The following is a 57671-nucleotide window of genomic DNA, read 5'->3' as shown; positions in this document are numbered from 1 at the left end:
TACAATGGCATTAGGATCATCCCCGAGAACAGAGCCATATTCAGCGAGATTGAAATCGTTGCAGATAAAGCGAACATTGGATGTTTGAAGATCCTGAATTCAAGCATCGGTGTTTCCATTTTAAGTTGGCGTGTAATGAAAAGGATCAGGGAAATGGCACCGACAATCAATGTTCCATAAACCCAAGGGCTATCCCAACCCTTGCTGCCTGCGGAACTGAATCCGTAAAGCAGGCCGCCAAAGCCCAGGCTTGATAGGATGACCGATAATTTATCGATTTTAATATCGACTTTTTCCTTTTTGTCTTTAAGCTTGAAGAAGCCGAAAATTAGCACTAATAAAGCAAGCGGAGTAATGAAATGGAATAGCATTCTCCAATCATAATGTTCGATGATCCAGCCTGAAAGCGTCGGCCCGATTGCAGGGGCAAACATCATGACTAAACCGAATAATCCCATTGCCGAGCCCCGTTTTTCAACAGGGAAAGCAGTTAAAAGTACGTTCATTAATAACGGCATCATAATTGCAGAGCCTGCAGCCTGAACCATACGTGCTCCCAATAATAGTGGGAATGCCTCCGCTACACCTGCAATGATCGTCCCGATTGAGAATAGAAGCATGGCTGTCAGGAAAAGATTACGCACTGAATATTTCCTTATTAAGAAGGCTGTTGCCGGAATCATGATTCCGTTCACGAGCATGTAGCCCGTTGTCAGCCATTGGACTGTGGAAGTTTCTATTCCCAGGTCTGTTTTAATTGATGGCAGTGCAATATTTAAAAGGGTTGAATTCAGTATCGCTATAAACGCACCGATCATCAGTATGGCTAAAATGCCATACGACCCTTTTTTTTCAGTTGTTTGTGCAGTACTCACTTTTTATCTAATCCTCCATCCAAACTATTGGTTCATTTAATTGTACGACGAGTATATCCAAATCTCATAAAATCAATAATATACCCCCAGTTCATTTTTTGCAATAAAAATTTACTTGTTTAAATAAGGGTTTGTACTGTGTTGGAAAATAGAGTACGATTACATTTATACAAGCAGTATAATGAAAATTAGGTGATATGATGAATAATCGAAGGCAGAATGTCATCGATGCGGCTCATAAGCTGTTTATTGATAAGGGCTACCAAGCCACGTCCATTCAGGACATTTTAGACGGCAGCGGTATTTCAAAAGGTACTTTTTATAATTATTTCCCTTCGAAGGGTGAATTATTTATTGCCATTTTCCGTTCCGTCTATACAAGGATTCGCCACGACAGGGAAAAACTGTTGATTGGTCAAGATTCAGCTGATATTGAAATTTTCATCCAGCAGCTCGAATTGCAGATGATGGTGAACAAACAAAGTAAATTGCTTATCCTGATCGAAGAAGTCCGTGTTTCCAACGACGAGGAATTAAAGCAATTCATCAATCAAACTCTATTGTTGAGCATACGATGGATGTATGACCGTTTTCTCGATATATTCGGGGAAAGCAAAAAACCCTATCTATTAGATAGCGTCATTATCTTTCATTCGATGATGACCCATATGAATCATTTTAGTTATCGTGCTAATGCGGTCGGTACACCGGACATACAAATTATCCGCTATTGCATGAACCGAATTGTCCATTTAGTCAATGAAGTGGCTGATAGCGGAGAACAGATCCTTGATCCGGAACAAATGGATACGTGGTTTCCCCACTTTAAAAACCATCTTGATCCTTGCCATAATGATTTGCTAAATTCCACCACGGATTTGAAAAAAGTGATAAACAATGCTTTTACTTGCGGTGAAGATCGATCAAGGGCAATTGAACTGGTCGATTTTATCCAAGATGAGCTGATGCAGTCCGACAAACCGCGAAAATTTTTGATTGAAAGTTTGCTGCTCACTTTAAAGACTCAATATGCAGCGCAGATACAAGGCTACATCGAGACTTTTGAAGAAAGCATCAACTCATGCATGGGCCAATGATGGAATGGTTTATAGAGGAAACACGCACCTACTAAAACGGTAGGTGTTTTTTTATGAGCATTTTTAATTGATAATGCTGCCCCTTTTATCTACGATCACTATATGGTGGTGGTAAATATTGGATTTAATATTCATTTTTTCATTCGGGATTTTCATTTTTGCTACTTTCACCAGTTGTTTTTTATATTACCCTGGAATTCGTTTCGCTTTTTGATAAGGGTGGGTTTGCTGCCAGTATTTTCGCATTTCTTTACGGGTTTTCTTTTTTTAGTGTGGTTTAATCCTTTTATGGTTATCCGCTTAAAAGGAATCTGCCAATTTGCAGTAGGTTATTTTTAAGATTGATTTTTGAATTGCAGGAAGAAGAAAGTCATTTTATAAAAAGAGTTGGTTTTATAAGAGAGGCCTAAGGAAAGACTATCCTTATTATACTAAAGGGAGGTCTAGTTATTTGAGTGTGAATGAAAATGCATTGTCCATTCTGGCTCTAGGCGGAGTGAATGAAATCGGTAAAAACATGTATGTGGTTCAATATTCAAACGATATGGTCATTATCGACTGTGGTGCAAAGTTTCCTGATGAAAGTTTATTAGGAGTCGACTTGATCATTCCTGATATTTCCTTTCTACAGGAAAATAAGGAGAAGATCCGGGCTTTAATCGTGACTCATGGGCATGAAGATCATATAGGCGGCATCCCCTATTTCTTGAAAAAATTGAATGTACCCATTTATGCCACACGTTTAACACTTGGGTTGATTGAATTGAAATTAAAAGAACATAACCTTTTGGGTGATACTGAATTAATCCAGATCGACTCGGATTCAACGTTGGAATTTGGGGAGATGAGTCTGGATTTTTTCAAAACGAATCACAGTATTCCTGATTGTCTTGGAGTCACCATGCATACACCGGAGGGTACGGTCGTCCATACAGGAGACTTTAAATTTGACTTAACTCCCATGAATGACCAGTATCCCGATATTCATAAAATGGCCGAAATCGGGAGTGCAGGTGTCTTGGCTTTATTATCTGAGAGCACTAACGCTGAACGTCCAGGCTCAAGTCCCTCGGAGCATCTGGTTGGCAGCCATATTGAAGAGGCGTTTATGCAGGCTAAACAGAAAGTCATTCTTTCCACTTTCGCTTCAAACGTCAATCGCGTTCAACAAGTGGTGAACGCTGCCCAGAAGACAAACCGAAAACTCGCCTTACTGGGACGAAGCATGGTGAATGTCGTATCCGTTGCCATCGAGCGCGGCTACCTTGAGGTTCCTGATGGGATGCTAATTCAAGCACATGAAGTCGATAATTATGCTCCTGAAAGGGTCGCGGTTTTATGTACGGGAAGTCAAGGAGAGCCGTTTGCTGCCCTGTCCCGCCTTTCCAGTTCGAATTATCGGGATATGAGCATATTATCTGGTGATACAGTGATCCTTGCCTCCACTCCAATCCCCGGAAATGAACGGGATGTTTCCCGGATCATCGACAACCTGTTCCAATTGGGGGCTAAAGTCATTTACGGTTCTGGGACTGTAACAGGCATGCATGTTTCTGGACATGCCTATCAGGAAGAGTTAAAGCTCATGCTTACCCTGATGAAGCCTAAGTATTTCATACCCATTCACGGTGAGTATAGGATGTTGCACCAACATCGGCTACTTGCTGAGTCTGTAGGGGTGGAAACGGGCAATACTTTCATTATCAATAATGGCGATGTCGTGGATATTGAAAACTCGGTCGCCCGTCAAACGAGAAAGGTTGCTGCCGGCAATACCTTTGTTGACGGTATGGGCGTTGGTGATGTTGGAGAAGTCGTACTCCGCGACCGTAAGCAGCTTTCCGAAGATGGGATGCTCGTAATTGTCATAACACTAAGCAAGACGGAAAGAAAAATAGTATCAGGACCCGATACCATTTCCCGTGGATTTGTATATGTTCAAAATTCCGAAGAGCTCCTTAGACAGGTAAATCGTCTTGTCACGAAAACGGTCAACGACTTGCAAAGTGAAAAAATATACCGATGGAATATCATTAAACAAACCATCAAGAAGGAACTAGGGCAATATCTCTATAACCAAACCAAGAAAAAACCAATGATCCTTCCGTTAATCATTGAGATTTAGCGTACACAAAAAGGAACTCGACTTCATATAGTCAAGTTCTTTTTTTCAATCTAGGTCTGATTTACTCGCTCTTGCGGCCATCGCCTTGTTTTTATTCCAAACCTTTAACTTCATGAAAATGGCAGCAAGTCCTATGATCACGATGAATAAAAGGCTTATGAAAAACCCGGGACGGATCTCTTTTTCAAGCAGTGTGCCACTGACCGCAGCAAAAATTAGCAGAAGTCCAAAAACGGCGGTAATCTTACTCCAAATTTTATTTTCCAAGATTTTGAATGAAGAAAGAATGATGAATGCCCAGTTATATAAAAGCAATATCCCAGCTGAGGTTGTAATGTATTCATAAATCTTGCCTGGCAGGAGCAAGGCTGTGATGATTGACCCTAAAAGCCCTAAGGCTCCAAGACCCAATGAGGGCAGTGGAAGATCCTTGAATTTTTTGATCTTTTGCATGAATAATGAGGGCGCATTCCCATCGTTGGAAAGCGTTACCAACAGATTGGTTACACCAAACAGTGAAGCGGTCATCGTCGAAAAACCGGCAATGATGATCGCACCATTAAATACATGAGGGAAAAATGTCAGGTGATAATTGTCCAATGCAGAAACAAATGGGCTTTCTTTTTCATTGAATGCTCCTAATGAAACCATGGTTACGGCTAATCCCAACGAAACCACATATATGATCGTAAGAACCATGAGCATGATCGTCCCTGCCTTTGGCGCATCCTCTTTCTTTTTCAGCTGCATCGCCATCAATCCAATGACTTCAATGCCGCCAAACGCATAAAAAGCATAGATAAGGGATGTCCAAAACCCTTTTAGCCCTTTTGGAAATAATTCATTGTACGTATTCGGAAATGATGGCGGTTTCCCTCCATCAAGACCAAACCAACCGAAAACGGCACATATTGCTATAATGATAAACATTACGATTGCCGCTGTCTTAATTACCGCAAGGATGTTTTCAACTCTGTCGAACCCTTTTGTTCCAAGCAATACCACAAAAATTGAAACAATGGCAAATCCAGCCGCAAATAGCCACAGCGGGACTTTCGGAAACCAAAATTGAGATAACAGCGAAAGCGCAGTAAGTTGACTTCCCATGATCAATATATTGGAGGACCAATAATTCCAGCCACAGCTAAAGCCAGCCCATCGTCCAAATGCTTTATTGGCATAATAACAAAAAGAACCCTCTTGAGGATCGGCAGCCGTCATCTTAGCAAGCAGATTATAAACGATGTATGTACCAAGTGCAGCCAATACAAAGGAAAATACAATAGATGGCCCTGTCGTTTTAATCCCTATGGTGGATCCAAGAAAATATCCTGTCCCGATTGTACAGCCTACACCGACTAATGATAGCTGCCACCATTTCATATCGCCTTGTTGTTCACCTGATGATTTGGAATCTTGTACAGCCTTCCCTTTAGCTGAACTGCAATTGGCTTTTGTCATAACATTACCCCCTTCCATCATTCATAGTGTTGATAATGCCACAATGAATTATGCAAGGAAGAAGTTATCATATGGTTAAATAATTCCTGATTAACATTGAAGTGATATGTAATGCCTCGAAGCATTATGATGCGATGGCACGAATGCCTTGATAGGCAAAATAAACCCCAAAACCAGTCAGTGATAATCCAGAGATTATCGAAATGGCCATTAAGCTTTTTTCATTTAAGAACCTGAGTAATCCATTCGTCAATGCCGCTACAAAAAAATCCCAGCAGGTAAGACCGAGGAAGATCATCCCACTATAGATGAAAAGTTGGGATGTCCCATAACTTGAAGCTGTCTTAGCTAAAACAGATCCATATATCCCTAACCAAAATAAAATGGATAATGGACTGGTCACTGACATGATGAACCCAGTTAAAAAGCAGGAAAATAAAGAATCTCTATTCCTGTATTGATTTAATGATATCGTATTTACCCGTAAAACACTTTCCATCCCAGAATAAATAAGCACAAATCCGCCAAAAAGCAATAGAAAGATTTGGACGATCGGGATTTCTAAAAACCGTACCATACCCACATACACTAAAATCATGAACAAGGCATCCGCGATCATCGCCCCTGTTCCAACGATCCAGGCATGCCAAAACCCGTTCTTGATTCCTTTATCGATACGAGCAGAATTCACCGGGCCGATCGGTGCTGCAAGGGTAAGTCCTAAGAAAAATTAACCCAGCAGTAAATGTACATTCAAAAAGCATCACTCCTTCGAGCTTGTTCATGACTTGTACATTCTATGTGACAACCCCTACCTATATCATCATACTGATAAAATATTGATGGCATTTCACGCGAATTACAACAAAAAAAAGTCGTGGGAAAGACCAGGCTTTCTCCTTTTTCGGCTTTTAGCTAGCTGCTTCTTTCTTGTCTGTACTAATGAATTTCAAAACAATCAATACAATGCATATACCAAGGATTCCTGAAATGATATAGCTCATATTGAGATGATTTTTCATGACAAGGGACATGACCGGCGGGCCTGCCGCAACTCCGATGAACCTTGATGACATGTAAAAGGAGGTAATCGTCCCCCTCTGTTCCTTTTTTATATTTTGGGTGATGATTGCGTCGAGTGTCGGCAATAACGCACCAATTGCTATCCCCACCAAGCTCGTTACGAGTAATAACAGGAAAACCTTTTCTTTTGTAAAACCGACAAATACAAGGCTAATTGAAAGGACGGCTAAACTGATCATGATGATCTTTTTCATGATTGGTAATTCTCCCTTGATTTTTTTCCCTGCAACATAAGAAGATACACAAAGGAAAAACAGTGGGATCGCTATCACTAAACCTTTTTTGACTCCATGCAAATCATGGATTTTTTCAAGATTGTCTGACAAAAAGAAAAGAACACCGAACAAAACCAACATGACAAATACACCAATCAGGAAAATTGTATATAACCATTTTCCTTCCTGCTTGAATATTTTTTTCGTATCACGCCAGAATTCTTTTAATTTCTTCGGCTCTTCCTTCTCTTTTGGTACCTTTATAAAGAAAAAGACCAAAACAATAGATATTAAACTGAAGAATGAAATCGAGAAGAATGGTAAAAACCAGATAAATGCAGCAAAAAGGGAACCCAATATTGGACTCAGAACTTTCCCAAATGTGTTCGAGGTTTCGATGATACCCAAACAAGCACTTGTTTTTTCATCATCATCCTTGTAAAGGTCCCCCACTAAAGGCAAAATGATGGGCGAGGCTCCAGATGCCCCAATCCCTTGCAATACTCTCCCAATGATGATCCATGTATAAGGATTATCCATTTTCCATGATGCATAACCTGCAACCAAGCCGCCAATAAGGGCAAGGACAAGGCTTGGCATAATCACCATTTTCCGTCCAAATCGATCTGATAAATAACCAGCTATAGGAATTAAAAAAATGGATGCAACGGAATAGCTTGTTATCACCATGCTCGATTGAAAAGAAGATATTCCCACCTTTTCTTCAAAAATGGGCAAAACCGGGATAAGCATTGAATTTCCAAGGGTCATTACCAATGGAATCGATGCCATACTGATCAGACACCAAACGCTTACATTATTATTTTGCTTCTCATGACCTTCCATACTTACACTCCTCATCCATTATAAAAGCAACTTAAGGTAACCTTCTTTGAAGATGTCTTTAATTATTATGTTATTGAACAGAAAGATTTATTCAGTAGCGCTCAACCCAAAATTATCCCTTGTGTTCCTAGTTTGCCTCGACTTTAAAATTCTTTATAGCAAATAACCCATTCTTTAAAAGAATGGGTTTCCAGTATATAAATACAGCGTTTTACTCGACTATTTCTTCCCTTCCACTTCTGCTAATAAGCAGCTTTAGGGACACCGTTTTTTATAAAAGAATGATATTGCTCTCTTTGCACTCCTTTAATATTTGGTCATTCCAAACCGAAACCTGAACTTCACCAATATGTGCTTTCTTTAACAAAAACATGCATAATCTGGATTGCCCTATTCCTCCACCTATTGAATGCGGAAGTTTTCCTTCCAATACCGCTTTTTGATATTCGAGCGTCGTACGATCTTCGTTTTTGGATAACCTTAATTGTTTTAACAGCGAATCTTCATCTACTCGAATTCCCATTGAAGAAACTTCAAAAGCACATTCCAAAAGTAGATTCCACAAAACGATATCTCCATTTAGCTCCCAATCATCATAATCTGGTGAACGTCCATCATGTTTTTCTCCTGATTGCAACTTTTTTCCAATCTTCATAATAAAAATCGCACCATATTTCTTTGCTACCACATTTTCTCTTTCCTCGGGAGTCAGATTCGGGTATAAATCCTCCAATTCCTGTGTCGTAATAAAGTGAATTTCATTAGGCAACACAGGCCTAAGCATAGGATGGAATTTAAACATATGAAGTTCGGTCGCCTTAATAGCCTTATATATTTTTTTCACTTCGGATTTTAATGTATTTAAGTTACGCTGTTCTTTTGCTATGACTTTCTCCCAGTCCCATTATCTACAAATAACGAGCATAAATTATCTAATTTTTCATCACGTCTTATCGCATTCATATTTGTGTAAATTCCTTCATCAAAAGTAAGGCCATACCTAGATAGAGTTATTCTTTTCCACTTTGCCAAGGATTGAACCACTTCTATTTGTTTATTTTTAATATCCAAAGCATCAAACGTAAGGATCCGTTCCATACCATTTAAATTGTCATTTATCCCATTACCCTCATTTAAAACGATAGGAGCTGATACTTTAATAAGGTTTAACGCATTTGAAAGTCCTTCTTCAAAATGACCCTTAATTTCATTTATCGCTATATCCGTATGCATGATATCAAGGATTGATTTGTATTTATTTGGCATCGATAATTTGGGCATAATTATCCTCCAACTTGTTTTTGACCCGGGGTTTAATAACGCATATATTGCAAATTGGCATCTTTCCATATGACTAAATTACATTATGAAGGAACTTTCTGGGTTGTTACTAAACACCACCAGCCTGATTGAATCATTTTCCATAATTAAMTATATACACTCAAAAAAGGACTGACTCAGATAAAAAGGTGGTACAAGTCCAATTGTTTGAATACATTCAAATAAGCAGGATGTATCAAACGATGAGGTGATGATTTGGGTGCTTTTTTCAGCTATGTATTATTAGGCTTATCACTGGCAGCTCCTATCGGTCCCATTAACGCTGCTCAATTGGACAAGGGAATCAAGAAAGGTTTTTGGCATGCCTGGATTTTCGGCTGGGGTGCCATTTTAGCGGATGTTGTCTTCATAGCCCTCGTTTTTTTCGGTGTCGTCCACTTTTTAGATAACTCCTTCATGAAGACATTTTTGTGGCTTTTTGGCTTTTTCGTCCTGACCTATACCGGAATCGAAAGTCTGCTTAGTGCGGGTAAAATTGAAGTGAATGTACGGAAAGCGAAAGATTCCCTTTTTTCTTCATTCCTATCAGGATTCATCATGTCCCTTTCGAATCCTTTATCCATTTTGTTTTGGCTGGGGATTTATGGATCAATTCTCGCAAACTCCGCTTCAAAATATGATATGAATCATTTACTTTTATACAGTTCAGGGATTCTTATCGGCCTCTTAGCCTGGGATTTCACAATGGCTATAATCGCCAGCACCTTCAGACGTTTTTTATCCAAATCCATTCTAATGGGCATTTCGATCATATCAGGGATATCCCTGATAGGGATAGGCATTTACTTCGCCATACAAGCGGCCAAGGTTTTATTTACATAAGATCTAATTGTAATAGAAAAAAGACCCAACAGAGGCAATGGCTATTCTTAATCCTGTATCGAAACTAGCATTTACTCGTGAGTTTAAGGGATTTACTCGTGAATTTGGTGCATTTACTCGTGAGTTTCAATGATTTACTCGTGAATTTGGTGCATTTACTCGTGAGTTTCAATGATTTACTCGTGAATTTGGTGCATTTACTCGTGATTTATAGGAGGTGGCATACTAGAAAAAAGGACAGCCAAATGCTGTCCTTTTTTATCCAAACTCAACCTAATGGGCCTTTAAATTTATTAGATGCTTCTTCCTTTTATTTGTTGGACCACTTGCTTGATGAACCCTTCTATTGCGACACTTTTAAATTCTTGTTCCCCGTATTTCCGGACATTCACTTCATTTTCTTTTTCCTCTTTATCTCCAAGGACAAGCATATATGGGATTTTCCCTATCTGTGCTTCCCTAACTTTATATCCCAACTTTTCATTCCGTTCATCGATTTTCACCCTTATGCCGTGACCCTTCAGTTCTTTTTGGACCTTTAAACAATAATTCAAATGAACATGAGAGACAGGGATGACCTGTACTTGCACCGGGGCAAGCCATACTGGAAAAGCACCAGCAAAATGTTCAATCAGGATTCCAAAAAAACGGTCGATCGATCCAAAGATCGCACGATGAATGACGACCGGACGGACCTTTTCATTATTTTCATCGATGTAAGTTAAATCAAATTTATCGGGCATTTGAAAATCAAGTTGAATCGTTGCACATTGATGGCTTCGTTTTAGTGCATCTTTAATATGAAAATCAATTTTCGGGCCATAAAATGCCCCGTCCCCCTCATTTAATTGATAATGTATCCCGATGTTTTCCAGAACTTTTTTCAAGGCTGATTCAGAATCCTCCCAAAGGGAATCATCGCCCAATGAATCCTCTGGACGAGTCGACAGTTCCACTGAATACTCGAAGCCAAAAGTACGATACACCTCGTCAATAAGATGAAATACTTGTTTAATCTCACTTTTGATTTGATCCTGCCGAACAAAAATATGGGCATCATCCTGACAAAATGTCCGGACCCGGAGCATCCCGTTTAATGCACCGCTATACTCGTGCTGGTGGACTTGACCGAACTCGGCCATCCGGATGGGTAAATCCCTGTAAGAATAAAGATTGTTTTTGAATATGAGCATATGACCCGGACAGTTCATTGGCTTCATCGCGAATTTTGTATGATCCACATCTGTGAAATACATATTTTCATGGTAATGATCCCAGTGGCCCGATTGTTCCCATAACCGCTGGTTCATCATGAAAGGAGTCCGAACTTCGTCGTAATCAGCGTCAGTCTGAAGCTCCCGCGAGAACTTCTCCAATTCATTTCTAATAATTTGTCCTTTCGGTAAATAAAACGGCATTCCAGGGGCTTCCTCCGAAAACATGAATAACTCCAATTGTTTCCCTAATTTACGATGATCGCGTTTGGCTGCTTCTTCTATGAATTTCAAATGATCCTGTAAATCCTTTTTCTTTCTGAAAGCCACGCCATACACCCGTTGAAGAACTTCATTTTGACTGTCTCCCCGCCAATAGGCACCTGATACACGACTTAATTTGAACGATTTTACATATGACGTGGATGGAAGATGCGGCCCTCTGCAAAGATCGATGAATTCCCCCTGTTGATAGAGCGCTAGTTTTTCACCCTTAGGAATGTTCTTTGCTATCTCCAACTTGAATGACTCTCCTCTACCCTCAAATAACTTAACAGCTTCTTCATAAGATACTTCGATTCTTTTAATTTCCAGGTTTTCATTTATGATATGTTCCATCTCTTTTTCAATAGCTTGCAGATCTTCTGAGCTCAAAGGATGTTCTAACTTAAAATCATAGTAAAAACCATCTTCCACGACTGGCCCCATCCCCAATTCCACATTTTCGTATAATCTCTTGATGGCTTGTGCCAAAACATGCGCCGATGTATGATGTAAAACTTGTAATCCCTCATCCGAATCCAGAGTCAGGATTGACAATTCGGCATCTTTATCCAACTTGAAACTTAGATCAACCAGCTTTTCGTCCAGTTTTCCTACTACTGCCTTTTTCCTTAAACTTGAGCTGATGGACCCTGCCACACTTTCCACTGTCGTGCCTCGCGGATATTCCTTTTGCTGCCCATCCGGGAATTGAACTTTAATCATTTTTTCACCCATCACATAAACACCCCTTTTTTGGTAATAAAAAAACGCACCCATCCCTATGCAAGGGACGAGCGCGTTTACCCGTGGTTCCACCCAATTTCCCATAAGCAAAAAACACTCATGGCTCTGGAGCTTGTAACGCRGCTTAGACGATATCAGTTACTCTTGTTCACCGATATRGCTCAAAGGCGGTAAATCAGTTTCCTAAGCCAGGAAGTTCGCAGCTGCCCTTCCCTCTCTGTWGACCGTAAAAATGATTCATGTCCTTATCATGGCAATAATTATAAAAATAAAAAACGCACCCATCCCTAAGTAAGGGACGAGYGCGTATACCCGTGATTCCACCCAATTTCCCATAAGCAAAAAACACYCATGGCTCTGGAGCTTGTAACGCAGCTTAGACGATATCAGTTACTCTTGTTCACCGATATGGCTCAAAGGCGGTAAATCAGTTTCCTAAGCCAGGAAGTTYGCAGCTGCCCTTCCCTCTCTGTAGACCGTAAAAATGATTCATGTCCTTATCAATGCTTCTTTGCATGTTAATGGTTTTTATATTGTTATATATATTACAATATATTCCCATAAGTGACAACCTCAATTTTTTTCATTCCATTACTAACACCAAATTGGTATAATTAGTAAAAAAGGAGTTTCCATGAAACGTTTAAGCAATTGGTCAATCGTATTTGCAGTGATTGGTATCCTATCATTTTGCTGTTCCCTTGCTTTTTCAAAAGCGTCCGATCTGCTTATGATTTCAGGATTCGGTGCGTTGCTAATTGGTATGTTATGCAGCTTAGGGGCCATGTATAAAAGTGAAAAAGGAAAGTCGAAATACTTGGCTGTGGCTGCATTCTTTCTTTTGGGTTTCATTCTCGTTTGGAATGAACCATTTCAAATCGTAAGGCTATTAACCCGGATGAAAAATTAAATGAAAAAACCCGTTCGCCATGACGGGTTTTTTCATTGATTCATTCTTCATCGGCTATCGTTCGACTTGAATTCTTTATTCCAAGCCATAGCGTAAGTCCAGTGGTCCAGAGTATTAGCGCGCATCCAAGGCCGAGCAATGATAACGGTGCAAGGATTTGATGCTCCCCAACCATGACGGTGTCTGGCACAATCAGCCATGTGATAAGCGCCAATAAGCAGAGAAGCACACCTGTTGCATAATAAACCTTGATTTGGAAAAGTGACGCCAATGGTAAAAAATGAATCCCTACAATAATGGCGATGACCCCCGGTATAAGATCGGTGTGATTGATCAAGTTACAGATGGCAATGGCAATCCCAATCAGCAAACCTTCGGCAATGAAGACCATATTAAACAAAAATCCGATACGCTTAAGACGTCTTGCCCCATCATCTGAAACTTGACTGGACATTTTTTGTGATGCATGTATTAATGAAATGCCAACGATAACCATGATGATTCCCACGAATATGGCTGCGAGTTCCACGTAGGGAAACCCCCACCCTTGCAATCCCATTACACCGGTACCCGCCCACAGTGTTCCGAAGACCGCCATGAAAATGACTCCAATTCCAGAACCGCGAAACGCCTCTTTCATCATCAGTTTCCTTTCATCCACAGTATAATCGTACATAGAATAGTATTGCACCACTTCCCCAATTATTCAGCTATAAAAAAATCATTTGAGATGAGATAATTGCCGTTTCGTAGATATAATTGGATTTTCGCAGATATAATTCGATTTTCGTAGATATAATTGGGTTTTCGCAGATATATTCCGGTTATCGCAGATATAATTGGATTTTCGCAGATATATTCCGTTTTTCGCAGATATAATTGGGTTTCGATACAAATCTTCATGAAAAAAACCTGAGTCCTCCAAGGGGTCTCAGGTTTTTTCATTCATATCAAGCCACATCTGATTTGTCAAATTGACAATCTTTCAATGAAATTAATTTGGTCTTATGATAAATCTTGTATCCTAGCCAAATCGCCAGGAATAGCGGCAGTCCGATATAGGAGACAGCGACGCCATACCAGTCGATGCTGCCGCTTAGGAATGCTTCATAGTTCTGCCCTGCAATGACACCCATGCAAAGGACGAATGAAAGAATCGGACCGAATGGAAACCATTTTGCTTTATATTTCAATTCGTTTATGTCACCGCCCTGTGCGACGTAGGCGCGTCTAAAGCGATAATGGCTTATGGCTATTCCAATCCAGGCGATAAAGCCGGTTAGCCCCGATGCGTTCAATAGCCATGTAAATACGTGATCCCCAAAAATGGAGGTCAAGAAGGCTAGCCCGCCAATTAATGCCGTGAGAATCAAAGCATTCATCGGGATTCCCCTGCGGTTGACTTTAGCAAGGAATTTGGGAGCTTGGTTATCTTTCGCCATCGACCATAACATCCGCGTTGAAGCATAAAGCCCCGAGTTCCCTGCGGATAGTAAGGAAGTCAATACGACAGCATTCATGACGGATGCCGCGAATGCAAATCCTGCGCGTTCAAACACAAGCGTGAAAGGGCTTACAGAAATATTTTCCACATCCCCGTTCAGCAAACTTGGACTTGTATAAGGAATTAATAGGCCTAGTATCAGGATGGCCCCGATGTAAAACAATAGGATGCGCCAAAATACTTGGCGGATCGCATTCGGGACATTTTTTTCGGGATTCTCACTTTCACCGGCAGCAATACCAACTAGTTCCGTGCCTTGAAAGGAAAAGCCGGCTATTAGAAAGATTGAGATGATCGATAAAAACCCTCCCTTGAATGGTGCCTCACCCATGGTGAAGTTTTCGAACCCGATCACCTTTCCGCCAAAAACCCCTAAGATGGTCAATAATCCAATAATGATAAAGAAAATGATCGCGACGACTTTTATTAAAGCAAACCAATATTCAGATTCACCATAGCTTTTAATGGATAGGGCGTTGAGGGTGAAGACGATTCCTAGAAATAATGCACTCCATAAGAGGCTGGGTACATCAGGGAGCCAGAATTTCATGATGATGGCTGCTGCGGCTATTTCCACGGCAAGGGTGACTGCCCAGTTAAACCAATAATTCCAGCCAAGTGCAAAGCCGAATGCGGGATCTACAAAGCGTGTGGCGTAGGTGGAAAATGATCCCGATACAGGCATATATGTCGCCATTTCCCCTAAGCTTGTCATAAGGAAATAAACCATGATCCCAATGCATGCATATGCAGCGAGGGCACCACCGGGCCCTGCGCTTTGGATGGTTGCCCCGCTTGCCAGGAATAATCCGGTTCCGATTGAACCGCCTATGGCAATCATGGTCATATGCCTTGCTTTCAGTTTCCTTTTAACTGTCGGTTCTTGATTTTCAATGAGATTCATGTCCATATGGTTCCTACCTCATTTTCTATTAAAGTTAAAAGATTTATATAGTCTCCAACAATCGCTTTTTCGGAAGACTATATGCGAACTAAGGGATATCATGATATATCAGGCTTTACTGGGTAGGCTAGTATCCGGTTTAATTGCCATTGCCTGGTATCGTCAGCCTATTCCCAGCCGGAATAACCTCATCCTGCTCAATGTCCATTCCACACCATTGAATTAAGGTAAGGGCGATGATCTCCGCTGCCGAAAACACATTGTCGAGTAGGATGTATTCATTTGGATAGTGAGCAACCTCGGTTACTCCAGGCCCGAACACGATTGCAGGCGTTTCACCGACATGTGTCAGCAATCCCCCATCAGTTCCCCACGGAGAGGCCTCGATTACCGGATCCTGTCCTGCAACCCGACGAAATTGATGGACAAGCGCATTCATCAGTTCATGTTCCACATCAATTGCCCCTGGAACCCAACGTGCCCCGAACCATTCCAATACCGGCGGATTTTCCTTGAACCATTCGTCCACTTCTTTCAGCTGCAATAACCAGTCGGCCATTTCTTCCTTCGCCTGCTCCATCGTTTCCTCCGGCGCAACGCCCATCCTCCCTTCGATTTTCACAAGGTCGGGAACGGATGACGGCCAATTACCGCCTTCAATGACACCTAGATTGATTGGAATCGGAATGGGCGTGTTTTGATAAAGCGGATCACTGATACGTGCATTTCGCTTTTCTTCCAAGGCACGAATATGATTGATGACGGTCATGCTTTTTTCAATGGCACTAACGCCTTCATACCTTGTTCCGCCATGGGCTGACCGCCCTTTTACATGGACCCGGAACCACATCGAACCCTGCTGTTTCGGAAAAATCCTCATATTCGTCGGTTCAGGAATAAGGGCAGCATCTGCTTTATATCCCCTCAGGACGGCCGCTAATGTTCCGGCCCCGCCGCTTTCTTCTTCAATCACACTTTGAAAAATGACATCTCCTTTTAATTGGATGCCATTTTCCTTCAATGCCTGCATCGCAAGGATCAGCGATACATTTCCACCTTTCATATCGGTTACACCGCGACCAAACATTCTTCCATTCTTAATGGCTCCACTATATGGGTCGTCGTCCCACTGCTCCCGGTCCCCATCCGGAACCACATCGATGTGTCCGTTCAAAATGATGGAACGGCCGCCTCCAGTCCCTTTCATGATACCTACCACATTGGGGCTGTTGGAAAATTCACTGCGTGGAGAATAGAAATAAGAATGCTTTTTCAGCTCGCCGCCGTCAGGTTCCCAACTATCGATCTGCAAACCCATTTCCTGAAGCTTCTGGGCGACAATGGCTTGTGCCCCTGCTTCATTTCCTTGCGTACTCGGGGCTTGTACCATTTTTTGCAATAGGTCTGTTCCTTCTTCCCGATAATCCTTGATCCATTGGTTTATCCGTTTTTTTATATCCGGCACTTTTATCCTCCTTATTCACACATATTCTGATAGATTACTGAAAGTCCCATTCCACCTGCCATACACAACGTTACCATTCCGTACTTAACTTGTGAACGCAACATTTCATGCATCAGTGTGACTGTTAATTTTGCACCTGTTGCTCCTACAGGGTGACCAAGTGCAATTGCCCCTCCATTGACATTGACGATATCCGGATTCAAATCTAATTCCTTGATCACTGCAAGTGCTTGGGCAGCAAAGGCTTCATTAAGTTCAATCAGTCCGATATCCTCTAACGATAGACCTGCTTTCTCCAATGCCTTTCGAGTCGCTGGTACAGGTCCAATCCCCATAACTCCAGGTTCAACACCTGCACTGGCGAAAGCCTTGATTTTCAAGAGCGGTTTTAATCCCTCTTTTTCTGCTTGCTGTTTGGACATTAATAGTAAAGCTGCCGCTCCATCATTCATGGGACAGGCATTTCCTGCTGTAATGGTTCCTTCATTTTTGAATACTGCTGAAAGACTGGCTAGCTGACTCAGATGAATGTCCTCGCGTACCCCTTCGTCATGGTTAAAGATTTGAAGACCTTTTCGATCCTTGATTTTAAGCGGAATAATTTCTCGCTCAAAGCGACCCTCTTCCATAGCTTTCCAAGCCTTCTTGTGGCTTTGATAAGCAAATTGATCCTGTTCTTCACGACGGATGCCGTATATTTCAGCCAGGCGCTCGGCTGTTATTCCCATATGCTCATTTCCCAAGGAACATATTAATCCATCTGCCAGCAGAGCATCCTCCATCGTTACGTTTCCAAATTTACCGCCCCATCTATTTTTCACGATATAAGGCACATTGCTCATGCTCTCCACTCCGCCGGCAATGATCACGTCCTCTTGACCAGCAGCGATAGTTAAAGCAGCGTTGGTAATGGCCTTTAAACCTGATCCACATGCTTTGATTACAACGTGCCCTGGGACACTGTACGGGAAATTTGCCATCTGCGACGAAATTCGGGCCGAGTTAAGGCCGCCTCCATGGACATAGCCATGCCCGAAAATCACTTCATTGACCTTATCTTTACTTAACCCGGAATTCTCCATTAGACCTTCCAATACTTGACGGCCCAATTCGGTAGCATTAACATTCCGGAGTGATTTACCAAAGGATCCAACTGCAGTTCGCGCCCCAGCAACGATGACAACCTCATTCATGCTTTTTTCCTCCTCTTACCTATTCAATGCTGTTTACAGTAGCCCCGATTTTCAGCGTCGCCTCTGTATTCCTTATCACATCATCCACCGTATATGGCGCCATGACTTCCTTCAGTACCAAACCCTCTTCCGTAACTTCCATGACAGCCATATCCGTAATGATCAAATCCACACTCTGCCTTGCCGTCAATGGAAGCGTACATGTCTTCAATATCTTCGATTCACCCTGCTTGTTCACGTGATTCATCAAGACGATCACCTTTTTGGCCTTCTGGGCAAGCTCCATCGCCCCGCCCATCCCCGGTACTCGCTTACCTGGGACGATCCAATTAGCCAAGTCCCCCTTTTCACTGACTTCCAAGGCTCCAAGGATGGTGATGTCGATGTATCCTTTCCTGATCATTCCAAATGCTGTTGCACTGTCAAAATATGAAGCTCCCATTACAGTAGTGATCGGGAACCCTCCTGCGTTACAGAGAGCAGGATCTTCTTTCCCCTGATCCGGACTTGGACCTGTACCGAGAACCCCATTTTCCGCATGGAACAGCACATGGATATCTTGAGGTATATGGTCGGCCACCAAGGTAGGGATGCCGATGCCTAAATTGACGATCAAGCCGTCATGGATTTCCTTGGCGGCGCGTTTCGCGATGCGATTTCGTACATCTACTGCCATGCCCATTTCCAATTCACCCCTTTTGTCGGAATCACCATATCTACATAAATGCCTGGTGTGGCAATGCACTCAGGATCCAATTCACCTACAGGAACGATTTCTTCCACTTCCGCAATCGTGAAGGCACCTGCCATCGCTACCAGCGGATTGAAGTTACACGCAGTCTTGTCGTACACCAAATTCCCAAGCGAATCTGCCTTTTTAGCATGGACGATGCTGACTTCAGAGGTCAAAGCGGTTTCCACCAAAAATTCTTTTCCTTCTATAACAATCTTGTCCTTGCCTTCTTCGGCTATCGTGCCAATCCCGACATCGACAAAAATCCCGCCTAGGCCTACACCGCCAGCACGGATCCGTTCAGCTAATGTCCCTTGCGGTGAAAATTCCACTTGCAGCTTTCCTTCAGTCATGAGCCTGCCTGCATTAGGATTGGATCCGATATGTGAGGCGATGACTTTCTTTGCCCTTTCAGCAGTCACAAGCCGGCCAATGCCGATATCAGGGAATCCAGTATCATTGCCAATCAAAGTCAGTTCCTTGACTCCCTTGGCAAGGATACCCTGTACAAGCGTGGGGGGAGTCCCCACTCCGCCAAACCCACCATACATGAGTGTGCAGCCATCGGAAATATGCTCCAGTGCTTCTTCGATTGTCACTATTTTGTTATTCTTCGTAATGGCCTGCTTCATACCGTTCCTCCTAAATAGCCTGCATGTCCTCAATCAAACCCTCCGAGTGCAATTCATGCTGCAACTCTTCAAGGGAAGCTTCCAATATCTTGACGAGGCGATCGATTTCTTCATTCGTAATGACTAATGGCGGAGATAGGATAACCGCATCACCGGCAATTCCTTCAATCGCACCTGCAGCAGGATAGATCAACAACCCCTTCGCAAAAGCCTTATTGACAAGCCTTGTAGTAAGGCCGACTTGCATGTCGAATGGCGTTTTTGAAATCCGATTGGAGACAAACTCAAGTCCAAGGAGAAGCCCTTTCCCTCGTACATCCCCAATGATATCGAATTTCTTAGCCAGCCCTTGGAGCTTCTTAAACAGGTATTGACCTTTCTCCTCAGCCGCCTGAACCAGGTCATTTCCCTCAAGGTAGGTAAGCACTTCCAATGAAACGGCGGCAGATAAAGGGTTTGCACTATATGTATGGCCGGCCATGATTGAATTCGAGCCTTTTAAAATGGGCTCCATGACACGGTCACTAATCATTGTGGCGGCCATTGGAGTATAGCCCGCGCTCATTCCTTTACCCAAGGCGATGATATCCGGGGTGACTCCCCAGTGTTCCATCGCGAACATTTTTCCTGTCCGGCCGATTCCCGTCATTACCTCATCGGCGATAAAGAGAATGTCATAGCTTTCGCAGATTTCCTTAATCCTTTGATAGTAGCCATCCGGCGGTGTTACAGCCCCGGCGGATGCCCCGATGATGGGTTCGGCGATGAAGGCTGCGATATTCTCGGAGCCGACCCTTTGGATGGCTGTCTCCAGTTCATCTGCACACTGAAGCTTGCAGCTGGAAGGTTCACTATTATACGGACAGCGATAACAGTAGGGAGCAGATATGCTAGGGAAATCCTCCAATAGCGGAACAAAACGTTTTCTCCTTGGTACATGACCTGACATCGATAAAGCGCCCATCGTAATCCCGTGATAACTCGTCCATCTGGAGACAATGCGATTTTTTCGCTCATATCCTTTTTCTTGCCAATGTTGAATCGCTATCTTCATCGCCGTTTCGGTCGCTTCCGATCCACTATTCACGAAAAATGACCAATTCAAATCCCCTGGAGCCAACTCACTTAGCTTCTTGGCTAATGCCTCAGCGGCTTCACTCGTAAAATGGGATCTATATGCAAAAGAAACTTTGCGGGCCTGCTCCTTCATTGCCTCGACAACCTCTAATACACCATGGCCGATACTCGCTGTAACCGCACCTGATGATCCGTCTATATACTGATTTCCATCTATATCATAAAGATAAATTCCATTCCCATGAGAGATAGTGGGATAGTCATGATCTAGAGTAGGCTTAATCAAATGATTGCGTGTCATGTCATCTCTCCTCTTTAACGTTGTACCCACTGTACATTTTTTCTATTAATCAATTAAGTTCCTAATTTGAAAAAATTATAAGAAACCAAGTTTACCAGCTAAAAGGTTCATCCTGAATCAGGATGGATTCTGTAGGGCAGCCTTCCATTGCATCCTGCATGTCATCATGCAGGATCTCCGGAACTTCGGCAATCCCCTGATTATCGTCCAAGATCACGAAAGCGATCCCTTGATCGTCATAGTCATAAATTTCAGGACCTGTTGAACCGCATGCCCCGCACGCAATGCAGGTTTCTTTATCAACCCATGTGTACTTAGCCATAGAAACAATCCTCCTATTTGACGGATAAATCTTTACCCCAAATATTCATGTCCTCATACTTATCCCAAATATTGCAATTCTTCGTTAATCTGCCGCCATATTCATATCCCAGCTGGTGAAAGACGGCATTCATGCCCATTGACAATGATCGTGCCAATGAATATGAACAATATATATTTTTCCTGATCAATTCTTGTTCCAATGCAGAGATGAGTACCTTCATGAAACCATGCTTTCGATGATGGGGGATTGTTGCACAGTCTGTTAATTCAGCATTATGATACATCTCATTCACTTCCGCGGATGCAGCGCTCACGATGGTTCCTTCATATTCGATAACACTGAAGATCGTACCTTCCTCCATCACTTTCTTGATATATCGCTCATCATTCATCGGTGTAGGATAGGTTTCAAAGATGGCACCATATAAATTCGCCAGCTCTTGTGCATCTTCCTCCGTAGCAAACCGTAGGATGTAATTCTCAGGCATTTGCTGGGATTCAATCAGTCTAGGAATCTGACTGACATCTTGGATGACTTTATCTTCCTTGATCCAAAAATCGCTTGTTCGCCTTTCATCCGTTAAATAGAAGGCCATGCAATAGGCATCATTCCCTTTGAAATACCTGCTCAATATTCCTTCCAGCATGAATCCTTGACCCAATGCCACAGATAAATCTTCATTCCTGGCTTTAAGTATCACTTTAGTAAAGCCCTGCTCCTTTGCGATGACAAGCGCCCGAGCAATTGCTTTTTTGATATCTCCCCGATAATCATCCATGCGCAAGCGCTGATTGGAATGATCATGATAGAGCTCCATCGTATAACATTCCCCAGTCTCCACCTGGGTGAAAAAAGGCAGTTTTTGAACAGGCATTATGTATCCCCCTTATTTAAAGAATTCGGGAGAAGAGATGCATATCATCCGCTTCTCCCGGCATTCTATTTCCAATTGAATAATTTCTTAACGGGTGCCTGAAGAAGCTGATCATACGTAAACTCATCAGGGTATTCACTCACATCATATATAGATAAGGCTTCATCAACCTTTTGATTCATCGAATCAGACACATAGATTCCACATTCCGGACAGTTCAAGGCTGGAACTTGAAGGACCCTTATTGAGCGTTTCCCATCAGGCATGATCCAGTAACAATCCTTCTTTTCGCTTTCTTCTACGTTAGGGGCATTACACCAGAGGCAATCCATCTTTATTCCCCCTTGCCTTCAGAATTCACCGAGCCGCTTCCGACCAAGGCGTTCTTTTTTTCTTGGGCTTTCCTTAATTTTTCCTTCATTTCGTCCCGTTTATCACGGCGATCCTTCAATGATGCATGTTCACCAGTGCTTTCATACGCTTTTCTCTTATCAAGACGGCGAAGGCCCTCTGGCACCAAGTTGAATTTCTCGTCCGTCATGAGAGCGGAAATCCCGACAGCTTCTTTCCTGTCCTCAGTACCATACACTTCATCAAAGTAAGCATCCGCACTGCCGGCAACATAATTCTTCGGCTCCGGATAACTTGTGATCACTCCTTCAAAGTTCCGTAAAACGACTTTATCCGGACTTTGAGAAAGCAGGTAATTCGGAGTCAAGGCAATCTTTCCGCCTCCGCCAGGTGCATCCACCACAAAGGTTGGCACCGCATATCCTGATGTATGGCCGCGCAGCGCTTCAATGATTTCCAGTCCTTTTGAAACCGGCGCCCTGAAATGCCCGATCCCTTCAGATAGATCACATTGATAAATGTAATAAGGCCTTACCCTTGCTTTAACACAGTCATGCATAAGCTTTTTCATGATATGTACACTATCGTTGATACCAGCCAGGATAACAGCCTGATTACCAAGCGGCACCCCTGCCATCGACAGCATGTCACATGCTTTTTTCGCTTCATCCGTCAGTTCAAGTGAATGATTGAAATGTGTATTTAACCAAATCGGATGGTATTTCTTCAGAATATTGCATAAATTTTCTGTAATCCTCTGCGGGAAAACGACCGGTGCACGTGTGCCGATCCGAATGATTTCCACATGCGGGATGGCACGTAAGTTACTCAATACGTATTCAAGGATCTTATCATTGATCAACAGGCCGTCTCCTCCAGAGATCAACACGTCCCTTACTTCCGGGGTATTCCGGATATATTCAATCGCCCCATCCAGCTGCTTCTTGGGAACACCCATGCCTACCTGACCTGAAAAACGGCGTCGTGTACAATACCGGCAGTACATGGAGCATTGGTTCGTCACAAGGAATAGAACGCGATCCGGATAACGATGTGTCAATCCTGGAACAGGGGAATCCTCATCCTCATGCAGCGGATCCTCCAAATCATATCTAGTCTTGTTCATTTCTGCCGAAAGCGGTACCGACTGTAAACGAATCGGACAGCGAGGATCATCAGGATTCATCAAAGATGCATAATAAGGCGTAATGTTCAATGGAATCGTTTGAGTCGAAATCCGGACTCCTTCCTCTTCATCCGGTGTCAAATTGACGACCTTTTTCAAATCATCCAGTGTTTTAATCGTATTGGTCAATTGCCAGATCCAATCATTCCACTGCTCTTCCGTTACGTCCTTCCACAATTCGATATCATTATAATGCCTGCGTCCACCAAGGTATTCTTTATTTTTTACATCAATTCCCATCAAATTCATTTAAATTACCTCCCCTTATTCTAAGAACTTATAAATATATACTCGCAAGAATGATGCCAACATTCAAATCAAGGAAAACGTAAGCAAAAGGGGGTAAACCTACCTTAAAACCGCAAGATATTTTTCATTACGCATATTTTTTTGCAGCCAGATTATTTGCACTAAGCAGAAAATTCAAAAAAAGAGGGCCTCGACACACGAGAGCCCTCTTCAAGGTACATCATCATTAAGGAAGTGACAGCGTTTTCAAAAAACCTCAATTTATTTCGATTCCTTTGATCCTGCCGAATAAACTTTTTCAATGCCATACTTATTTAACTTATATTGCAGTCCCTGTCTTTTAATATTGAGGGCTTCAGCCGTTTTGCTGATATTCCCGTTATATTTCTCAAACATATTGATGATCATTTCCCTTTCCATTTCTTCAAGAACGACAGGTAAATCAATCTTATTTTTCAATGGGGAAGGATGGTTCTGCGCATTTGATGCAGCGTAATTTCCAGAAGGAAAAAGATAGGCAGGAAGATGATGTTCATCAATCATATCTTCCCCTGCGTCCATGACATTAAAGGTTAACTCTATGGCATGTCCCAGTTCACGAATGTTCCCGGGCCATGGATATTGAAGAAGCCTCTGCATCGCCTTATGACTGATCCCGCGCACTTCCGTAAAAAATGATTTGTTGAATTTTTGAATAAAGTGATTGACGATTTCCGGAATATCCGTTTTACGCTCCAGAAGTGAAGGCATTTGGATCGTCACGACATTCAGGCGAAAAAATAAATCCGAGCGAATGATTCCCCGCTCCAACGCCTCTTCTGGAGAAATGTTCATTGCAGCAATGATCTTCACATTAACCTTTTGCTCCTTCGAACCCCCAACACGGCGCACCTCGCCTTCCTGAAGCACCCGCAGCAATTTTGCCTGCAGACCGAGGTCGAGACTATTCAACTCATCAAGGAAAAGGGTACCGCCATTTGCCTGTTCAAAAATGCCCATGCGATCCATCGCTCCGGTGAAAGCCCCTTTCGTCGTGCCGAACAGAAGACCCTCCATCAATTCCTTTGGAACAGCCGCACAATTTTGCGCAATGAACGGTTGATTTCGCTGAGCACTTACATTATGTATACTTTGCGCGACCAGCTCCTTCCCTGTCCCTGTAGGTCCATAAATCATGACTGGGGAATGTGTACGGGCCGCTTTTTTCGCCAATGATATGGCTTGCTGAAAAGCAGGGCTAGTACCGATCAAATCACTAAAATGATAGGTCGCCGTCCCTTCAGAAAACTTATTTTTCTTATGGGTCTCTGCCAGCTGGGAACGTAAATCGACAATTTGGTCGTACATATTCATGACCTTCGTAATATCCTTTGCGATTTCCACTGCCCCAGTAATTTCACCATCCTCATATAAAGGATACGTACTATTGATGGACGTTATTTTTTTCTCTTTTAAATTGACATATGTCTGAATGGACTCATTCGTTTCCATGCCTTTTTCCAATGCTACATGCAGCGTACTGGATTCATCAGTCAATGATGGATAAAGCTGAAAAATATTCTCCCCCAGCACCTGTTCACGATCAAGCCCGTCAATATGTGCCATCATTTCATTATAGAATACCGTATCCCCATCCTTATTCACGATATGGACACCCACATTAATCACATTCAATATCCATTCAAATTGAGTGGAAAACTGATTTACTGAAGATTTCATTTCTTCATCTCCGTTCTCTGTCATTTGATAGAATCACCTGTAAATTATAGCATTTAATGGGAAGCATTCATCCCTTTATTCTTATAAGATTAAAACTTCAACATAAAGGCAATAGAATAATAAGGTCAAAAAAAGGAATCTCGCATTAAGCCAAGAAGGTTATATAAGAAAATATAAAATATAGGGGGGATTCGGATTTCAGAACGAAGCAAAGAAACGAAAATAGAAATTAAACCGTGGGAAGATAAAGACCTGGAATTACTTTTTCAACTAAATGCCCCAGAAATGATGGAATATCTTGGCGGACCTGAAGGTAATGAACAAATCCTGAAACGCCATCAACGGTATCTGCAGATTGGGGAGAAGGGATGCATGTTTAGCATCATCTCGTTTCCAGAGGCTGAAGCAGTCGGTTCCGTTGGCTACTGGCAAACAGTGCGGAACGATGAAAATGTGTACGAAATCGGTTGGAGTGTCCTCCCTTCATTTCAGGGAAAAGGGATTGCTTCCCATGCTGTGAAGGCACTGATAGAGAAAATAAAAGCCGAACGAAAATACAAATACATTCACGCATTCCCCTCAATCCATAATGATGCGTCAAATGCAATTTGCCGCAAGCTTGACTTCAAGCTTACCTCCGAATGTGAATTCGAATACCCTCCAGGGAGCTTTATGCGTTGCAATGACTGGTGCTTGGAACTTATCTGACAATGGCCCCATTACCCTTAGGATAGTAGTAAATGAAAGAAATTTGGATTGTATTGAATTAAACTCAACCAGTTAAAAGTTTGTCAAAATTTTCAATTACAAACATAGAAGTCCATTCAATAGAGTGACAAAAGCCCACTCTCTCTATAAATAAGGGAGACTGGGCATTTAAATATATTTTTAGCTCTTTTTGTTTGATTTCTTGGAAAACGCTTGAGTTATTAATTAAGTAAGTAAACCCGATATTTATTAATTCAAGAATCCAAATTGTTCTAAATTTTTTAAGTAATATTGAAAATACTCATCTGAAATGTCAGTTGGATACTCTGCGACGCCCCTTTGAATAAGTGAACCTACAATCAACGCATTTAAATAACCATTCAATTTCTCACACTGGTCTCTTACAATAAACTCCGAAATGTATTTGCCATCTTTGCTTTCGAAGAATATATCGATTCTTCTACCTTCTTGTTCATCTAATAGTAAATGGTTGTAATCCCATTCGATTTTTTTTATTTTTTTCTCATTAATCGGATTTTCGTGATTATCCAGGACTTGTTCCTTGTGGTATCGTCTTTCTTCGTTTGAAAACAGTTTATTTAACACCGATGGATCATCTATAACAAGACACGTGAAAATCTTAGAGTATTCTAATTGGTCATCATTGACTAAATCTAGCACTTCTTTTTTTGAAAATTCTCTGGCTTTAAATTTAGATAAAATACGGTCAACGACCTGTTCCTTAGTTAACGATAATTCATCTTGCCTATATAGGTATTGTTTATATAACTTTTCGTAATTGTTCATTGTTTACCCCCTGCGTTTATTTGACGGGTCCACCGTAAAAAGCATGAGCTTTCGGAGCTCGCTTATAAGGGTGCCAATGCCAGTAATAACCTTTTTTAGGTTTACCATTAAGTTTGTCAACCTCATTTATTGGTTTTCCATTCTTAGCTGTTTTCGCATACTTTGTTGCTATTTACCAAGTAGTGCAGTGTGGTTGATTTCCCCTCCAGATGCTCACCGCCTGCTGCTCCCGCAGGAGTCTCGCACTTCCAATCAACCTTAAATCGTTTCGTTTTAAAAACAACAATCTTTACGAAAAGAGCCTTATTTAAATAGAGGATTTTTGTGTAGGCTTATTACACGGTAAGTCGAATTATGCCGAGTTCAGGTGAATTATTTCCCGGGAAAGTCGAATTATTCCCGGGGTTTGTCGAATTAATTCAGTGTAGGACGGATTACATCCTATCTTGTCAACGTACATATAATTGGAACTCCGCACCTTTAGAGTTTAATATAAAGGTATATGAAGGTTAGGTTGATTCCCTAATTTTAAGTTTGGTAGGTAATTTAATAACGTCGCGCTTTACTTCCAAATCATTATTTAAATATTTTATTAACTCTATGACAGAGCGTTGTCCCAGTTCCATAATTGGTATATCGATTGTGGTTATGGTGGGGGTTGTGACTTGGCAAATTGATTGATTATCATAACCAACTATAGCTAGGTATTCCGGTATTTTATAATCCAACGTAGTTGCCCTTTTAATAATTCCTGCTGCAACTTGATCATTTCCAGTAAATAAGGCAGTGGGTTTTTCTTTTAATTTAAAGATTTCATCACAAATACGGAATCCATCTTCAATATTAAAACCATGTCCAAATATCCAATCTTCATTGTGTAGTAAATTATTATCCGCTAACGCTTTTAAAAACCCCTCTTTTCTTTGACTCTGGGCCTGACTATACGAAGTATCGTAACAAAAACCTATCTTTTTATGGCCTTTTTTTATTAAATGATTAACAGCTTGGTATGTCGCTTCCGACTCATCATAACCAATAATTGGTATAGGGGCGAAATGGTGGTATTCATTACACAATAAAATTGGGCCGTATTTCAAATAAGGCTTTATTAGATTCCATTCATTTTCTAACGCTCCTAAAATAACTCCATCTACTTCTCGATTCTTTAATTTTTCCATAACATCCAATTCATTTTTCGAATCATAAAAGGTTTGAAAAATAAGAACTTTATAATCATTTTCCAATGCTGCCAGAGATACCCCTTTAACCAAATGGGCAAAGAATGGATGATCGAATCTTGGGACTGATAGTGCAATGGTTTGGGTTTTATTTGTCCTAAAATTCCGGGCAAGTGAACTTGGTGCATAATCAAGTTCTTCAATGACCTTTAAGATTTGTTCCCTTTTTTCTTTTGATACATATGGATGATTATTCAAGACTCTAGATACCGTTGTTTTAGAGACATTGCACATCTTGGCTATTTCGCTAATTTTAGTCATTTGATCACATCCTTGTAATAAGTGGTTGACATGTTATCGATTTCAGAAGTTATTATTAAACCGTTCCTCACATATCACATATTACCAAATTTTTCTGAGTTGCATTTTTACATGTTATTGAAGCGGATATTTTTAGCTAATGGAGGGGTTGTTATGTTATTGAATAAAAAGGGCGGGTTTCAGTTGCTGCCAAATGTTGAAGACCCAAAATATATTGTATTCTGTGATTTTGATGAAACCTATTATCCTCACTCCATGAGTCACGAGAGACAGAAAGATTTATATGAACTTGAAAGTTACTTAGAGGCAAAAAGTCACGATGGAGAACTTGTCTTTGGCTGGGTCACTGGAAGTAGTATCGAATCAATATTACATAAAATGGAACAAGGTGGCTTCAGATTTTTCCCGCATTTTATTGCCAGTGACTTAGGTACCGAAATCACCTATTTCTCAGAAAATAATTTTTTGGAAAATGATCCAGATTGGCATTCACAGATTACTATCGAAGAATTTAATAAAAGGAAAGTCGATGAAATTTATAATGTTCTACATAACGGCAATATACCATTGATTCCTCAGACTCAAATGGGAGTTTCACGCTACAAAAGAAATTATTATTATCAAATACAACATGAATCTGTCGACAAGAAGAACTTATCCACCATCCAAAGGGTTGCCAAAGAGTACGGGATAGGGGTAAACATTAATCGTTGTAATCCCCTTGCCGGCGATCCTGAAGATAGTTATGATATAGACTTTATTCCATTAGGTACTGGAAAAAATGAAATTGTACGTTTTATGCTAGACAAATTCGCGCTGAGTCGGGAGCATGCCATTGCATTTGGGGATAGCGGAAATGATCTGCTCATGTTAAAAAGTGTTAAACATGGTTATCTGGTAGGGAATGCAACTCAGGAAGCCAAGGAAGCTCATACTAAAATAGCGACAGGTACGTACTCTAAAGGAATATTAAGAACTTTGCAATCAATCATTAATCATTGAGGGGAAGTATAAGTAGTGAGAAGTTGGAGCGCTTTTGCCACAGCTTTAACTTTCTGCTAACGGTATGGTTTTTCTATCAAGCAAGCAATTCATTCCATGTTTCTTGACCTGCTTGCTTATCTGCCATAATCTTGTTTGCCTTTTGGTATTTATATAATGCCGCCTCGGTATTTTCCCCGAATATTGCATCAAGGGGACCGGGGCTATATCCTTCCATATAAAGGGCTGCTTGCAGGATCCATGTGATGTTGCCAGCAGCTCCTTTTTTTAAGGTGACGGTTGCTGTCTTGGTTTTAGGTCCCCATTTTCCATCGACAATTAGCTTTTTATTGTATTGCTTATTCAGCTCCGTTTGTAAACCTTTTATTAGAGCCAATCGAGTTTTTGGACCATAAAACCCATCACCTTCAATATTCGTTTTATATCGGCTATTTAACGTTTTTTGTATCGAAATTATATGACTATCTCCTTTGCTGGCCTTCGGCATTTCCATTTTTTCTAATTTGAAGGTAAGGTGAGGTTTTTTTCCTGCTTGTAACTGTTTATAGGATAACCCGCCCGTCATCTCCAAGTGGGGATAATCCCTGAATGAAGTCCAATCCCCGCCCCAGATAAATCCTAACTCTTTACCTATGGCAGCCACACGCTGCCATTTTGAGTTCACTGTCCATATCGCTTTCTTGCCATCATAATTCACAATGAAGAAATCAATAGCCAGTCCAAAATTATGATAAGATTGGCCTGGCTTAGCGTTTGTCACAATGGGCTTAGCTAGATTACTATAGTTTTTTCCATTGTAGCTGTAAACTCGTCCTTGACCATAAAGGTTGGCTTGTTCTTCTAGAGAGCGATAACCTGCACTTATCTGGACAGTGATCCCTTCATTATAAGCACGTTCCACCATTTCCAATGCTGATGCCTTCACAACAGGATTCATCCCTTTGCCCATCTTTTTCACTGATAGATCCAATAACGTTCGTAATGCTACCGTCAATGTAATCCCCCCTATTAAGTTCCGAAAGCCGTTCCCTTTCAGACTTTATATAAGCCTTTTTAATGGAAAAGTAGCATGGTTGGGAAATTTTGTTCTCATTTATTATAGAATGGAAGTAATAGGTTATTTAACAAACGTTCCAGCTGATTTCAGAAATCCGCTCCCTTTCCGCCGACTGCCTGCCAAGCCTCCTCGACGCAAGCGTCTGTGGGGTCTCGGCTAGCCAGTTTTTCGGCAGGAGTGTCGCAATTTTCTTCAATCCATTAAGGATTACAGTAAAAAATCATGAAGGATAAGCAAGTTTTCTTTTAAAAACATGCTACGGGGTGAGACCATTCCGAACTTCATTTTGATGACAAAAGGATATCTGGATTTTTTAAACTAAATTGATTGGAACGGAAGGTACGAGACTCCTGCGGGAAAAGCGTGGCCAAGGGAGACCCCACAGGCGCGAAGCGTCGAGGAGGCTCCCGGACCGCCCGCGGAAAGCGAGTGCCTGGAGTGGAAATCATTGCACATACCCTCTTTCGGAAATCCACTCCCTTTCGCACACTGCTTGCCAAACCTCATCAAAGCAAGATCTCCGGGATCTCGACTAGCCAGTTATTCGGCAGGAGGGTCGCAAATTTCTTCAATCCAGTTTTTATAGATTTATTTTTGGATTTTACACCTTTTTCCAATATTGATAACTGAGGTGAAAAATCTTGTTGTTCCTTTACAATAGAAAGGGAATTTCATTTCCCCCAAAAAAATAGACTGCTTCCGTTCGCCTGTTTGCGAATGAAAGTAGCCTAATAATGAATTATTTTATTAATCTCTTTAACTTATGCTTTTATTTCAATAGAGGGGCTTATTGTAAAGTCAGCCTCTGTTTTACTTTTCACTTCATCAAGTGTGATGCCATTTTGCAATTCAATCAATTCCATGCCAGCTTCTGTAAATTGAAAAACAGCCAGTTCGGTAATCAGGCAATGGACGACCTTTTCTCCTGTCAATGGCAATGTACAGTTCTTTTTCACTTTGGATTCCCCATGCTTGTTCACATGGTCCATAATGACAACAATTCGTTTTGCGCCTTGGACGAGGTCCATCGCTCCGCCCATTCCTTTTACCATCTTCCCTGGAATCATCCAGTTTGCCAAGTCCCCATTCTCGGAAACTTCCATCCCGCCTAAAATGGCTAGATCGATGTGGCCGCCGCGGATCATCGCGAACGATTCAGCGCTATCAAAAAATGATGCCCCTGATTTTGCCGTCACTGTTTCTTTTCCAGCATTAATCAAGTCCGGATCGACTTCATCCTTTTGCGGATAAGGCCCGATTCCCAGTAAGCCATTTTCCGATTGAAGCATAACATTAAAGTCATTTGGAATCATGTTGGCAATCAAGGTCGGCATTCCAATCCCTAAATTCACACACATACCATCTTGGATTTCTTTAACGGCCCGTTCTAAAATCAGTTGTCTAGTCATTCGAATACTCCTCCTTTTTATGCGTTAGCGGTTGTAAGTCTTTCAATTCGTTTTTCATAGTCATTTCCTACAAGTACTTTCTGTACATAAACCCCTGAAGTATGAATTTCATCCGGATCGAGCTCTCCAGTGCCCACAAGCTCCTCCACTTCGACAAGCGTGACTTTCCCTGCTGTGGCAACGACAGGGTTAAAATTCCTTGCCGTTTTCCGATATACAAGATTACCGAAATGATCTGCTTTCCAGGCTTTTACAAAGGCAAAATCTCCGACTATTCCTTTTTCCATAATGTAGGTGCGGCCATCAAACTCTTTATGTTCTTTACCTTTTGCGACTTCCGTTCCTACTCCTGTAGCTGTATAAAAGGCAGGAATTCCCGCTCCGCCCGCTCTTAAGCGCTCGGCCAGCGTTCCTTGGGGAACTAGCTCGACCTCCAGTTCGCCACTTAAGAATTGCTGTTCAAATAACTTATTTTCCCCTACATAAGAGGCGATCATTTTTTTGATTTGTTTATTTTCAAGCAAAAGACCCAGACCCCAATCGTCGACTCCACAATTGTTGCTGACAATCGTCAAATCCTTTACACCTTTGTTACGCAAAGCAATGATTAGTTTTTCTGGTATTCCGCTTAATCCGAACCCGCCAACGATAATGGTTGCTCCATCCTCGATTTGTTGAATAGCGCTATCAAAAGATGTTAATAATTTACTCATTTTCCATCATCTCCATTCTTAATACTATTCTATTAAATAAACAGTGAAGTTGCAAAAGCTATGATGAACACGGTCACTGTTTTCAAAACCGTAATCGCAAAGATATCCTTGTAAGATTGACGATGTGTCAGTCCAGTAATGGCAAGCAAGGTAATGACGGCACCATTATGCGGCAGCGTATCCATCCCGCCAGATGCCATCGATGCAATTCGATGAAGCATTTCCGGGGTGATTCCGACACTTTGGGCCACCTGTAAATAGTGACTTCCCATTACTTCTAACGCAATCGAAAGTCCACCGGATGCAGATCCGGTAATCCCTGCCAGCACATTGACGGCGATTGCTTCGGATACGAGCGGATTACCGCTTGCATCGAACACCCAGTTTTGAATGACCGAGAATCCAGGAAGCGTTTTCACCACATTCCCAAAACCAACTTCAGATGCAGTATTGAATATGGCAAGCAATGAACCCATTGCCGCAGCTGTTAATCCACTTGCCAATTTGACCTTGATACGTCCAACATTCAGAAGCATCGCTGCAATAATACCGATTGTCAATGCAACAATCAAAGACCAGGATGAAGTGACTGTGCTTACATCGGCAATGTTGAAAGTTTCCTTCAGCATTGATGCATCATACCAGTGCTTAACCGAAATGGCACTGCGGCTGAAAGCAAAATTAAACGCGACGACAAGGATGAGCGGTACGATGGACAGCCAAAAGTTAGGCAGGTTTTGCTGTTCTGCACTTTCTGGTTCATTAATATGTCCTTCCCCGTAGCCTTCACCATTTGCCACCGCTTGCCTGCGGCGGCGTTCTAACCAGAGCATTCCTCCAGTGAATACCATGATCGCGCCAATAATCCCCATTAACGGAGCAGCATAGGTATCTGTTCCGAAATAATTCGTTGGAATGATATTTTGAATCTGAGGTGTTCCAGGAAGAGCATCCATCGTATAAGTGAAAGCGCCTAATGCTATCGTTCCTGGCAATAATCTCTTTGGAATGTCTGCTTCTTTAAAAATTGCCGCTGCAAATGGATAAACGGCGAATGCCACTACAAACAGCGAAACCCCGCCATATGTAAGCGCCGAACAGGCCAGCACTACAGCAAGAATGGCCTGCTTTGAGCCTAGTGATTTTACGATGGTCTTGGCAATGGATGCTGCTGCACCGCTCATTTCCATGACTTTTCCAAATACCGCCCCTAGTAAAAATATCGGAAAAAACGCTTTTATATAGTTGGCAGCAAACGTCATATATGTCTCTGTATAACTCGGCAGCAAATGACCACCAGATAAAATGACCGCCAATAACGTAACAAGCGGCGCTATGATAATGACCGGATAGCCCCGGTAGGCTAAAAAGATTAAAAGTCCCAGCGCCACAACGATGGCTAGAATTTGAATCACCAATACTATTCCCCCTTTTCTTTTCTCCCCTTGCCCCAAAATTATTTCGGAGGCCTATTAGTAGAAACATTAATCTCCTAAATTCCACATTTTTAATTTTTCCGCTTTTACCATCCAAACCTGCCTTCCCCAAGTCAAGCTGAATGATCTTACTAAGTGCTTCCCAATTTTTGAGAACGCTTTCAACAATCTGTTGAATTACGAAATCCCTTTTCATTTTACGTGGTAACACCAGATAAAATGACAGATAGACCATTCACTAAAGTAATCAAGCAATTCTTGTGCCAACTTAAATTAAATGGAAAAACCTCAACTTTTAAAGCCTTTTCAAACATTTTATTTCCCTTTTAAAAGCTAAAACCCCTTAAAACTGTCAAGGTTTCAATACACATAAGTATAAACTTCAAAAAAGTGTAAGCCTTTTCTTACAATATTTAAATTTCCTCTCAATTTATGTACGGATTTCTTGACACACTCACAAATCACTAGAATAAAATAGTCACAAATATGTGTCTATTCTTAAGAGGTGGTTAGTTAAAAAGTATTAAAAAGTGCCCTTTGGCTAAAGGGCACTTCAGACTGTAGATAAACTCGATAATACTTGAGTTTGTCTACGGCTATTTTAGGGTTTGTATAAATTGAACGTTACGTGGAACGTAAGGCACTTGCTTTCCCGCAGGAATCTCGCACACCCGTTCCAATCTACTTTATTAAAAATTCAGATAGTATCCTTTAGCAAAAGGATACTTTTCAACAGTCATAAACCATATTTATTCATTTTTTCATACAGTGTTGTTCGGCTCACACCGAGTCTCTTTGCCGTTTCTGATTTATTACCAGAAGTCATTTCCAAACATGAAACGATTGCAGCCCGTTCGGTTTCATCCATCACTTCAGCTAAAGTGCGGATTGAAACTGACTCTTTATGACCCGTTATCTCTTTAGGGAGTTGCTTGGAACGTATCATTTCCCCTTCTTCAACAATATTCATTGCACGTTCAATGATATTCTCCAGCTCACGAATATTACCCGGCCATTTATAAAGGCGAAGCAGCCGTAATGCTTGATCACTCATCCCCGTTACGCGTTTTTTCATGAGGTTCTGGTACTTTTCAACAAAATGATTTACCAGTATTTCAATGTCCTCCGGTCGCTCCCTCAAGGAAGGAACCTGGATTTGCAAGACCTTCAGCCGGTAATACATATCAAGTCGGAATTCCCCTTTCGAGACCATTTCCTCCAGATTACGGTTTGTTGCAGCGATTACCCGTACATCAATCGGAATGCTTCCCGTCGAACCGACCCTCTCAATCTCTTTTTCTTGTAAAACACGGAGCAGCTTCACCTGCATATGCAGTGGCAGCTCACCGATTTCATCCAGAAAAATCGTACCTCCTTCAGCCGCTTCGAACTTACCTGCTTTTCCGCCTTTTTTGGCACCAGTGAAAGAACCCTCTTCATAGCCAAAAAGCTCTGACTCCAGCAGCTCTGCCGGGATGGCGGCACAGTTCACTTTGACAAACACACCCATGGCCCGTCTGCTGTCATTATGAATGGAATGGGCAAACAGCTCCTTCCCTGTTCCGCTTTCGCCCAAAATCAACACATTTGAGTCGCTTTTAGCGGCAATTTTGGCTTGACCTTTTACTTCCATGAAAGCAGGGCTTCTCCCCATCAAATGATCAAACGTATATGAGGCCTTATTTCTCTCGCGAAAATCGCCTTTGTACTTTTTCAGCTCTACTTCAAGTGAATTTATCCGTTTGGAAAGAGCGGTAAATTGCCCGACATTCTTAAAAAGAATCTTACCGACCGCCCCTATCAATTTCCCTTGTTTCCTTATCGGGGAGCGGGTTGCAATTATATAATTATCTTTAATTTTCTGTAATTCAGCGACCTCTTGCTTGCCGGTTTTGGCGACCACATGCATACGGGTGTTTTCAATGACCTCCGTTACATGTTTCCCTATTGAGCTTTCCTGTTCGACGCCAAGAAAATCCGCATAAGCGTGGCTCAGCATTTGGACATACCCTTCCGTATCGACCATCACCAAGCCGTCATAGGCAAATTCGATAATATCCTTAAACAGCAGTTCTTCATGATTATCGACATTAAGAAAATCACTTTTATTATTTGTAAACAATAGGAGATAAATCTGATATTCCTCATCACCCATTTGAACGATTGCTTTTCTGATAATCCCATTATTACCGTTCAAACGAATCGGAGTATTTACGGCTGGTACAAGTTTTTTTTCTAAAATCAAATTTATTTGCAGATCAAATTGATTCTCCGCAAAAGCCTCGGATAATACGCGATTGCAGAGAACGATTTCTGTTTCGTTTTTCATTACCAAAACACCAAAAGGCAATTCTTCCAATATCGCTTTCACTAATTCGAATTGAACAGTTTTATTATCGCTGACCATTCCTATTCTCCTTAACCCGTCTGAAGTTTCCTCCATTATATCATAGGAAAATGGGGCCAAGTCATTACCGTTCCACAATCAGCGCAGTTCCCTGTCCGCCACCGATACATAAGGTAGCAAGGCCTGTTTTTGCATCCCTAAGTTTCATTTCATACAATAAAGTCACTAAAATCCGGGCACCGGAAGCACCTACAGGATGACCCAGAGCAATCGCCCCGCCATTTACATTCACTTTCTCCGGCTTCAACTCAAGGTCCTTAAGCACGGCGAGTGACTGTGCCGCAAAGGCTTCGTTCACTTCCATCAAATCAATATCAGCTATTGTCAATCCCGCTTTTGCCAAAGCTTTTCTTGTCGCAGGCACTGGACCGTAACCCATGATTTTCGGATCAAGCGCGGCGTTTGCATATGACTTAATTGTTGCTAACGTTTCCAGTCCCAGCTCGTCCGCTTTTTCTTTAGACATTAGGACTAACATCGCACCCCCATCATTGATTCCGGATGCATTTCCTGCCGTAACCGTTCCATTTTCCTTAAAAGCAGGACGCAGCTTCGTTAGCTGGTCTATCGTCAGCCCATGACGAGGGTGTTCATCTTGGTCCACCAAGATCGTCTTTCCTCTGCGTTTATATTCAACAGGTACGATTTCATCTGCAAATCGTCCTTCAAGCTGGGCCTTTTCAGCCTTTCTTTGGCTATCTAAAGCAAATTCATCCTGCTTTTCACGGCTGATTTCCCACTGCTCGGCGATATTCTCCGCAGTCACGCCCATATGATATTGATTAAAAACATCCGTTAAGGCGTCATATGTCATGGAATCGACTGCTTCGGCATTACCCATTTTCTGTCCAAAACGATAATTTGGAAGTAAATACGGGGCATTGCTCATGCTTTCAATACCCCCGGCGAGAATCACATCAGCATCACCAAGGGCAATGAATTGGGCCCCCATTATTACCGTACGGAGGCCAGATCCGCAAAGTTTATTAACGGCCATGGCTGGCGTTGTTTCCGGAATCCCTGCATGAATCGCAACCTGACGTGCCACATTTTGCCCTAATCCAGCAGATAGAATATTCCCAATCAATACCTCATCGATCATGTCAGCCGAGATATTTGCCCGCTTAATCGCTTCCTTAGCTGCAACAACTCCCAATTCAACCGCTGAAACATTGGCAAGACTGCCACCAAACGCACCAACTGGTGTTCTTGCTGCCCCTACAATCACTACTTCTCTCATAATACTTCCTCCTTCTCCATTTTTAATTTTCCCAGTTTAATAAAATGACGGTCCCTCTCATTGATTTTCTGGGAAACGGTAGATTCTTCATACGTAAAAATCCCTTCTCCCGACTTCGTCCCAAGCTTTCCCTTAGCAACCAAATCACGAATCAAATCAGGGGCTTCCTTACTCTGATCCAATACCGGTGAAACATTATCGAAAACGCGCTGCCATGTATCCAGTCCGCCAAAATCAGCAATCTCGATCGGCCCTGTAAATGCCCAGCGAAAACCCGGTCCAGCCGTTATCGCTGTATCGATATCCTCAGCATCTGCAACGCCCTCTTTTAATAGATAAAAGGCTTCCCGCATCAAGGCAGTCTGGAGACGATTGGCGATGAATCCTGCTATTTCTTTTTTCAAGAGAATCGGAGACTTGCCGATTTTACGCATTAAATCCATTGTTGCCTTGACTATTTCCGGATTTGTTTCGTCATGCTGAACAATTTCAACCAATGGAACCAAATGGCCAGGATTAAAGAAATGCGTGATGACCATTCTGTCCGCAAACGAGGCCTTCCCCATCAATTGAGAAATCGGAAAGGTCGATGTATTTGAAGCAACAATGGCATCCGGTTTGATTATTTCCTCCATTTGCTCATATAGATTTAACTTCAGCCCGATGACTTCCGGAATGGCCTCAATGATAAAATCAGCATCCCTTACTGCCCCTTTCAAATCTACACTGTATGTAATATTCGCTAAAGCGGCTTGCTTTTCCTGATCAGTCAAAACCCCTTCCTCAATGAGCAGTGATAGATTCTCAGAAATTCGATTTTGGGCATGATATAGCAACTCTTCCTTTATATCGTTAATGGTCACGAAATAACCGCTTACTGCAAATGACTGTGCGATCCCGCTTCCCATTACACCTGAACCGATAATGGCAACTTTTTTAATCATCCAGCTTCCCCTTTCCGTTTCAATTACCTGTATTTACTCACCTTTTTATATATGCAATATTTATGCCAACGATAAGGGGAAATAAAATTCTTTTTTTATCCAGAAAATCATGATAGACTCTTACTCATTAACCTAAACCATATTTTTATAACCTTCCCTTTATATTTCCGATTGAGCTTACCTTGTGAAATATTCCCTGCTTACTATATAAAATGACAGACCTGGACCATTACATTTTTTATTGGAGGAATGTAAAATGGTTAAAGATAAAGTGGCGATAATTACCGGATCTGCTAGAGGAATCGGCTTTGAGATTGGAAAGATATTTGCTGAAAATGGCGCAAAGGTCGTTTTGTCCGACCTTGATCAAAACACAGTTGAAAAAGCCGCTTTAGACCTAAGGAACAAAGGCTTGGAAGTTATCGGCTTAAAAGCAGACGTAACAAGTGAAGAGGATATTATCCAGCTAATCAAACAAGCTAAAGACAAATACGGACGAATAGACATTTTCATCAACAACGCCGGCCTTCAGCATGTTGCACCAATTGAAGAGTTTCCAACTGAAAAATTCGAACTGATGATCAAAATCATGCTGACCGCCCCATTCATTTCAATTAAGAACGTTTTGCCCATCATGAAAGAACAGGGCTTCGGCAGAATCATCAACATCTCTTCCATTAACGGTCTGATTGGATTTGCCAACAAGGCAGCATACAATAGTGCAAAACACGGTGTAATCGGATTAACGAAAGTCGCCGCCTTGGAAAGCGCCTCTTTTGGCATTACCGTCAATGCCCTTTGCCCGGGATACGTAGACACACCACTCGTCCGCGGTCAACTGGAGGATCTGGCGAAAACAAGACAAGTACCATTAGAAAGCGTTTTGGAAGAGGTCATCTATCCACTTGTCCCACAAAACCGCTTACTTGATGTAAGTGAAATTGCCGACTACGCCATTTTCCTCGCAAGCGACAAAGCACGGGGCATCACAGGCCAGGCAGTCGTGTTAGATGGCGGATATACAGCACAATAAAAGGAGAAACATCTACAATAAACCCCGAATAAATGACACCAAAAAAGGTGCTCTGTATTCGGGGTTTTCTGCCTTTATGGGGTTATGGAAAAATTTGGTGGTATAAAGAATTCGCACATGTTACAGTAATATAGGGATATTTCCCATTTTACAAATACAAAAGGAGGCCTTGTCATGATTATTAAGTGGGTTAGACTGTGATAATTAAGGGGCAGGCCAATCATATGCTCCGGGAAGTATTTATTAATCTTCGCCATGGTAACGGCTATTAGATAATATTTAATACGGAGGTAAAAAACATGAGTGAACAGATACTTAAAATAAATAACGTGGATATATGTACAGAAAGTTTTGGAAACCCAAAGGACCCTGCTGTGCTTTTGATCATGGGGGCAATGTCTTCATTAGACTGGTGGGATGAGGACTTCTGTCACCGCCTCGCTGATTCGGGGAGGTTTGTCATTCGGTACGATCATCGGGATCTGGGGCGATCGGTCATTTATGAACCGGGTACCTCCAACTATACAATAACGGACATGGCTGACGATGCCGCGGGTGTCCTGGATGCTTATTCCATAGAGCGGGCTTCTATCGTCGGAATGTCGCTAGGCGGTATGATCGGCCAGATTCTTGCCTTGAGATATCCGGAACGCGTAAACACGCTTACGTTAATTGCATCAAGTGTGTTCGGGACTGTAATGGAAAAACTGCCTCCAATGGACCAGAGCATATTGGATCACCATGCAAAGAGTGCTTTCATGGATTGGTCAAATCGGGAGGCGGCCATCGCTTTTCTTGCAGATGGATGGAAAACTTTAGCCGGTTCCAAACCTTATGAGCAGGAAAGAATGTATAAACTGGCAAAAAGAGAGGCGGACCGCGCCAAACAACTACAAAGCAGATTTAATCATGCCATGCTTGCTGGCGGAGACGAATATTTTGATAGAATGGGTGAGATCAGCATACCTGTCCTCATCATTCATGGCACAGAAGATCCAGCCTTGCCGTACGAGCACGGGCTTGCTCTTGCAAAAGCCATCCCTCATGCTGAATTAGTGACCCTTGATGGATCAGGACATGAGATTCATAGTGAGGACTGGGATGAAATTATCGATTCAGTTATAAAGCTTACTTCGCGATAAATTAATAAGTTGCAAAATTAGCCATTATGTAAGGTGGCTGCCTTTTTATACTTTCAAATTTTGAAAATGAATAATCCTAGTAGGATTAAAGAAAAATGTGGGTTTACCACGTTATCGATATCCCTAATAAAGCCCAGTTTCTAGAAATTGGGCTCCCTTTACTTAAAAATCGTTATTAGCGCTCCCATAATGCGTGGCACTGTTTAAAAATCTAATAAGTTTATTATGGATGTTCGGTATACTCAAGAAGATGTACCTGTATTATCAGAATTGAACCGCACAGCATTAATTTCGGGTGGTAATTAAAGAAAACCTTCAATCAATTGTAATAGGAAAGTACATTTTGAGCTCGTAACGTAAAGTCAAATTTACTCTCCATATCTTGCCTCTCTCGTAACTCGTCTAAGAATGCTACTCGACATTTGATAGCATTGGATAAAATTTCAGCAGTTTTACTAGCACGAAGAAAGGTACTTGACCATATATGAATTCTGGTGGAACTAAAACTGAGGTATTTGTTACAAATTGAAATCCTGCATTAGGGCTTTTTAAGTACCTTGTTGCAGGTGAGAATTTACTGCATCGGGAACAGCTCCTAAAACATTTGAAATCCTAGAGGATTTTATAGAGGGTTTAGAAGGTTTTTACTATCCTTCTAAATCTAATGTAAGTCTTTGGGTAGAAATACAAACTTCAAACAAGCAAAACGATATCAACTTAATTAAGCACGCTTTAAATTTAATGGAAATATTAAAGATAATTTATACAATTGGAGAAAAAACACTAGATATGGATTTGCTGAACTGTCCAAGGAGGGCTTACTTAGTAATAACACTACGGATGACTTGGATAAACTTATCAAAGGTCTTTGTAGTGTTTATGCGGTTTGCTATGGACCAATCACCGTTTTGGAAAAAGGATTTACGTAAGGCGGTGCTAAGTTCTAACTGGACTCCGGCACCTGAAGAGCATCTATTCACGATATTGGTTGGTTCGATTCCTTGATATCCTGTCGTGGAGTTGGCGATAACGGTGTTAAAACCTGCTCTTGTAAATTTTTTTTTAAAAATATCACGCCATTCTGTATCTAAACCGCCTAATAGAATGGTTTGGTTATCTGGGTCATAGTATCCGTGAAGGGAGATTGCTCGCGCTTTAGATGTAATCAGTTGCACGGCTTGAGGCTCATCGAAGTTGGCACTGGTAATATGAAGGGTGTCATTGTTGCTAGATTTTAAACCTTCGAACAGGTATAGATTAGCAATGTCTTTTGCGGACGCAATTACCGCTTCTGATGTGCCAACCTCAATACCTCCACCATGTGGTGTAAATACCGTAATATCACTAGTCGGATGTTCTTGTACAGTAATAGAATAGTCTATACCGTATGTTTCATTAGCTTGTAGCTCTGCAAAATTTGCGTATAAATCTGCCATTAAAAAAACCTCCTTGTAATTATATGATATTCGCCAAAGATAGGAAGGTTCTTAATAGTAGGACCATAATTCTATTAAAATAACGTTGAATGTAATTGCTAGATTACTAAATCAACGCGATGTGTAAAGAAACTCAACATTTATTTTCAAATGAAAAAGACACCCTCTCAAGAAGGTGTCCATCCCCATATTATTGAACTGACTGAATTGACGATCCATATTTGCTGCAGCCTTCGTAAAATCGACAGCTTCTTGTAGATGACCCTCACACTAAGAGACAAACTAAGAACTTAGCGATCTTACTAAAATAGTCCAACGATGGTATATGTAATACTTTACGCCGTTTGAGTCCTGGTACAGAAGTAGACGTTTTTTTATCTGGAGGCACAGTTCTTGAAGATGTTATCTTCCTTGCCTTTGACAAAAATACTTGTTGTGCCCGATTCAGGGACGAAGAGGGAGAACCCGGTACTATCCTTATAGTTGACTGGCGGGACATCCAAGCCCTTCGCATCGAGTAATGATATTAGGGGGATCCTTCATTTTTGAAGGATCTTCTTTTATTAAGGCTGTTTTCACATACTTTGTTGCTATTTACCAGGTAGTGAGTTGTGGTTGATTTCCCCTCCGGATGCTCGCTTTCCTTGGTGCGGACGGTGAGCCTCCTCGGCGTAAACGCCTGTGGGCTCTCACCTGTCCTGCTGCTCCCGCAGGAGTCTCGCACTTCCGCTCCAATCAACCTTAAATAGTTTCGTTTTAAAAACAACAATCTTTACGAAAAGAGCCTTTATTAATGACACTGTATTGAACTAACCAATTTAAGTTAAGTCACAGCATAGAACAAAAACTTGATAGAATAATTGAGCTACTTGAAAATGATTAAAGAGAATAATTTCTTTTATGATTTCCAATTCATTTGTTCCCACACTTTGTTTATGCGACACAAAAGACATGTTCCCCATAAAGACAGTTCCAATCTTAAGCTACGCCCCCGTTAGCTTAAGAAGAAAAAACACCTTAGTTGGCATTTTTCGGCACAGTAAATTTGCTGGTTTATGAACTTTCAATGGAGATTTTCTTCATTAATCGTTTTAATTTATCTTCTGTAGCTGTTCCATCTACTGGTGTATAGATACTGCACCTTAAGTCCATGTCCCCCTGGACTTTAAGAGAAGTTAAATTAAACAACATCTTTCCGGCTTTAGCATGTCTAAATTCAATCATCATTTCTGGAGCTTTACTCACTTGACTTTCTTGCCATAAAGACTGAAATTCCGGGTGAGAATTACTCATTTCCTTAATAAATAGGTTATACCATTCATCACCTAAGTAGTGACCATAATAGGCACGGAAAATGGAAAGAAACCCCTTAACAAAATGCTCCCAATTCACAGCTAATGCTTTTAATTCTTTTCTTGTAAATACTAGATGGATCAAATTTCGTTGATCATCCGGGAGTTGTTCAAAATCTAAAAAAACATGTGCAGCAGCATTGTTCCAGCCTACAATATGACAATGTCGATCTGTAATGATAGTAGGACAGTACATCAGCTCAGCTAAAATTCTTTCCAAAGAAGGACTAAGTTTTGGCTGATCCTTCTTTCGATCAATAATGGGTGATTTCACTTCTAAAGCTAAATCATATAGATACTCTCGTTCATCATTATTTAATTGAAGAGCTGTAGATATGCAATCCAATACGCTTGTAGAGACCTTTATATCCCGACCTTGCTCCAGCCACGTATACCAAGTAGTACTAACTCCAGCCAAATGTGCAACTTCTTCTCTTCGTAAGCCAGGTGTTCTTCTCCGTGTACCAGCAGGTATACCGATAGATTCAGGCTTTATTTGGGATCGCTTCGTTTTTAAAAATGAAGACAAAGCTTCAAGTCTGTTTTTATCATCCATTTCTAAAACCTCCATCATAACATTTAACTTAGTAGTTATTATACCAGGATAAACACTCACTTGTAATAGGATAATCCCGAAGTATAATACAAATATACTATTCATTTGGAGTGATGAAAAATGGAAAGAGTCGTTATTACCGGAATGGGAGTAGTCTCTCCTATTGGAAACAACGTAGATAAATTTTGGAGAAATCTGACTGAAGGGAAATCGGGCATTTCCTCTATTGATACATTTGACGTAAGCAATCATAAAGCAAAAATTGCAGGAATTATTCGTGATTTTAATGCAGATGATATTTTAGGAAAAAATGAAGCCCGACGTCTAGATCGCTTTTCTCAATTTGCTTTGGCTGCTGCTGAACAAGCCTGGACTGATTCTAATTTAGATATTGATGATATCAATCTTGAAAGACTTGGCGTATATGTTGGTTCCGGGATAGGAGGAATTGAAACATTGATTGATAATGTGGATACTCTTCGAGAAAAAGGTCCAAGACGAGTTAGTCCAACCCTGGTACCTGCCATGATTTCAAATGCTGCCGCAGCCCAAATTAGTATCAAGTGGAACGCAATGGGACCTACTATGTCACCTGTTTCTGCTTGTGCGATCGGAAATACAGCTATTGGTGAGGCATTCAGACTTATTCGCTTTGGAGAAGCAGATGCCGTTTTTGCAGGAGGAGCAGAGGCAGCTATAACAGATTTATCTTTAGCTAGTTTTGGAAATGCTACAGCATTATCAACGAGAAACGATAATCCAGCTAAAGCTAGCCGTCCTTTTGATGTAAATCGAGATGGGTTTGTCATGTCAGAAGGAGCAGGAATTTTAATCTTGGAATCTTTGTCTCACGCTTTACAAAGAGATGCAAAAATTTATGCAGAAGTCATTGGGTATGGTGCGAGTTCTGATGCCTATCATATGGTAGCTACACACCCAGAAGGTAAAGGAGCCTATCTTGCAATGAAAATGGCTTTGAAAAATGCAAAAGTTTCTCCTGAAGAGATTGATGTTATTAGCGCTCATGCAACAAGTACAGAAGTGGGAGATCGATCTGAAACACTGGCCATTAAAAAACTATTTGAATCAAAAGCTTATCAAATCCCAATAACAGCTAATAAATCCATGCTTGGTCACATGTTAGGAGCAGCAGGAGGCGTGGAAGCAATTGCCTTGGCAAAAAGTTTAAAGGAAGGAATTATTCCTCCAACCATCAACTTAGAAAAGCCTGATTCATTATGTGATTTGGATTATGTACCAGGTGTTGCTCGTAAAGTGGAAATAAGTATTGGTCTATCCAATTCATTCGGTTTTGGAGGTCATAATGCAGCTATCGTTTTAAAAAAATACGAGTGAATTAAATTTCGCTCGTATTTTTTTCATTAAAATTAAAGATCCTCAAGAGAACCTTTAGTTAGTAATGGGTCTTATAAACTTTGTGCCCCTATTCCTATTTTCTTTAATAAATAAATTAATTGTTCTTTCTCTTCGTTAGTAATGAATGAAACATTTTCTGAGATTGTTGCAACGTGTTTTGGGAAAATCTTGTCAAAAAGTGCTTTTCCTTCTTCCGTTATGACGACATTAGAAGCCCTTCTATCATTAGGGTTTGGTTGTCTTTCTACAAACCTTTTCTTTTCTAACTTATCTACGACATAGGTGATACTTCCACTTGGAATAGAGAACGTCTCACTGATCTTTTGGACAGGATGCGGACCTTTATTGTAAAGCAATTCAAGAATCATAAAATTTTCCCTACTAATATTATGACTTTCAATATCTTTCAGTACGTTTTCAGAAACAGCTTGGGAAGCTTTCAGCCAAACACGTAACAACCTCAAATCCAACTGACTTTGTTCATCTCCTTGATACATTCACCGAACCTCCTATTACAATAATTTTTAAAATTCAATTTAGGTTATCTTGGTTTTCTGTATAAAGGATAATCAACTTCAGTTGGAATTTCTATTAGCAGCATCCGAAGTTCTTCACCTTTAGGCTGAATGGTAAAGCTTTCAACTTTCTCTGATTGAATAATGATGAAATCCTTATTATCAAATGAAACCTCCAATTCATCAATAACACCGCCATTACCTCTAATAGCTAAACCAGCTAGTGTCCGATTAGGTGAAAGAGCATAATTATAGGTTGCACCATTTCCAAGTTCAACATCGTACATTTTGGCATCTGTCACGAGATTGATTGGTGAATGTTCACCTAATATCGTCTTAGTCATTACACCGTTTTCCGAAGTGATTGGGAAATCTTCATGCACGTATTTTGAGTAAGTGGGTGTTCGCTTTATGGCTTGGCTTAAGTGCGGCTCGAACCAAATTTGAAACCCTTCTGACGGCTCAAGAAGAGATTCGGCATGTTGCACACCTGAGCCGGTTTGCATCACCTGAACACCACCAGCACCTACTTCGCTAATCGTACCAAGCGTATCTTGGTGACGACCTCTCCCCATAATGTTGTAGCTTAATATCTCAAAACCTTGATGAGGATGAAAACCAATACCACCTTCACCCTCAGATTTTGCCCATGCCCAGTAAAATAATGGTCCTAGCCTATTTATTAGTGATCCTTCTCCAGAAAAGCCAATGGGTTTTTGTTCTATTATTTTACCGCCATCAAACTGCCCAAACGCCTGATCCTGTGGTTTAATAATTTTACTATCCATTCTAATTCCTCCTTTATGTTAATAATTAAAGCAATGAGCCAAAATTTATAAGTAATATAATTAATCCAAGAATTAATAAAACAATCGGCATCATCATTTTGCTTACAGAATCTTTAATTTTGATGTGTGTGAAAATTGCCCCAAGCATTGTCCCAACAATAAATAAACCACCCCACGCAGCTAACTTATCATTCCAAATACCTGAGATAACTAGTACTGCTCCAATAACTTCAACAAGACCTGTAAATATCCTAAAACCTCCTGGATACCCATAACGCCCAAATTCATCCACCATTTGCTTTGAACCGAACTTCATAAATCCAAACATTAGGAATCCTAATCCTAATATACTTTGAAGAATAATTGATAAAACAGTCATTTATTTCCTCTCCCTTTATCCTAATATTATTTATCCTAAACTTAGTACTTTTTTATCCTAACATTAGGATAAGTCTTGTGTCAACAAAAAAAACAACCCGATTTATGGTTATTGGGTTGTTTTTTAACTACTATTCAAATTGTTTCTTCTTCAACTATCCTGCCCCTTTAGCTCATAAGAAAAAGAGCTGCCAAAGCAACTCCTTTATTTAAGTGGGTTGATGTGGGATACACCAATCGAATCCTCGCTTGAATTAAAGTGTGACAATAATCGGACCATCTTTAGTAAGGATAATAGTATGTTCCAATTGAGCTACATAGCTTTTTTCTGTAGCATAKGTCCAACCGTCTTCTTTTTGGAGCACTTCTTCTTCAAAGGTTGAGATAAATGGTTCGAATGCGATAACCATCCCTTCCTTTAATATTTCATTATCCCATGGATCATAATAATTGCAAATATGGTCAGGTGCTTCGTGTATTCTACGTCCAACACCATGTCCTGTAAGGTTTTTGATAACAGTGAATCCATGYTGTCTCGCTGTTTCGAATACTGCTTTTCCGATTCTGCTTTTTTTRGAACCGGGTTTTGCTTTCTTAAGACCTGCTTCAAATGCCTTTTTAGCAACRTCGCATATTTTCGTTAATACTTCTTCTCCTTCYCCTACCACAAATGAGATTCCTGTATCTGCAAAATAACCGTTCTTTGAAGCAGATACATCTATATTTACTAAATCCCCTTCATGAATRACCCGATGACCCGGAATACCATGTGCCACTTCTTCATTAAGACTAATGCAGGTATAGCCWGGAAAATCATATACACCTTTTGGAGCTGACACTGCACCTGCTTTTTCTAAAAGTTCTCCGGCTATATCATCAAGYTCTTTGGTCGTTATGCCAGGAATTGTCCTTTGTACCAATTCATCTCTAATGGAGGCAATAATTTTGCCAATTTCCTTCAAACCATTAAAATCTTCTTCTGTTTTTGCAATCATTTTTATCCTACCTCATTATCTTTTWTCATTAATAAGCTATATAAGTATTAATTGTACCTTTATTTTCYCGAAAAATAAAAGCAATGTAAAATATTTGGTACAATCCCCCTCACCTGAATTATTCTTCGATCAAGGAATAGACTACAAAAGGATCTAGTACATATGACTATACTATTAATTGGATTTACCTTCCACTTTTCTTATAGAACTAATCTGCCCCGATAGTTGCATAAGGAAAAGCTGCCTTAAAAACAGCTCCGCTCTTAAGCTAACGCACCCGTTAGCCAGTATTGTGGAGGCAATTAACTTATTCTTGCTGAAAATGTTAAATATCGCAGAAGAGTGAGATTACTTTGGAGCAACAATTGTTTGATTAAAGTTATTCGTTAGCTCAAAGAAAGATCTGTGTAAACATCTCTCGATCCTCAACTAACGTCACCTTTTTGAAGAAAAAATGAATTACTCTTCTCTTGCCTATTTATAATGAAAAATATTTCAAGAATACCAATAAAAAGCATAATCAGTCATAACTGAAGAATCACCCAACTGATGTAACATAGCTGAAATATTCCCTCTATGATAGGTTCCATGATTCACAACATGTAAGACCATTTCAGATATACTTGTTTCTCTTAATCCTGCCCATGGATTATCCAACATTATTCTCTGTTCCATATCTTCCTGTCTGTTCAAAAAGGATTTAAACCGAGATGTTAAAGTGTGAAATTCCGTTTCTAAGTCTTCAATTGGCAGTTTCTCAATCTTTTCTTGAATTTGAAATGAAGATTGCATTGCTTCATTCATACTCTGACCCTCGAGGGTATTAAGCCATCCATATTCCACCAAATAGAGATGAGATAAAACCTTTGAAATAGAAGAAAAGACACTTTTCATTTCCTTTTGATATTTCTCAGGAGAAAGTGTCTTAAGATGATCAATAATCCGTTGATTTGCCCATACATGATAGTTATATAGATTTTCTACATGATTTGCCATACAATCGCCTCCTTATCATCACGTTTTTTTATATTCTTTATCAGAATGAATTATTCCTTTAAATATTATTACTTGTTAACACAAACTATGTATTAGTGATCGACTTTTTTCTTATCAAAATCTCTAAATAACCAACTAAAAAGGGAATGAAATGCTACGAAACAGAATGCGTATGCTAAATTCCCTAACCAATTTATCGTTTGCCCCCTGAAGTATTGCAGACCAGAGCTTGCAATATACATGAGTATGAAACCCACTACATAACTAATGAAGAATCTTTTCTTTGTTATTGCCATAAATACAAACCGCTCCTATTCTTTGGCAGGCAATCCAACTATCCTGCCCCGACAGTTGCATAAAGAAAAAGTTACCTTAAAGATCGCTCAATATTCAACGAATGCACCCGTTAGTTTATGAAGGAATATTTGTTTAAACCTGCCCTTAGTGAAAACCGCTTTTATTCCCCCTATAAAATAAAAATAGTGCCAATTTCTTTTTAATAGAAATCGGCACTTCGTTTATTCGCTATACGTTATCGTGTCGCTTTAGGCGGTTGGCACACGTCACATTTACGTTGTTTATTATTTTTAAATTTCGTAAATGTTTTTTCAAAGTTGCTACCACATGTACATTTAAATAGTAACTTTTGAGAAAAACCGTGATATTCCGTCGATAGCAACTTACTTTCCGAATTTTTCTCAACAAATTCTTTAATTTTACCAATCGTCCATTGTTTATTCATTCTCTTACACCTCCATATTTTATCGCTTTGCGGAGGCTTTTCTTGGCATCCGTTCAATTATAAGTAAAAGTAGTAATTATCCTAAGTTAACCATTATAACATGCTGGCACTCAATTAAACAGATGGAAGGTATCTTAATAAACTAAACTTCCCCTTTAGTTCCATAAAGTAAAAGCTGCCTTAAAGAGATCTTAAGCTAACATACCTTAGTTGTAGAAGGTTTTTGCCGAGAATGCACAGCGATGGACTTTACATGCCCCTACCTATAGGGGTTTTTTCAGGAGTACAGGTCAGGTATTTTCGGGATACAGCATTAAAATATCCTACATCAATAATTGCTTCTTCTCCTTTATCAGGGCATTGAATATGCGTCAGCTGAAGTGATTCATTGATGATGACCAAGTCTATTGCGTCAATTCTTTTTTGCAGCACAAACATTTTACAGGCAGTATTTCTTTCTCCATTAAAGAAGCCCCCTTTTTGATAAATAGGTATTCTTTATTTCTAGTTGCTAATCCTACCTGTTCACATAACCGTCAAAAATTCCTTTTTCCATTACATGTTTAGTTAGTGTCTATATAGATTGTTCAACAAGTCTTCCCTGATAGCTCCTTAAAGTAAAAGCTGCCTTAAGACAGCTCTGATCTTCAGTAAACCTCCATTAAAATTCGAGAAACTAACCTGAATTAGCATTCCGATTTTCACCACAAATTCTTTTTAATTGTATATCAACTGGGAATTTTCTGTACTTATTTCATTTTAACTTCCATACTTTATGTATGTAGTATATTCTTATCAATTACTTTAACTTCAGAACTCTGCTAATGAATAAGCAAGTTAATAATTGTACTTGAAAATGGAGTGATACGATGAATAAGACGTATGATGTCATCATTACCGGTGCTAGATGTGCCGGCTCTACCTTGGCAATTTACCTTGCTAAGCAAGGTTTCCATGTGTTGTTGGTGGACCGATCGACTTTTCCAAGGGACACATTATCAACCCATACATTTTTCAATAATACTGTCGCTCTTCTTCGAGAAATAGGTGTACTGGACAAGTTATTGGAAACAAAAGCACCACCGGTACGGGATATTAAATTTCAATTTGAGGATACCGTGATAGAAGGTCTCATCCCTGAGGTTTCTGGAGAGGACAGTTGTTATTGCATTAGAAGAACTTATCTCGATCATATCCTACTGGAACAAGCCAAATCTCAAATGAATGTAACCGTTTTAGAAGGGTTCCGTGTGACGGATGTCATCCGTGATGACGAAACAGTAATAGGCGTGAAAGGTTTAGACGGTAACAACGAGAAACAAGAATTTTCAGCTCGCCTTGTAGTCGGGGCAGACGGCCGATCCTCTATTATTCGCAAGCTGGTAAACAGTGAACTCAAAATAAGCATTCCGGCAACAGTCGGCATTTATTTCGGGTATTTCTCTGGATTTCGCCACGATAATGTCCCTAAATTTGAAGTATACAAAAGAAAAGAAAACACAGCCATTCTCTTTCCGACGAATGATGACTTATATGTTATTACCGGCATTTTCCCATTAGAAAATAAGGAATTGATAGAACGGTTGAAATTAAATCCGGAAAGCTGTCTACGGAATCTCTTAACAGATAACTTTCCGAATACAACAATTGGGGCGCGCTTGAAAAATGCCGAACTAGTAGAACCGGTCAAAGGCATCCTCGGATATGACAATTACTGGTATGAAGGAATGGGAAAAGGATGGGCGTTGGTTGGAGATGCAGTTTGTTTTAAAGATCCTGGCATGGCGCAGGGTATCCATGATGCTATATGTGGAGCACGTATATTATCCACTATTCTATCAAAATATAAGGGACAATCCGATCAATCAAATCAAATGTCTGAAGAATATCAAAAGGCAATAGAAGATGAGTTTATGGTTCGGTTTCACATGGGATGCCAAATTTCGAAGAATGAACAAATATCTGAACAACAGGATGCTGTCAACAAACTAATCAGTTCCCATCCAGAGGCAATAGAAAAGTTTTTAGGGATTTACAATTACGCAAACGAGCCCGCTGTTTTAGAAAAAGAACTCGCACGAATTATGCAGTCGATCCGGCAATGATTTTTAGAAATTACGGGATTCAAGAGGATCGTTTGATCAATCTTTACTTTAAAGCTACAGTTGATTCTTTTTTCAGCAGATGCTTTAGGACAATTAGAGAAATAAAAAAGGGCATTTCCTAACGCCAGGAAATGCCTTTTTTGTTGAGATTTTGCTTTGTTTACAAAATACCGAAACTTTGGGCGGACACATCTTTACGTCTTTTTCGAGGACAAAAAACGACAAAACAAATAAAAAGTAATAAAAATAATATACGTCTAAAATAGCACTTAAAGTAAGTGTAAATTATCAATAGGCAAATCCGCATGAGCAACGGTTTTTCCCAAATAACAGATGATAAGATGCGGGGAATTCCTGATTGACTCGTTGAACTTCATATGCAAACTCCTTATCATCCTTTGGTACGGGCGAAAGTGCATCCGCTTTTTCTTGTGAATCAATATTAGCACCAGGTGGTACGAACCTGCCAGGTGGAATTCGAACGCCATTTGTTACTACTGCATTATAAGCAATAAATGAGCCTCTCCCTACAATTGCAGTATAAACAATCGAATTAAAACCAACAAATACTTCGTCTGCTATATAACATGGACCATGTATAAGGGCACCATGAGCAATGGTCACTTCATTTCCAATGAAGATAGAATACCTCTTTTTTCCAGATGTGATCCTTTTATTTAATAAACCATGTAAAATCACCCCGTCCTGGATATTTGTATTAGAACCTATATAAAAAGGGGTTCCTTCATCCGCACGTATGCTTACATTAGGAGCTACAAAAACATTGTTTCTAATTGTAACATCCCCTATGACACTGGAAAACTGACTTACAAAAGCTGTTTTATCAATTTCAGGAAAACGTTGAACAGGATTAAATGAAGTAACAGGGTTCGGGCTTATGAATGGTTCAAAACAGTGAGAATGGTTATTAGAGGCGTTTGATCCTTCTTTTTCTCCCAAGTTATCACCTCCTTCACAATCTAATGGCGTTTAATTAGTTTATGCAGGAAGATTGGGTAAGGAATGGGCTAATAATATCAGGTTATTATCCCTTTAATTGCATAAAGAAAAAGCTTCCTTAAAAACAGCTCTGATTTTCAGCTAACGCACACGTTTGTAAAAGACAAAAAGGCATTAGCCCTTATTCAATAAAGAATTCTTTAGCAAAAATATCAATGCTTTAGTCTTTCTTTTTCCAAGACATTAAATCAAAAAAAGCCAATCCAAATGATACACCCAAAGGAATACCTAAATCCCAAACCTCCATTTCCGAACGTTTAAAAAAATAAGAAAGAAGGTAGTTCAAAGCACTTAAAGAAATAAACCAAGTAATAAACGTAAAAAGCCTTTTTCTTATTTGAATCCAATTTAACTTTCTTGTATTCGCAATAACTAAAAAGATGGAGAACACACCATATAGAAGAAGATAAATTAAATATCCTATGATAAATTTAAAAGAAAGCGAAGTATCAATATCCTTATATATTATAAATATCGTAAGTATGGTTCCTGCCAAAAGTACAATAGACGAAATTATGTTTAATGAAATATATTTCTTCATCTTTTACCCCCTTACCTTCAAAGTCTTGATTTCTTTTGATTATCTCAAAATATCAGAACTTATATATTGGTAACTCATTCCTTGTTGAACTATCCAGCCCCAATAGTTGCATAAAAAAAGCTGCCTTAAAGACAGCTCTGCTCTCCAGCTAACGCACCTGTTAGTTCTATAAGTTCTTAAAGTCCACCATCTAAACCGTCAATTTTTACGCCTCTGCTCCACTCACGATCGATTTTTAATTCATTATTGGTAGTGGATAGGGTTAGTTCTCCTTTTTTCTCATACATTTTAGATGAGTTCTCGTCATAAACTTTAAATGTCGTGGTATATAAGTAATCGATTGTGCCATCATCATTTTTGCTTTGTTCTTCAAGTTTCACATCTTGTACTTCAATCCTTTTATTAATTTGTTTGGATACCAATTCTGGTATTTGAAATTTACGGTTAGCGATTTCAGCATTATATTGTTCTTCCGTTAAATATCCTTTGGCTTTTTCTGCGATTTCATCAGAAGTTGGGGGATTGGATGGATCTTTTATCGTATATAGTTCTGTACTATAACTATTAAATAACTTTTCTGCCTCTTCTATTTTGACCACATTTTCCTCTTTAACGGGTTTTCCTTCTTTTTCTTCACCGTTTTCTTTGACCACATCTTTGTTACAAGCAACTACACCAATAAACAATACAGACAAAAACAATAAACTAAGAATTTTCTTTATGATAGCCACCTCATTCCCTTCAAATGAACCTACACTCTACATATTCTATACAAATTATGAATTACCCTTGTTGAACTAATCTGCCCCGTTAGTTCAATAAAGCTAGTTTATCATTTGTGATTTTTCAATATTTGAACCTCTTCTTCTAGTTTATCGATTTTTTGTTGAAGTTTTTTCATAGGTTCTAAAATCCTTCGACCTAATATAACGAAGAAGCCGGTAATAGCAATAACTACCCCAGCAGAAGCTATAAACAATATCAAGACAATGTCAAACATAAAAACAACTCCTAATTTATTCTTGGTATATTCATATACGAAAATTGAATAACAAAAGTTTTGTTTTTCTTCACTATAAGAAAAAGAGCTACTGATCGGCTCCTGATAATGAAGTAAAGCACTGTTTGTTGAATTAGACCTTTTGTAGAGTTAACACAAGCTGTGACATAAAAAACAGTTAAAAGGTTTTAAAAATTGTATTTAAAACAATGAATAGAAAAATGATAATAGCAACTACGATTGCTTCAAGTGTGAATTTTTTATTCTGTTTTTTTTGCTGTAATTTCTCCCTATACTCCATTTGAATCTTTTTCTTTTTATCATCTAATTTCATATAGAAGTTAGACTCCTTAATGAAAATATTTAGGTTAATTCTACCATGTAGCCATATTCGTTCTTCAACTAACCTGCCCCTATAGTTGCATAAGAAAAGGAGCTGCTGATCAGCTCCTGGTAATGAAGTAAAGCACCCGTTAGTTCTATAAGGCTTGTAGAGTTGACACAACCTGTGAAATAAAAAAGGCTGCAAAAATGCAGCGTTAGTTGGATGTTCTTTCTTTTAAATACGATGTTAGTTTGTTCTCTATTGAAGTGACATTTGTGGTAAACAATATATACTCTTCTTTTGTAGTCTTAATTACGATTCTATCAGTAGTAGCATAAGGAGTACCTATTCTAATTGCACTTTTTTCTTCACCAGCATATGTTCCATCTCTAGTTATAGAGACAATTTCGGATATAGGTATTGTTACTGTAGATAGTTGCCATTTAATAATTATATTCTCATTTATTTTATCAATATTTATTCCCAACATGTAAATACCCCCTTTATGTATATCCTTATTTTAACATAAAGTTCAAATTGTTATAAAAAATATCATAAAAGTATATTTTTGGTTTTTAATAGTGAGTTTAGTGATTTGTACGAATACACTACGCTTATAGAACTAAACTGCCCCTTTAGTTCCATAAAAGAGGTGCTGATCAGCTCCTGATTGAAGTAAAGAACCTTTTTTTAGAACAAATACAGAAATTATTTATAACCTTTACTGTCTCTTTAACGTTCGTTCATCAATATGTATAGAAAAAGCAAGTACAAGTATTGCTAGTGTCACAACTATAAATAACCAAGTTAATTCTATATCTGTGTAATAATCAACCGTGAGTATAATAAAGTCTACAAAATTGAGAATTAATAATAAATTATTCTTTTTATTAGGTATCTTTTTTTCAAAAAACAATCCCATTACATATTTCAACTTATTTGACACTAAATTTCCCCCATAAACTACTAACTGAATTTAATAAACTATACCATAAAGCAAACGGGTCTTCTTCAACTAAACTGCCCCGTTAGTTCCGTAAGAAAAAGGCTGCCGCAGCAACCCCTGATATTTTAACCGTTTGTTCAAGAAATACTACCACATCGGCTCTCTCCTTGTTACTGAGTTTATATAGAAATGGCATCCAAACAAACACTAAAACATAAGAAACTAATTCTGAAACGGCATCTCTTCTCGCTTGGCACGCTAAGGTTTTTTGGCAGTTTAGTTTTTTCAGTAGCACTTCATAATTTTCAAATGATACTTAATATATAGATTAGGTCAATTATGTATCATACAAATGGAATAAAATATCTTAACGTATAAAAGGGTTAAAATGTTGTCTGGACCCCTTAATTAACATAAATTTTCACAGTCACTGAACTATCAGAATATCGAACATTTCCAATTCGAACATGTACTTCTGCTTTATTATTATCTCCATCAGCTACCGCCTCATTTGCAAAAGTTACACATCTATTAGGATTACTATTCACACTTACAGCACCTAACTTTTTTGAAGGTAGACCAAAACCATCATCCTCGTAAGCATCTATTCCATAAGTATTAGCAGAGTTATCAACTCCACTTACACATGCTGTAACAGCTCCACTAGGAGTATAAAAAGTTTTAGAAGGATCCCAAAGCAAAGGTTTGATTGATAAAGTATCAGATCCTATGTATGCTGCGCTTGCTTGGTTAGGAATTAACATGAGTGTGAAAATCCCCATAATAATAAAACTTGCTAACTTTTTCATTTAATTTTCCCCCTTAGTATTAGTGTGCTAAATTTAAAATTCGTTATTTAGTCCCCTAAATCCTTTGAAATAGAAAAAATTACCTATTTTTTCATTTGTATAAAATAGTACCTTTTTTACAGATAATACAAAATGGAGGTGTAAACGTGAAAAAAACAATTATAATTTCACTTTTATCAATTTTGTTGTGTATAACTTTATTTTCAGCTATTAYAAGCGCAAATAATACTCAATCAATAGAATTTCCACCATCAGCTAAAGTAAATAATCAAACATTTGGATACTTTATGCTTGATATTTACCACAATGAGATACTAAGCCATGTTCAAAGTTATTATAAGGATGAGAACATTGAAGGTTATGGATTGCCAGAAAACAAAGATTATGTCTTTATACGTTCAACAAGGAATCTAGATGAAGATATTAAAAACCAATTTGGTTATTTATTAAAAGTTACAGTGCTTCCTTCTTATGCTAATGGAACCATTGTTGGTAAAGACACACTATATCTTGCTGTTGAACCATCGGTGTTAAATGCAACCAACGTTCCTAAAGGTATAAATAAAATGAAGTTAATAAAGTACGAACATGAAGAGGTTAAAAAAAATTGACCTCTTAAGAGGTCATTTTTTTCTTGGATTGTCAACACTAAATCAAACAACTTTTTTAAGGGATAATTTTTTATATTCTAGAGGACTTAAGTAGCCAAGAGTTCCATGAATTCTTAGCTTATTAAACCAGTTCACATAGTCTCCAAATTCGAGCGTTAGCTGGGATAAGTTCGTAAACTTTTTTTGATTGGCGAACTCAGTCTTAATGATTTTAAAGGTCGCTTCCGCGACGGCGTTATCATATGGACAACCTTTCATACTAAGTGAACGGC

Annotated in this window: 59 protein-coding genes, 3 pseudogenes and 2 other annotated features (1 of these 64 running past the window's edge); of the genes and pseudogenes, 14 read left to right on the top strand and 48 right to left on the bottom strand. The window is 40.0% G+C overall.

All coding sequences use genetic code 11. The features are described from left to right. Positions 1–818: the 5' portion of a DHA2 family efflux MFS transporter permease subunit gene (locus AC1DVK_RS10965; RefSeq protein WP_477626503.1), read on the bottom strand. Its footprint begins 631 nt before the window's first position; only the first 818 of its 1449 coding nucleotides appear in the window; the start codon lies at positions 816–818; its stop codon lies beyond the left edge, outside the window. Positions 819–1075: 257 nt separating this feature from the next. Between AC1DVK_RS10965 and AC1DVK_RS10960 the strand changes: the two genes are divergently transcribed. Both AC1DVK_RS10960 and AC1DVK_RS10955 read left to right on the top strand, forming a co-directional pair. Continuing rightward, positions 1076–1972: a TetR/AcrR family transcriptional regulator gene (locus AC1DVK_RS10960; RefSeq protein ID WP_377405128.1), complete on the top strand. Its 897-nt coding sequence runs from the start codon at positions 1076–1078 to the stop codon at positions 1970–1972. Positions 1973–2423: 451 nt separating this feature from the next. Beyond that, positions 2424–4097 (top strand): ribonuclease J, encoded by a 1674-nt coding sequence (locus tag AC1DVK_RS10955; RefSeq protein ID WP_477626474.1) that lies wholly within the window; start codon positions 2424–2426, stop codon positions 4095–4097. Positions 4098–4142: 45 nt separating this feature from the next. Here AC1DVK_RS10955 and AC1DVK_RS10950 read toward each other — a convergent pair whose 3' ends face one another. From AC1DVK_RS10950 to asnA, 4 genes and pseudogenes are all read right to left on the bottom strand, one after another. Further along, positions 4143–5558 carry an amino acid permease gene (locus AC1DVK_RS10950; RefSeq protein WP_477626473.1) on the bottom strand — a complete coding sequence of 472 codons (1416 nt, stop codon included), beginning with the start codon at positions 5556–5558 and terminating at the stop codon, positions 4143–4145. 124 nt (positions 5559–5682) lie between these two features. After that, a pseudogene (locus tag AC1DVK_RS10945) lies at positions 5683–6282 on the bottom strand (LysE family transporter); the annotation flags it as partial. A gap of 187 nt (positions 6283–6469) precedes the next feature. After that, complete coding sequence (locus AC1DVK_RS10940; RefSeq protein ID WP_477626472.1) at positions 6470–7702, bottom strand: MFS transporter; 1233 nt, start codon at positions 7700–7702, stop codon at positions 6470–6472. A 271-nt stretch (positions 7703–7973) separates the two neighbouring features. Next, positions 7974–8968: pseudogene (asnA, locus tag AC1DVK_RS10935) on the bottom strand (aspartate--ammonia ligase). Positions 8969–9238: 270 nt separating this feature from the next. On the opposite strand from asnA, the gene AC1DVK_RS10930 reads away from it, so the two are divergent. After that, positions 9239–9865 carry a LysE family transporter gene (locus AC1DVK_RS10930; RefSeq protein WP_089364094.1) on the top strand — a complete coding sequence of 209 codons (627 nt, stop codon included), beginning with the start codon at positions 9239–9241 and terminating at the stop codon, positions 9863–9865. Between the two features lie 293 nt (positions 9866–10158). Here AC1DVK_RS10930 and thrS read toward each other — a convergent pair whose 3' ends face one another. Further along, on the bottom strand, positions 10159–12066 hold the full coding sequence (gene thrS / locus AC1DVK_RS10925) for a threonine--tRNA ligase (protein ID WP_477626502.1): 1908 nt from the start codon (positions 12064–12066) through the stop codon (positions 10159–10161). Positions 12067–12126: 60 nt separating this feature from the next. Further along, positions 12127–12348, bottom strand: a binding site (T-box leader). 30 nt (positions 12349–12378) lie between these two features. Beyond that, positions 12379–12600: a binding site (T-box leader), on the bottom strand. Positions 12601–12721: 121 nt separating this feature from the next. On the opposite strand from thrS, the gene AC1DVK_RS10920 reads away from it, so the two are divergent. After that, complete coding sequence (locus AC1DVK_RS10920; RefSeq protein ID WP_477626471.1) at positions 12722–12997, top strand: hypothetical protein; 276 nt, start codon at positions 12722–12724, stop codon at positions 12995–12997. 40 nt (positions 12998–13037) lie between these two features. Here the strand turns inward: AC1DVK_RS10920 and AC1DVK_RS10915 are convergent, their stop codons facing one another. From AC1DVK_RS10915 to AC1DVK_RS10860, 12 genes are all read right to left on the bottom strand, one after another. Next, complete coding sequence (locus AC1DVK_RS10915) at positions 13038–13673, bottom strand: DUF7010 family protein (protein WP_410862008.1); 636 nt, start codon at positions 13671–13673, stop codon at positions 13038–13040. A 274-nt stretch (positions 13674–13947) separates the two neighbouring features. After that, complete coding sequence (locus AC1DVK_RS10910; RefSeq protein ID WP_477626470.1) at positions 13948–15411, bottom strand: amino acid permease; 1464 nt, start codon at positions 15409–15411, stop codon at positions 13948–13950. Between the two features lie 133 nt (positions 15412–15544). Then, positions 15545–16870: a peptidase gene (locus AC1DVK_RS10905; RefSeq protein WP_477626469.1), complete on the bottom strand. Its 1326-nt coding sequence runs from the start codon at positions 16868–16870 to the stop codon at positions 15545–15547. A gap of 11 nt (positions 16871–16881) precedes the next feature. Beyond that, positions 16882–18063, bottom strand: a complete 1182-nt coding sequence (locus AC1DVK_RS10900) for a thiolase family protein (RefSeq protein ID WP_477626468.1) — start codon at positions 18061–18063, stop codon at positions 16882–16884. Between the two features lie 19 nt (positions 18064–18082). Continuing rightward, positions 18083–18745, bottom strand: coding sequence for a 3-oxoacid CoA-transferase subunit B (locus tag AC1DVK_RS10895; RefSeq protein ID WP_089364101.1), 663 nt, complete (start codon positions 18743–18745; stop codon positions 18083–18085). Further along, entirely contained in the window at positions 18730–19428 is a 699-nt protein-coding gene (locus AC1DVK_RS10890; RefSeq protein WP_061464614.1) for a CoA transferase subunit A, read from the bottom strand. The genes AC1DVK_RS10895 and AC1DVK_RS10890 overlap by 16 nt, the downstream gene beginning before the upstream one ends. Positions 19429–19438: 10 nt before the next feature. After that, positions 19439–20806, bottom strand: coding sequence for an aspartate aminotransferase family protein (locus AC1DVK_RS10885; protein ID WP_061464615.1), 1368 nt, complete (start codon positions 20804–20806; stop codon positions 19439–19441). Between the two features lie 91 nt (positions 20807–20897). Continuing rightward, positions 20898–21128 carry a ferredoxin gene (locus AC1DVK_RS10880; RefSeq protein WP_061464616.1) on the bottom strand — a complete coding sequence of 77 codons (231 nt, stop codon included), beginning with the start codon at positions 21126–21128 and terminating at the stop codon, positions 20898–20900. A 13-nt stretch (positions 21129–21141) separates the two neighbouring features. Continuing rightward, positions 21142–22005, bottom strand: a complete 864-nt coding sequence (gene ablB / locus AC1DVK_RS10875) for a putative beta-lysine N-acetyltransferase (protein ID WP_284469843.1) — start codon at positions 22003–22005, stop codon at positions 21142–21144. Between the two features lie 65 nt (positions 22006–22070). Continuing rightward, positions 22071–22337, bottom strand: coding sequence for a YokU family protein (locus tag AC1DVK_RS10870; RefSeq protein WP_089364105.1), 267 nt, complete (start codon positions 22335–22337; stop codon positions 22071–22073). Positions 22338–22339: 2 nt separating this feature from the next. Continuing rightward, the gene (gene kamA / locus AC1DVK_RS10865) at positions 22340–23782 is read right to left on the bottom strand and encodes a lysine 2,3-aminomutase (protein WP_061466183.1); all 1443 of its coding nucleotides are present in this window, start codon (positions 23780–23782) and stop codon (positions 22340–22342) included. A 270-nt stretch (positions 23783–24052) separates the two neighbouring features. Next, positions 24053–25534 (bottom strand): sigma-54 interaction domain-containing protein, encoded by a 1482-nt coding sequence (locus AC1DVK_RS10860; RefSeq protein WP_250211700.1) that lies wholly within the window; start codon positions 25532–25534, stop codon positions 24053–24055. A gap of 171 nt (positions 25535–25705) precedes the next feature. Here AC1DVK_RS10860 and AC1DVK_RS10855 point away from each other — a divergent pair, with 171 nt between their 5' ends. Continuing rightward, positions 25706–26218: a GNAT family N-acetyltransferase gene (locus AC1DVK_RS10855; protein ID WP_477626501.1), complete on the top strand. Its 513-nt coding sequence runs from the start codon at positions 25706–25708 to the stop codon at positions 26216–26218. Positions 26219–26467: 249 nt separating this feature from the next. On the opposite strand, the gene AC1DVK_RS10850 is transcribed toward AC1DVK_RS10855, so the two are convergent. Both AC1DVK_RS10850 and AC1DVK_RS10845 read right to left on the bottom strand, forming a co-directional pair. Continuing rightward, entirely contained in the window at positions 26468–27025 is a 558-nt protein-coding gene (locus AC1DVK_RS10850; RefSeq protein ID WP_427088738.1) for a hypothetical protein, read from the bottom strand. A 509-nt stretch (positions 27026–27534) separates the two neighbouring features. Then, a complete protein-coding gene (locus tag AC1DVK_RS10845) occupies positions 27535–28524 on the bottom strand; it encodes a LacI family DNA-binding transcriptional regulator (RefSeq protein ID WP_477626467.1) in 990 nt (329 codons plus the stop codon). 153 nt (positions 28525–28677) lie between these two features. On the opposite strand from AC1DVK_RS10845, the gene AC1DVK_RS10840 reads away from it, so the two are divergent. After that, entirely contained in the window at positions 28678–29526 is an 849-nt protein-coding gene (locus AC1DVK_RS10840) for an HAD-IIB family hydrolase (protein ID WP_410862002.1), read from the top strand. A gap of 76 nt (positions 29527–29602) precedes the next feature. Here the strand turns inward: AC1DVK_RS10840 and AC1DVK_RS10835 are convergent, their stop codons facing one another. Both AC1DVK_RS10835 and AC1DVK_RS10830 read right to left on the bottom strand, forming a co-directional pair. Then, positions 29603–30520: a peptidoglycan-binding protein gene (locus AC1DVK_RS10835; protein WP_477626466.1), complete on the bottom strand. Its 918-nt coding sequence runs from the start codon at positions 30518–30520 to the stop codon at positions 29603–29605. Between the two features lie 127 nt (positions 30521–30647). Further along, complete coding sequence (locus AC1DVK_RS10830; protein WP_477626465.1) at positions 30648–30779, bottom strand: hypothetical protein; 132 nt, start codon at positions 30777–30779, stop codon at positions 30648–30650. 131 nt (positions 30780–30910) lie between these two features. Between AC1DVK_RS10830 and AC1DVK_RS10825 the strand changes: the two genes are divergently transcribed. Next, positions 30911–31213, top strand: a complete 303-nt coding sequence (locus AC1DVK_RS10825) for a hypothetical protein (protein WP_477626464.1) — start codon at positions 30911–30913, stop codon at positions 31211–31213. Between the two features lie 131 nt (positions 31214–31344). Here the strand turns inward: AC1DVK_RS10825 and AC1DVK_RS10820 are convergent, their stop codons facing one another. The 6 genes from AC1DVK_RS10820 to AC1DVK_RS10795 all read right to left on the bottom strand — a co-directional run bounded on the left by AC1DVK_RS10820 (position 31345) and on the right by AC1DVK_RS10795 (position 38732). After that, complete coding sequence (locus AC1DVK_RS10820) at positions 31345–31992, bottom strand: 3-oxoacid CoA-transferase subunit B (RefSeq protein WP_375166203.1); 648 nt, start codon at positions 31990–31992, stop codon at positions 31345–31347. 17 nt (positions 31993–32009) lie between these two features. Next, on the bottom strand, positions 32010–32705 hold the full coding sequence (locus AC1DVK_RS10815; RefSeq protein WP_034309718.1) for a CoA transferase subunit A: 696 nt from the start codon (positions 32703–32705) through the stop codon (positions 32010–32012). Positions 32706–32737: 32 nt separating this feature from the next. Next, positions 32738–34123 carry a GntP family permease gene (locus AC1DVK_RS10810; RefSeq protein WP_061464624.1) on the bottom strand — a complete coding sequence of 462 codons (1386 nt, stop codon included), beginning with the start codon at positions 34121–34123 and terminating at the stop codon, positions 32738–32740. A gap of 754 nt (positions 34124–34877) precedes the next feature. After that, positions 34878–36584, bottom strand: a complete 1707-nt coding sequence (locus AC1DVK_RS10805; protein WP_477626463.1) for a sigma-54 interaction domain-containing protein — start codon at positions 36582–36584, stop codon at positions 34878–34880. Between the two features lie 28 nt (positions 36585–36612). Further along, on the bottom strand, positions 36613–37788 hold the full coding sequence (locus AC1DVK_RS10800) for an acetyl-CoA C-acetyltransferase (RefSeq protein WP_477626462.1): 1176 nt from the start codon (positions 37786–37788) through the stop codon (positions 36613–36615). After that, the gene (locus tag AC1DVK_RS10795) at positions 37785–38732 is read right to left on the bottom strand and encodes a 3-hydroxyacyl-CoA dehydrogenase family protein (protein WP_477626461.1); all 948 of its coding nucleotides are present in this window, start codon (positions 38730–38732) and stop codon (positions 37785–37787) included. The genes AC1DVK_RS10800 and AC1DVK_RS10795 overlap by 4 nt, the downstream gene beginning before the upstream one ends. Positions 38733–38988: 256 nt before the next feature. On the opposite strand from AC1DVK_RS10795, the gene AC1DVK_RS10790 reads away from it, so the two are divergent. Together AC1DVK_RS10790 and mleCBF are read left to right on the top strand one after the other, a co-directional pair. Then, positions 38989–39765 (top strand): 3-hydroxybutyrate dehydrogenase, encoded by a 777-nt coding sequence (locus tag AC1DVK_RS10790; protein WP_061464627.1) that lies wholly within the window; start codon positions 38989–38991, stop codon positions 39763–39765. 299 nt (positions 39766–40064) lie between these two features. Beyond that, positions 40065–40907, top strand: a complete 843-nt coding sequence (mleCBF, locus tag AC1DVK_RS10785) for a CBF family alpha/beta fold macrolide esterase (protein ID WP_477626460.1) — start codon at positions 40065–40067, stop codon at positions 40905–40907. A gap of 319 nt (positions 40908–41226) precedes the next feature. Here mleCBF and AC1DVK_RS10780 read toward each other — a convergent pair whose 3' ends face one another. Together AC1DVK_RS10780 and AC1DVK_RS10775 are read right to left on the bottom strand one after the other, a co-directional pair. Beyond that, complete coding sequence (locus tag AC1DVK_RS10780; RefSeq protein WP_410862039.1) at positions 41227–41391, bottom strand: histidine phosphatase family protein; 165 nt, start codon at positions 41389–41391, stop codon at positions 41227–41229. 334 nt (positions 41392–41725) lie between these two features. Further along, positions 41726–42343: a poly-gamma-glutamate hydrolase family protein gene (locus AC1DVK_RS10775; protein ID WP_410861996.1), complete on the bottom strand. Its 618-nt coding sequence runs from the start codon at positions 42341–42343 to the stop codon at positions 41726–41728. A 323-nt stretch (positions 42344–42666) separates the two neighbouring features. Here AC1DVK_RS10775 and AC1DVK_RS10770 point away from each other — a divergent pair, with 323 nt between their 5' ends. Beyond that, a complete protein-coding gene (locus AC1DVK_RS10770) occupies positions 42667–42864 on the top strand; it encodes a penicillin-binding protein (RefSeq protein WP_477626500.1) in 198 nt (65 codons plus the stop codon). Between the two features lie 5 nt (positions 42865–42869). On the opposite strand, the gene AC1DVK_RS10765 is transcribed toward AC1DVK_RS10770, so the two are convergent. Next, positions 42870–43109: a hypothetical protein gene (locus AC1DVK_RS10765; protein WP_477626459.1), complete on the bottom strand. Its 240-nt coding sequence runs from the start codon at positions 43107–43109 to the stop codon at positions 42870–42872. A 57-nt stretch (positions 43110–43166) separates the two neighbouring features. On the opposite strand from AC1DVK_RS10765, the pseudogene AC1DVK_RS10760 reads away from it, so the two are divergent. Continuing rightward, positions 43167–43226, top strand: a pseudogene (locus AC1DVK_RS10760) (DUF4083 family protein); the annotation flags it as partial. A 170-nt stretch (positions 43227–43396) separates the two neighbouring features. Here the strand turns inward: AC1DVK_RS10760 and AC1DVK_RS10755 are convergent. Continuing rightward, a complete protein-coding gene (locus AC1DVK_RS10755; protein WP_061464629.1) occupies positions 43397–44251 on the bottom strand; it encodes a helix-turn-helix transcriptional regulator in 855 nt (284 codons plus the stop codon). A 120-nt stretch (positions 44252–44371) separates the two neighbouring features. Between AC1DVK_RS10755 and fabF the strand changes: the two genes are divergently transcribed. After that, a complete protein-coding gene (gene fabF / locus AC1DVK_RS10750) occupies positions 44372–45607 on the top strand; it encodes a beta-ketoacyl-ACP synthase II (protein WP_284469830.1) in 1236 nt (411 codons plus the stop codon). A 71-nt stretch (positions 45608–45678) separates the two neighbouring features. Here fabF and AC1DVK_RS10745 read toward each other — a convergent pair whose 3' ends face one another. The 7 genes from AC1DVK_RS10745 to AC1DVK_RS10715 all read right to left on the bottom strand — a co-directional run bounded on the left by AC1DVK_RS10745 (position 45679) and on the right by AC1DVK_RS10715 (position 50480). Next, positions 45679–46125 carry a MarR family winged helix-turn-helix transcriptional regulator gene (locus AC1DVK_RS10745; protein WP_477626458.1) on the bottom strand — a complete coding sequence of 149 codons (447 nt, stop codon included), beginning with the start codon at positions 46123–46125 and terminating at the stop codon, positions 45679–45681. Between the two features lie 44 nt (positions 46126–46169). Continuing rightward, the gene (locus tag AC1DVK_RS10740) at positions 46170–46931 is read right to left on the bottom strand and encodes a pirin family protein (RefSeq protein ID WP_477626457.1); all 762 of its coding nucleotides are present in this window, start codon (positions 46929–46931) and stop codon (positions 46170–46172) included. Between the two features lie 25 nt (positions 46932–46956). Next, on the bottom strand, positions 46957–47310 hold the full coding sequence (locus tag AC1DVK_RS10735) for a DoxX family protein (protein ID WP_477626456.1): 354 nt from the start codon (positions 47308–47310) through the stop codon (positions 46957–46959). 253 nt (positions 47311–47563) lie between these two features. Next, complete coding sequence (map, locus tag AC1DVK_RS10730) at positions 47564–48304, bottom strand: type I methionyl aminopeptidase (RefSeq protein ID WP_061465100.1); 741 nt, start codon at positions 48302–48304, stop codon at positions 47564–47566. A 495-nt stretch (positions 48305–48799) separates the two neighbouring features. Then, positions 48800–49300, bottom strand: a complete 501-nt coding sequence (locus tag AC1DVK_RS10725) for a DinB family protein (RefSeq protein WP_061465102.1) — start codon at positions 49298–49300, stop codon at positions 48800–48802. Positions 49301–49832: 532 nt separating this feature from the next. Continuing rightward, positions 49833–50042, bottom strand: coding sequence for a hypothetical protein (locus AC1DVK_RS10720; protein WP_061465106.1), 210 nt, complete (start codon positions 50040–50042; stop codon positions 49833–49835). Positions 50043–50291: 249 nt separating this feature from the next. Further along, positions 50292–50480, bottom strand: coding sequence for a hypothetical protein (locus AC1DVK_RS10715; protein ID WP_477626455.1), 189 nt, complete (start codon positions 50478–50480; stop codon positions 50292–50294). A gap of 431 nt (positions 50481–50911) precedes the next feature. On the opposite strand from AC1DVK_RS10715, the gene AC1DVK_RS10710 reads away from it, so the two are divergent. Next, complete coding sequence (locus AC1DVK_RS10710) at positions 50912–52147, top strand: NAD(P)/FAD-dependent oxidoreductase (protein WP_477626454.1); 1236 nt, start codon at positions 50912–50914, stop codon at positions 52145–52147. Positions 52148–52435: 288 nt separating this feature from the next. Here the strand turns inward: AC1DVK_RS10710 and AC1DVK_RS10705 are convergent, their stop codons facing one another. From AC1DVK_RS10705 to AC1DVK_RS10670, 8 genes are all read right to left on the bottom strand, one after another. Then, entirely contained in the window at positions 52436–53107 is a 672-nt protein-coding gene (locus AC1DVK_RS10705) for an LbetaH domain-containing protein (protein ID WP_289319564.1), read from the bottom strand. Positions 53108–53327: 220 nt separating this feature from the next. Further along, a complete protein-coding gene (locus AC1DVK_RS10700) occupies positions 53328–53708 on the bottom strand; it encodes a hypothetical protein (protein ID WP_477626453.1) in 381 nt (126 codons plus the stop codon). Positions 53709–53884: 176 nt separating this feature from the next. Beyond that, positions 53885–54439 (bottom strand): hypothetical protein, encoded by a 555-nt coding sequence (locus AC1DVK_RS10695; protein WP_477626452.1) that lies wholly within the window; start codon positions 54437–54439, stop codon positions 53885–53887. 101 nt (positions 54440–54540) lie between these two features. Beyond that, on the bottom strand, positions 54541–54708 hold the full coding sequence (locus tag AC1DVK_RS10690) for a hypothetical protein (RefSeq protein WP_477626451.1): 168 nt from the start codon (positions 54706–54708) through the stop codon (positions 54541–54543). Between the two features lie 178 nt (positions 54709–54886). Beyond that, positions 54887–55042 carry a hypothetical protein gene (locus AC1DVK_RS10685; protein ID WP_167556002.1) on the bottom strand — a complete coding sequence of 52 codons (156 nt, stop codon included), beginning with the start codon at positions 55040–55042 and terminating at the stop codon, positions 54887–54889. Between the two features lie 205 nt (positions 55043–55247). Continuing rightward, on the bottom strand, positions 55248–55523 hold the full coding sequence (locus AC1DVK_RS10680; RefSeq protein WP_477626450.1) for a SunI/YnzG family protein: 276 nt from the start codon (positions 55521–55523) through the stop codon (positions 55248–55250). A gap of 231 nt (positions 55524–55754) precedes the next feature. Then, positions 55755–55979: a hypothetical protein gene (locus AC1DVK_RS10675; protein ID WP_477626449.1), complete on the bottom strand. Its 225-nt coding sequence runs from the start codon at positions 55977–55979 to the stop codon at positions 55755–55757. Positions 55980–56383: 404 nt separating this feature from the next. Then, positions 56384–56788, bottom strand: coding sequence for a hypothetical protein (locus AC1DVK_RS10670; RefSeq protein ID WP_477626448.1), 405 nt, complete (start codon positions 56786–56788; stop codon positions 56384–56386). A 146-nt stretch (positions 56789–56934) separates the two neighbouring features. Between AC1DVK_RS10670 and AC1DVK_RS10665 the strand changes: the two genes are divergently transcribed. Then, on the top strand, positions 56935–57399 hold the full coding sequence (locus AC1DVK_RS10665) for a hypothetical protein (protein WP_477626447.1): 465 nt from the start codon (positions 56935–56937) through the stop codon (positions 57397–57399). Between the two features lie 42 nt (positions 57400–57441). Here AC1DVK_RS10665 and AC1DVK_RS10660 read toward each other — a convergent pair. After that, positions 57442–57671 (bottom strand): IS3 family transposase (locus AC1DVK_RS10660; protein ID WP_477626446.1); only part of this gene is annotated, 230 nt, incomplete at its 5' end.

It is taken from the genome of Peribacillus sp. P4_B1 (assembly GCF_056402395.1).
This window is presented reverse-complemented; position numbering and strand designations above follow the sequence as displayed.

Coding starts and splice junctions, on each gene's coding strand:
- AC1DVK_RS10960 (WP_377405128.1), top strand. CDS start 1,076: ATGAATAATCGAAGGCAGAATGTCATCGATGCGGCTCATAAGCTGTTT.
- AC1DVK_RS10950 (WP_477626473.1), bottom strand. CDS start 5,558: ATGACAAAAGCCAATTGCAGTTCAGCTAAAGGGAAGGCTGTACAAGAT.
- AC1DVK_RS10940 (WP_477626472.1), bottom strand. CDS start 7,702: ATGGAAGGTCATGAGAAGCAAAATAATAATGTAAGCGTTTGGTGTCTG.
- thrS (WP_477626502.1), bottom strand. CDS start 12,066: ATGATTAAAGTTCAATTCCCGGATGGGCAGCAAAAGGAATATCCGCGA.
- AC1DVK_RS10920 (WP_477626471.1), top strand. CDS start 12,722: ATGAAACGTTTAAGCAATTGGTCAATCGTATTTGCAGTGATTGGTATC.
- AC1DVK_RS10915 (WP_410862008.1), bottom strand. CDS start 13,673: ATGTACGATTATACTGTGGATGAAAGGAAACTGATGATGAAAGAGGCG.
- AC1DVK_RS10910 (WP_477626470.1), bottom strand. CDS start 15,411: ATGGACATGAATCTCATTGAAAATCAAGAACCGACAGTTAAAAGGAAA.
- AC1DVK_RS10900 (WP_477626468.1), bottom strand. CDS start 18,063: ATGAATGAGGTTGTCATCGTTGCTGGGGCGCGAACTGCAGTTGGATCC.
- AC1DVK_RS10895 (WP_089364101.1), bottom strand. CDS start 18,745: ATGGGCATGGCAGTAGATGTACGAAATCGCATCGCGAAACGCGCCGCC.
- AC1DVK_RS10890 (WP_061464614.1), bottom strand. CDS start 19,428: ATGAAGCAGGCCATTACGAAGAATAACAAAATAGTGACAATCGAAGAA.
- AC1DVK_RS10885 (WP_061464615.1), bottom strand. CDS start 20,806: ATGACACGCAATCATTTGATTAAGCCTACTCTAGATCATGACTATCCC.
- AC1DVK_RS10880 (WP_061464616.1), bottom strand. CDS start 21,128: ATGGCTAAGTACACATGGGTTGATAAAGAAACCTGCATTGCGTGCGGG.
- ablB (WP_284469843.1), bottom strand. CDS start 22,005: ATGCCTGTTCAAAAACTGCCTTTTTTCACCCAGGTGGAGACTGGGGAA.
- AC1DVK_RS10870 (WP_089364105.1), bottom strand. CDS start 22,337: ATGGATTGCCTCTGGTGTAATGCCCCTAACGTAGAAGAAAGCGAAAAG.
- kamA (WP_061466183.1), bottom strand. CDS start 23,782: ATGGGAATTGATGTAAAAAATAAAGAATACCTTGGTGGACGCAGGCAT.
- AC1DVK_RS10860 (WP_250211700.1), bottom strand. CDS start 25,534: ATGACAGAGAACGGAGATGAAGAAATGAAATCTTCAGTAAATCAGTTT.
- AC1DVK_RS10850 (WP_427088738.1), bottom strand. CDS start 27,025: ATGAACAATTACGAAAAGTTATATAAACAATACCTATATAGGCAAGAT.
- AC1DVK_RS10845 (WP_477626467.1), bottom strand. CDS start 28,524: ATGACTAAAATTAGCGAAATAGCCAAGATGTGCAATGTCTCTAAAACA.
- AC1DVK_RS10840 (WP_410862002.1), top strand. CDS start 28,678: ATGTTATTGAATAAAAAGGGCGGGTTTCAGTTGCTGCCAAATGTTGAA.
- AC1DVK_RS10820 (WP_375166203.1), bottom strand. CDS start 31,992: ATGACTAGACAACTGATTTTAGAACGGGCCGTTAAAGAAATCCAAGAT.
- AC1DVK_RS10815 (WP_034309718.1), bottom strand. CDS start 32,705: ATGAGTAAATTATTAACATCTTTTGATAGCGCTATTCAACAAATCGAG.
- AC1DVK_RS10805 (WP_477626463.1), bottom strand. CDS start 36,584: ATGGAGGAAACTTCAGACGGGTTAAGGAGAATAGGAATGGTCAGCGAT.
- AC1DVK_RS10800 (WP_477626462.1), bottom strand. CDS start 37,788: ATGAGAGAAGTAGTGATTGTAGGGGCAGCAAGAACACCAGTTGGTGCG.
- AC1DVK_RS10795 (WP_477626461.1), bottom strand. CDS start 38,732: ATGATTAAAAAAGTTGCCATTATCGGTTCAGGTGTAATGGGAAGCGGG.
- AC1DVK_RS10790 (WP_061464627.1), top strand. CDS start 38,989: ATGGTTAAAGATAAAGTGGCGATAATTACCGGATCTGCTAGAGGAATC.
- mleCBF (WP_477626460.1), top strand. CDS start 40,065: ATGAGTGAACAGATACTTAAAATAAATAACGTGGATATATGTACAGAA.
- AC1DVK_RS10775 (WP_410861996.1), bottom strand. CDS start 42,343: ATGGCAGATTTATACGCAAATTTTGCAGAGCTACAAGCTAATGAAACA.
- AC1DVK_RS10755 (WP_061464629.1), bottom strand. CDS start 44,251: ATGGATGATAAAAACAGACTTGAAGCTTTGTCTTCATTTTTAAAAACG.
- fabF (WP_284469830.1), top strand. CDS start 44,372: ATGGAAAGAGTCGTTATTACCGGAATGGGAGTAGTCTCTCCTATTGGA.
- AC1DVK_RS10745 (WP_477626458.1), bottom strand. CDS start 46,125: ATGTATCAAGGAGATGAACAAAGTCAGTTGGATTTGAGGTTGTTACGT.
- AC1DVK_RS10740 (WP_477626457.1), bottom strand. CDS start 46,931: ATGGATAGTAAAATTATTAAACCACAGGATCAGGCGTTTGGGCAGTTT.
- AC1DVK_RS10735 (WP_477626456.1), bottom strand. CDS start 47,310: ATGACTGTTTTATCAATTATTCTTCAAAGTATATTAGGATTAGGATTC.
- AC1DVK_RS10725 (WP_061465102.1), bottom strand. CDS start 49,300: ATGGCAAATCATGTAGAAAATCTATATAACTATCATGTATGGGCAAAT.
- AC1DVK_RS10720 (WP_061465106.1), bottom strand. CDS start 50,042: ATGAATAAACAATGGACGATTGGTAAAATTAAAGAATTTGTTGAGAAA.
- AC1DVK_RS10715 (WP_477626455.1), bottom strand. CDS start 50,480: ATGTTTGTGCTGCAAAAAAGAATTGACGCAATAGACTTGGTCATCATC.
- AC1DVK_RS10710 (WP_477626454.1), top strand. CDS start 50,912: ATGAATAAGACGTATGATGTCATCATTACCGGTGCTAGATGTGCCGGC.
- AC1DVK_RS10700 (WP_477626453.1), bottom strand. CDS start 53,708: ATGAAGAAATATATTTCATTAAACATAATTTCGTCTATTGTACTTTTG.
- AC1DVK_RS10690 (WP_477626451.1), bottom strand. CDS start 54,708: ATGTTTGACATTGTCTTGATATTGTTTATAGCTTCTGCTGGGGTAGTT.
- AC1DVK_RS10685 (WP_167556002.1), bottom strand. CDS start 55,042: ATGAAATTAGATGATAAAAAGAAAAAGATTCAAATGGAGTATAGGGAG.
- AC1DVK_RS10680 (WP_477626450.1), bottom strand. CDS start 55,523: ATGTTGGGAATAAATATTGATAAAATAAATGAGAATATAATTATTAAA.
- AC1DVK_RS10670 (WP_477626448.1), bottom strand. CDS start 56,788: ATGAAAAAGTTAGCAAGTTTTATTATTATGGGGATTTTCACACTCATG.